51 protein-coding genes, 1 pseudogene and 1 riboswitch (2 of these 53 only partly in view) are annotated in these 57470 nt (G+C 69.2%); of the genes and pseudogenes, 41 read left to right on the top strand and 11 right to left on the bottom strand.

The features are described 5' to 3' along the window. The 22 genes from K2M58_RS10490 to thiE all read left to right on the top strand — a co-directional run. Window positions 1–316: the 3' end of an ABC transporter substrate-binding protein gene (locus tag K2M58_RS10490; protein WP_220677500.1), read on the top strand. 932 nt of this gene lie to the left of the window's left edge; 316 of the gene's 1248 nt are visible here — the last part of the coding sequence; its start codon lies beyond the left edge, outside the window; the stop codon is at window positions 314–316. Window positions 317–521: 205 nt separating this feature from the next. After that, window positions 522–1397, top strand: a complete 876-nt coding sequence (locus K2M58_RS10485; protein WP_220677499.1) for a branched-chain amino acid ABC transporter permease — start codon at window positions 522–524, stop codon at window positions 1395–1397. A 9-nt stretch (window positions 1398–1406) separates the two neighbouring features. Continuing rightward, on the top strand, window positions 1407–2345 hold the full coding sequence (locus K2M58_RS10480) for a branched-chain amino acid ABC transporter permease (RefSeq protein ID WP_220678899.1): 939 nt from the start codon (window positions 1407–1409) through the stop codon (window positions 2343–2345). Between the two features lie 3 nt (window positions 2346–2348). Further along, window positions 2349–3140 (top strand): ABC transporter ATP-binding protein, encoded by a 792-nt coding sequence (locus tag K2M58_RS10475; protein ID WP_220677498.1) that lies wholly within the window; start codon window positions 2349–2351, stop codon window positions 3138–3140. Beyond that, on the top strand, window positions 3127–3831 hold the full coding sequence (locus K2M58_RS10470) for an ABC transporter ATP-binding protein (protein ID WP_066203377.1): 705 nt from the start codon (window positions 3127–3129) through the stop codon (window positions 3829–3831). The genes K2M58_RS10475 and K2M58_RS10470 overlap by 14 nt, the downstream gene beginning before the upstream one ends. A gap of 204 nt (window positions 3832–4035) precedes the next feature. Next, window positions 4036–4833, top strand: a complete 798-nt coding sequence (locus tag K2M58_RS10465) for a hypothetical protein (RefSeq protein ID WP_220677497.1) — start codon at window positions 4036–4038, stop codon at window positions 4831–4833. Between the two features lie 87 nt (window positions 4834–4920). After that, window positions 4921–5418 (top strand): ribonuclease HI, encoded by a 498-nt coding sequence (gene rnhA / locus K2M58_RS10460; RefSeq protein ID WP_066203389.1) that lies wholly within the window; start codon window positions 4921–4923, stop codon window positions 5416–5418. Next, on the top strand, window positions 5415–6761 hold the full coding sequence (gene queG, locus K2M58_RS10455) for a tRNA epoxyqueuosine(34) reductase QueG (RefSeq protein WP_220677496.1): 1347 nt from the start codon (window positions 5415–5417) through the stop codon (window positions 6759–6761). The genes rnhA and queG overlap by 4 nt, the downstream gene beginning before the upstream one ends. Window positions 6762–6894: 133 nt before the next feature. Beyond that, window positions 6895–7503 carry a methylated-DNA--[protein]-cysteine S-methyltransferase gene (locus tag K2M58_RS10450; protein WP_220677495.1) on the top strand — a complete coding sequence of 203 codons (609 nt, stop codon included), beginning with the start codon at window positions 6895–6897 and terminating at the stop codon, window positions 7501–7503. A 144-nt stretch (window positions 7504–7647) separates the two neighbouring features. After that, window positions 7648–8112, top strand: a complete 465-nt coding sequence (locus tag K2M58_RS10445) for a tRNA (cytidine(34)-2'-O)-methyltransferase (RefSeq protein WP_220678898.1) — start codon at window positions 7648–7650, stop codon at window positions 8110–8112. A 67-nt stretch (window positions 8113–8179) separates the two neighbouring features. Further along, window positions 8180–9088, top strand: coding sequence for an MTAP family purine nucleoside phosphorylase (locus tag K2M58_RS10440; RefSeq protein WP_220677494.1), 909 nt, complete (start codon window positions 8180–8182; stop codon window positions 9086–9088). Between the two features lie 232 nt (window positions 9089–9320). Further along, entirely contained in the window at window positions 9321–9857 is a 537-nt protein-coding gene (locus K2M58_RS10435) for a GntR family transcriptional regulator (protein WP_252393464.1), read from the top strand. After that, complete coding sequence (locus K2M58_RS10430; RefSeq protein ID WP_066203400.1) at window positions 9823–10710, top strand: ABC transporter ATP-binding protein; 888 nt, start codon at window positions 9823–9825, stop codon at window positions 10708–10710. The genes K2M58_RS10435 and K2M58_RS10430 overlap by 35 nt, the downstream gene beginning before the upstream one ends. After that, the gene (locus K2M58_RS10425; protein ID WP_220677492.1) at window positions 10700–11845 is read left to right on the top strand and encodes a hypothetical protein; all 1146 of its coding nucleotides are present in this window, start codon (window positions 10700–10702) and stop codon (window positions 11843–11845) included. Before K2M58_RS10430 ends, K2M58_RS10425 begins: the two co-directional genes overlap by 11 nt. Window positions 11846–12338: 493 nt before the next feature. Further along, window positions 12339–14291 (top strand): PrkA family serine protein kinase, encoded by a 1953-nt coding sequence (locus K2M58_RS10420; RefSeq protein WP_220677491.1) that lies wholly within the window; start codon window positions 12339–12341, stop codon window positions 14289–14291. A 164-nt stretch (window positions 14292–14455) separates the two neighbouring features. Further along, window positions 14456–15628: a YeaH/YhbH family protein gene (locus K2M58_RS10415; RefSeq protein WP_220677490.1), complete on the top strand. Its 1173-nt coding sequence runs from the start codon at window positions 14456–14458 to the stop codon at window positions 15626–15628. A gap of 183 nt (window positions 15629–15811) precedes the next feature. Further along, entirely contained in the window at window positions 15812–17344 is a 1533-nt protein-coding gene (locus tag K2M58_RS10410; RefSeq protein WP_220677489.1) for a SpoVR family protein, read from the top strand. Window positions 17345–17777: 433 nt separating this feature from the next. Continuing rightward, window positions 17778–19040, top strand: coding sequence for a molybdopterin molybdotransferase MoeA (gene glp, locus K2M58_RS10405; protein WP_220677488.1), 1263 nt, complete (start codon window positions 17778–17780; stop codon window positions 19038–19040). Window positions 19041–19074: 34 nt separating this feature from the next. Then, window positions 19075–19215, top strand: a riboswitch (TPP riboswitch). Between the two features lie 240 nt (window positions 19216–19455). Then, complete coding sequence (gene thiW / locus K2M58_RS10400; protein ID WP_220677487.1) at window positions 19456–20019, top strand: energy coupling factor transporter S component ThiW; 564 nt, start codon at window positions 19456–19458, stop codon at window positions 20017–20019. Between the two features lie 310 nt (window positions 20020–20329). Further along, window positions 20330–21184, top strand: a complete 855-nt coding sequence (thiM, locus tag K2M58_RS10395; RefSeq protein WP_220677486.1) for a hydroxyethylthiazole kinase — start codon at window positions 20330–20332, stop codon at window positions 21182–21184. A gap of 75 nt (window positions 21185–21259) precedes the next feature. Continuing rightward, a complete protein-coding gene (thiD, locus tag K2M58_RS10390) occupies window positions 21260–22126 on the top strand; it encodes a bifunctional hydroxymethylpyrimidine kinase/phosphomethylpyrimidine kinase (protein WP_220677485.1) in 867 nt (288 codons plus the stop codon). 148 nt (window positions 22127–22274) lie between these two features. After that, window positions 22275–22931 (top strand): thiamine phosphate synthase, encoded by a 657-nt coding sequence (thiE, locus tag K2M58_RS10385; RefSeq protein ID WP_289628247.1) that lies wholly within the window; start codon window positions 22275–22277, stop codon window positions 22929–22931. Window positions 22932–22973: 42 nt separating this feature from the next. Here thiE and K2M58_RS10380 read toward each other — a convergent pair whose 3' ends face one another. Further along, window positions 22974–23528, bottom strand: a complete 555-nt coding sequence (locus tag K2M58_RS10380) for a BclA C-terminal domain-containing protein (RefSeq protein WP_220677484.1) — start codon at window positions 23526–23528, stop codon at window positions 22974–22976. Window positions 23529–23707: 179 nt separating this feature from the next. Here K2M58_RS10380 and K2M58_RS10375 point away from each other — a divergent pair, with 179 nt between their 5' ends. The 4 genes from K2M58_RS10375 (at window position 23708) to K2M58_RS10360 (ending at window position 28517) form a co-directional block, all read left to right on the top strand. Then, a complete protein-coding gene (locus K2M58_RS10375; RefSeq protein ID WP_220678896.1) occupies window positions 23708–24580 on the top strand; it encodes an undecaprenyl-diphosphate phosphatase in 873 nt (290 codons plus the stop codon). A gap of 154 nt (window positions 24581–24734) precedes the next feature. Continuing rightward, window positions 24735–25901 carry a S1C family serine protease gene (locus K2M58_RS10370; protein WP_252393463.1) on the top strand — a complete coding sequence of 389 codons (1167 nt, stop codon included), beginning with the start codon at window positions 24735–24737 and terminating at the stop codon, window positions 25899–25901. A gap of 361 nt (window positions 25902–26262) precedes the next feature. Next, complete coding sequence (locus K2M58_RS10365; protein WP_066203450.1) at window positions 26263–26946, top strand: response regulator transcription factor; 684 nt, start codon at window positions 26263–26265, stop codon at window positions 26944–26946. Further along, the gene (locus K2M58_RS10360) at window positions 26943–28517 is read left to right on the top strand and encodes a sensor histidine kinase (protein WP_220677483.1); all 1575 of its coding nucleotides are present in this window, start codon (window positions 26943–26945) and stop codon (window positions 28515–28517) included. Before K2M58_RS10365 ends, K2M58_RS10360 begins: the two co-directional genes overlap by 4 nt. A 95-nt stretch (window positions 28518–28612) precedes the next feature. On the opposite strand, the gene K2M58_RS10355 is transcribed toward K2M58_RS10360, so the two are convergent. Further along, window positions 28613–30031: a dipeptidase gene (locus K2M58_RS10355; RefSeq protein WP_252393462.1), complete on the bottom strand. Its 1419-nt coding sequence runs from the start codon at window positions 30029–30031 to the stop codon at window positions 28613–28615. A gap of 57 nt (window positions 30032–30088) precedes the next feature. After that, a complete protein-coding gene (gene proC, locus K2M58_RS10350; RefSeq protein ID WP_220677482.1) occupies window positions 30089–31018 on the bottom strand; it encodes a pyrroline-5-carboxylate reductase in 930 nt (309 codons plus the stop codon). A 284-nt stretch (window positions 31019–31302) separates the two neighbouring features. Here proC and K2M58_RS10345 point away from each other — a divergent pair, with 284 nt between their 5' ends. Further along, complete coding sequence (locus K2M58_RS10345) at window positions 31303–31992, top strand: C40 family peptidase (protein ID WP_220677481.1); 690 nt, start codon at window positions 31303–31305, stop codon at window positions 31990–31992. On the opposite strand, the gene K2M58_RS10340 is transcribed toward K2M58_RS10345, so the two are convergent. The 6 genes from K2M58_RS10340 to K2M58_RS10315 form a co-directional block, all read right to left on the bottom strand. Next, entirely contained in the window at window positions 31944–33038 is a 1095-nt protein-coding gene (locus K2M58_RS10340) for a YheC/YheD family protein (RefSeq protein WP_220677480.1), read from the bottom strand. The genes K2M58_RS10345 and K2M58_RS10340 overlap by 49 nt on opposite strands. Beyond that, entirely contained in the window at window positions 33017–33526 is a 510-nt protein-coding gene (locus K2M58_RS10335; protein ID WP_220677479.1) for a GNAT family N-acetyltransferase, read from the bottom strand. The genes K2M58_RS10340 and K2M58_RS10335 overlap by 22 nt, the downstream gene beginning before the upstream one ends. Then, complete coding sequence (locus K2M58_RS10330; protein WP_220677478.1) at window positions 33523–34746, bottom strand: YheC/YheD family endospore coat-associated protein; 1224 nt, start codon at window positions 34744–34746, stop codon at window positions 33523–33525. Before K2M58_RS10330 ends, K2M58_RS10335 begins: the two co-directional genes overlap by 4 nt. Continuing rightward, on the bottom strand, window positions 34743–36110 hold the full coding sequence (locus K2M58_RS10325; protein WP_220677477.1) for a YheC/YheD family endospore coat-associated protein: 1368 nt from the start codon (window positions 36108–36110) through the stop codon (window positions 34743–34745). The genes K2M58_RS10330 and K2M58_RS10325 overlap by 4 nt, the downstream gene beginning before the upstream one ends. Window positions 36111–36140: 30 nt before the next feature. Then, window positions 36141–37220, bottom strand: a complete 1080-nt coding sequence (locus K2M58_RS10320; protein ID WP_220677476.1) for a YheC/YheD family protein — start codon at window positions 37218–37220, stop codon at window positions 36141–36143. A gap of 155 nt (window positions 37221–37375) precedes the next feature. Next, on the bottom strand, window positions 37376–39004 hold the full coding sequence (locus K2M58_RS10315) for a YheC/YheD family protein (RefSeq protein WP_220677475.1): 1629 nt from the start codon (window positions 39002–39004) through the stop codon (window positions 37376–37378). A 186-nt stretch (window positions 39005–39190) separates the two neighbouring features. Here K2M58_RS10315 and K2M58_RS10310 point away from each other — a divergent pair, with 186 nt between their 5' ends. The 3 genes from K2M58_RS10310 to K2M58_RS10300 all read left to right on the top strand — a co-directional run bounded on the left by K2M58_RS10310 (window position 39191) and on the right by K2M58_RS10300 (window position 41606). Further along, window positions 39191–39877 (top strand): metal-dependent hydrolase, encoded by a 687-nt coding sequence (locus K2M58_RS10310; RefSeq protein ID WP_220677474.1) that lies wholly within the window; start codon window positions 39191–39193, stop codon window positions 39875–39877. 129 nt (window positions 39878–40006) lie between these two features. After that, complete coding sequence (locus K2M58_RS10305) at window positions 40007–40273, top strand: hypothetical protein (RefSeq protein ID WP_220677473.1); 267 nt, start codon at window positions 40007–40009, stop codon at window positions 40271–40273. Between the two features lie 19 nt (window positions 40274–40292). Next, a complete protein-coding gene (locus K2M58_RS10300; protein ID WP_220677472.1) occupies window positions 40293–41606 on the top strand; it encodes a DRTGG domain-containing protein in 1314 nt (437 codons plus the stop codon). 19 nt (window positions 41607–41625) lie between these two features. On the opposite strand, the gene K2M58_RS10295 is transcribed toward K2M58_RS10300, so the two are convergent. Continuing rightward, the gene (locus K2M58_RS10295; protein WP_220677471.1) at window positions 41626–42108 is read right to left on the bottom strand and encodes a sporulation membrane protein YtrI; all 483 of its coding nucleotides are present in this window, start codon (window positions 42106–42108) and stop codon (window positions 41626–41628) included. A 142-nt stretch (window positions 42109–42250) separates the two neighbouring features. Then, entirely contained in the window at window positions 42251–42562 is a 312-nt protein-coding gene (locus K2M58_RS10290; RefSeq protein WP_066203492.1) for a YtrH family sporulation protein, read from the bottom strand. Between the two features lie 86 nt (window positions 42563–42648). On the opposite strand from K2M58_RS10290, the gene dnaE reads away from it, so the two are divergent. From dnaE to K2M58_RS10235, 11 genes and pseudogenes are all read left to right on the top strand, one after another. Beyond that, the gene (dnaE, locus tag K2M58_RS10285) at window positions 42649–46080 is read left to right on the top strand and encodes a DNA polymerase III subunit alpha (RefSeq protein WP_220677470.1); all 3432 of its coding nucleotides are present in this window, start codon (window positions 42649–42651) and stop codon (window positions 46078–46080) included. A gap of 85 nt (window positions 46081–46165) precedes the next feature. Continuing rightward, window positions 46166–47362, top strand: a pseudogene (locus tag K2M58_RS10280) (malic enzyme-like NAD(P)-binding protein); the annotation flags it as partial. A gap of 365 nt (window positions 47363–47727) precedes the next feature. Next, a complete protein-coding gene (gene accD / locus K2M58_RS10275) occupies window positions 47728–48579 on the top strand; it encodes an acetyl-CoA carboxylase, carboxyltransferase subunit beta (protein WP_082718174.1) in 852 nt (283 codons plus the stop codon). Next, complete coding sequence (locus tag K2M58_RS10270) at window positions 48557–49684, top strand: acetyl-CoA carboxylase carboxyltransferase subunit alpha (protein WP_220677469.1); 1128 nt, start codon at window positions 48557–48559, stop codon at window positions 49682–49684. Before accD ends, K2M58_RS10270 begins: the two co-directional genes overlap by 23 nt. Further along, on the top strand, window positions 49681–50640 hold the full coding sequence (gene pfkA / locus K2M58_RS10265) for a 6-phosphofructokinase (protein ID WP_220677468.1): 960 nt from the start codon (window positions 49681–49683) through the stop codon (window positions 50638–50640). The genes K2M58_RS10270 and pfkA overlap by 4 nt, the downstream gene beginning before the upstream one ends. Window positions 50641–50675: 35 nt before the next feature. Next, the gene (gene pyk / locus K2M58_RS10260) at window positions 50676–52418 is read left to right on the top strand and encodes a pyruvate kinase (protein ID WP_220677467.1); all 1743 of its coding nucleotides are present in this window, start codon (window positions 50676–50678) and stop codon (window positions 52416–52418) included. Window positions 52419–52489: 71 nt separating this feature from the next. Beyond that, window positions 52490–53023, top strand: coding sequence for an acyl-CoA thioesterase (locus K2M58_RS10255; RefSeq protein WP_220677466.1), 534 nt, complete (start codon window positions 52490–52492; stop codon window positions 53021–53023). Between the two features lie 272 nt (window positions 53024–53295). Further along, complete coding sequence (locus K2M58_RS10250) at window positions 53296–54414, top strand: citrate synthase (RefSeq protein WP_220677465.1); 1119 nt, start codon at window positions 53296–53298, stop codon at window positions 54412–54414. A gap of 196 nt (window positions 54415–54610) precedes the next feature. Next, complete coding sequence (gene icd / locus K2M58_RS10245; protein WP_220677464.1) at window positions 54611–55921, top strand: NADP-dependent isocitrate dehydrogenase; 1311 nt, start codon at window positions 54611–54613, stop codon at window positions 55919–55921. Then, window positions 55918–56856 (top strand): malate dehydrogenase, encoded by a 939-nt coding sequence (gene mdh / locus K2M58_RS10240; RefSeq protein ID WP_220677463.1) that lies wholly within the window; start codon window positions 55918–55920, stop codon window positions 56854–56856. The genes icd and mdh overlap by 4 nt, the downstream gene beginning before the upstream one ends. A 153-nt stretch (window positions 56857–57009) precedes the next feature. Continuing rightward, on the top strand, window positions 57010–57470 hold the 5' portion of the coding sequence (locus K2M58_RS10235) for a response regulator transcription factor (RefSeq protein ID WP_066203520.1). It continues 253 nt past the right edge of the window; 461 of the gene's 714 nt are visible here — the first part of the coding sequence; it begins with the start codon at window positions 57010–57012; the stop codon falls past the right edge of the window.

Raw genomic sequence — 57470 nt, 5'->3', positions numbered from 1 at the left:
CCACCACTACTCGTCCGAGGACCCGGATCCGGCGGTGCAGGCGTTCGTCAAGGCGTACAAGGATAAATTCGGCAAGACGCCGGACGGCTTCGCCGCCCTCGGCTACGACGCGATGTACCTCCTCGCCGACGCCATCAAGCGGGTGGGGTCGTCCGATCCGGAGAAGATCGCGCAGGCGCTGGCGGAGACGAAAGACCTCCAGCTCGTCACCGGCAAGATCTCGATCGACGAGAACCACAACCCCGTCAAGGCGGCGGCCATCATCGAGTTCAAGGACGGCAAGCAGACGTTCCGGACGAAAGTCCAGCCGGAGTGATTAAAAGCCGAGCCGGAGCGAGGTTCGGAGCCAAAAGACCGGCCGTTCGGGTACGGCGACGGAGCCGGTCGAGAATCGGGCGGCCGCCGGCGACGGCGCGGTCGCAAGCGATCCGGGCCGGTCGGCGGTCCGATTTGCGGAGAAGGTGGGAAGCGCCCGGAGGGGCGCTTCTCCACCGTTTTTTGATGAAAAGGACGGTGCTTCCATGAACTGGATGCAGCAGCTTTTAAACGGCATCTCGGTCGGCAGCATCTACGCCCTCATCGCCCTCGGCTACACGATGGTCTACGGCATCGTCAAGCTCATCAACTTCGCCCACGGGGACGTCTTCATGCTCGGGGCGTTCATCGGCTTCTATGCGATCACGGTGCTTCATCTCGGCTTTATTCCGGCGATCCTCCTCACGATGGCGGTGACGTCGATCATCGGCGTCATCATCGAGCGGGTGGCGTACCGCCGCCTCCGGAATTCGCCCCGGATCGCGGCGCTCACGACGGCGATCGGCGTGTCGCTCTTTATCGAGTACACGACGATCTACGTCCGCGGCGCCCAGCCGGACGTCTACCCGGACCTTTTCGGCGACCGGGTGATCCGGGTGTTCGGCGCGACGACGCGGCTCGATACGCTCGTCATCCTCCTCATCGCCTTTTTGCTCATGCTCCTTCTGCAGTGGATCGTCCACTACACGAAGATCGGGAAGGCGATGCGGGCCGTCTCGTACGACGCCGACGCGGCCCGCCTGATGGGCATCAGCGTCGACCGGACGATCTCCTGGACGTTTGCCTTGGGGTCGGCCCTGGCCGGCGCCGCCGGCGTCATCTTCGGCCTCTACTACACGAAGATCGATCCGCTCATGGGGCTCATCCCAGGGCTCAAGGCGTTCGTGGCGGCGGTGATGGGCGGGATCGGGAGCATCCCCGGGGCGATGGTCGGCGGCCTCCTCCTCGGCCTCGTCGAGACGGGGGTGAGCGCCCTCGGCTTTTCCCTTTTCCGGGACGCCGTGGCGTTCATCATTCTCATCCTGATCCTTCTCTTCATGCCGCAGGGGCTCTTCGGGAAAAACGTCCGGGAGAAAGTGTAGGTGACGCCGATGACCATCGCGCCGGATCGAAAGCGTCTAGTCCTCCTCTTCTTCGGGATCGTTGCGCTGTACGCCGTCGTTCAAGCGGGGCTTTCTGCCGGCTGGATCGGCCGCTTTTATGAAAACATGCTCATGAACATCGGCATCAACATCATGCTCGCCGCAAGCCTCCACCTCATCATCGGCGTGACGGGGCAGTTTTCCATCGGCCACGCCGGCTTTCTCGCCGTCGGGGCGTACACGTCGGCGGTGCTCACGACGAAGCTCGATCAGCCGTTTCTCCTCGCCATCCTCGCCGCCGGCGTGGTGGCGGCGCTTTTCGGTCTTTTCGTCGGGGCTCCGACGCTCCGCCTCCGGGGAGACTACCTCGCCATCGCCACCCTCGGCTTCGGGGAAATCGTCCGCATCACCCTGTACAACATCGACTACGTCGGCGGCGCCGCCGGGATGCAGGTAAAACATCTCACGAACTGGACGGTGCTGTACGGGGCCGTCGTCGTCATGCTCGTCGTCATCGCGAACCTGACCCACTCCGCCCACGGCCGGGCGATGCTCGCGGTGCGGGAAGACGAGGTGGCGGCGGAGGCGATGGGGGTGCCGACGACGTACTATAAGGTGCTCGCCTTTGCCGTCGGGGCGTTTTTTGCCGGCATCGCCGGGGCGATGTACGCGCATCAGTTTTACATCATCCAGCCGGTCGCCTTCAGCTTCCTGAAGTCGTTTGAGATCCTCGTCTTCGTCGTCCTGGGCGGCCTCGGGAGCCTGAGCGGGGCGGTTTTGGCGGCGACGCTTCTTAGCGTCGTGAACATTTACCTGCAGGCGTTTCCGGAGACGCGGATGATCCTCTACAGCCTGGTGCTCATCCTCGTCATGCTTTACCGGCCTCAGGGGCTCATGGGCAACCGCGAGCTCGGCGACCTCTTCCGCCGCCGGGCGAAGGAGGCGTGACGGATGACGACGAAGGCGCGCGTGCTGGAGACGAAGGGGCTGACCATCCACTTTGGCGGCCTCACGGCGGTGAAAGACGTCGACCTTTATCTGGACGAAGGGGAGCTTGTCGCCCTCATCGGCCCGAACGGCGCCGGGAAGACGACGGTGTTCAACCTGCTGACCGGCGTCTACCGGCCGACGGCGGGGGAGATCCGCTTTTTCGGCGAGCGGATCGACGGCACCGCGCCCCACCGCCTGACGCGGAGGGGGATCGCCCGGACGTTTCAGAACATCCGGCTGTTCCAGAACCTGACCGTCCTCGACAACGTGCGGATCGCCTACCAGGTGAACACGCATCATACGTTCATCGACTCGATCTTCCGCCTTCCCCGCTTTTTTCGGGAAGAAAATCGGATGCTCGCGGAGAGCCGGAAGCTCCTCGAGCGGGTGGGGCTTTCTGCCGTCGAAGGGGAACTCGCCCGAAACCTTCCCTACGGCATGCAGCGGCGGCTGGAGATCGCCCGGGCGCTGGCGACGCGGCCGAAGCTCCTCCTCCTTGACGAGCCGGCGGCGGGGATGAATCCCCGGGAGACGCAGGAACTCATGGACCTCATCCGCCAGGTGCGGGAGGCGTTCGGGCTCACGATCCTCCTCATCGAGCACGACATGTCCCTCGTCATGTCGGTGAGCGAGCGGATCTACGTCCTCGACCACGGCGCCCTCATCGCCCACGGCACGCCGGCGGACGTGCGGAAAAACCCGCGGGTGATCGAAGCGTATCTGGGGGAGGCGGCGGAAGATGCTCTCGCTTGAGGCGATCGACGTCTATTACGGGAAAATCCACGCCTTAAAGGGCGTCTCGCTTTCGGTCGACGAAGGGGAGATCGTCACCCTGATCGGGGCCAACGGCGCCGGGAAGACGACGCTCCTTCGGACGATCTCCGGCCTTGTGCGGCCGAAAAACGGGACGATCCGCTTCCGGGGCGAGGACCTCACCCGCCGCCGGCCGGAGGACATCGTCGCCCTCGGCATCTCCCACGTGCCGGAAGGCCGCCGGGTGTTCGCCAACCTGACGGTGAAGGAAAACCTCGAGATGGGCGCCTACCTCAGGCGGGATCGGGCGGGCATCCAGGCCGACCTGGAGCGGGTGTTCGCCCTCTTTCCGCGCCTTAAGGAGCGGCTTCGGCAGCCGGCCGGGACGCTCTCCGGCGGCGAACAGCAGATGCTCGCCATCGGCCGAGCGCTCATGGCCCGGCCGAAGCTTCTCCTCATGGACGAGCCGTCGATGGGGCTTGCGCCCGTCCTTGTTCAGACGATCTTCGGCATCATCCGGGAGATCAACGCGCAGGGGACGACGATCCTCCTCATCGAGCAAAACGCCCACATGGCCCTCGGCGTCGCCCGCCGGGCGTACGTCATCGAGACGGGGCGGATCGTGCTGGAGGGTCCGAGCGAGGCGCTCCGGCAGAGCGAAAAGGTGCGGGCGGCGTACCTCGGCGGCTAGCGCCGTCTGGGGTCTCCGGCGGCCGTCGGGCGGCCATGCGGTCGCTTTTCGACCGCCGGAGCCTTCAAGGCCGGCGCCCTCCACCGACGGGCCCCGGCGTCCGGGCGTCGGTCGTTGCCCGCTTCCGGCGGATCCCGGGCCCGGCGTATATGGGACCGGTCTCGCTGGCAAACTGGAAACAGGTGCCACGCGGGAGGGAGCGCGATGCGGACGATCGGTCGGGCCTTTTGGCGCCTTTTTTGGGCGGCGTCCTTTTTTGTCGCCGGGTACGTCGCCGCCGGATGGGGGCCGGGAAACTGGGCCGGGGGCGAAGGCGGCGGAGGGCTCCGGCCCTTCGTCTGGATCGGCCTCCCGGACGCCGTGCAGGCGGAGCTGGACCGCACCGTCGAACGGGCGATCGCGACCCGGCTCGAGGCGTGGTTCGAACTCTTTCGATACGCCGGCGAGACCCGGGCGGCGATCGACGGCGTCGAGCGGCGCCCTTCGGGCGCAAAGAACGCCGGCGCCGCCACCGGCGGCGGCAAACCCCAAGGTGGAAGCGACGCCGTCGAGGTGAGCGCCCCGGCGGTCCCGTCGGACGAACTGGTCCGGGCGATCGACGTCCTCGAGGCCACGATGACGCCAAAGGAAAAGGCCGAATTTCTCCGCTGGGCCCAGGCCCGTTTGACGCCGGCGGACGTCCGGCGCCTTGCGGAGGTGTTCGGCCGCGGGCTCACGCTCGAGACGCTGGGCGAAGCGTATACGGCGGTCCGTGAGAAACTCTCGCCGGAGGATCTGGCCTACCTTTTTTCGCTGCTCGAACGGTATGCTCAGGCGTCCCGGCTGGAGTGGCCCGCCTTCGGGCCGGACGGAGACGGGCCGGTCGGCGAAGGGCCCCCCCGGTCCGCGCCGACCGGCATCGGACAAAAGGCCGCCGAACCCGGATCGGAAGCGCCCGCCGGTCCCGGCGACGGCGGAGGACCGGCGAACGGCAGCAGGGAGGCCGCTCCGCCCGGGCGCTAAGCGGCCAAAAGCCGACACCGGTCGTCCTTGGCGACCGGTGCTTTTTTTGTTACGCTTACAGGGGGATGAGGAAGGAGGCGCTCCGGGATGCATGAGACCGGGAGCCCGGCGCCGGCCGAAAGCCGGCCATCGTTCGTCGTCTATACCGACGGCGCCTGTTCCGGCAATCCGGGGCCCGGCGGCTGGGCGGCGCTCATTCGGAACGCCGGCGCGGAGCGGGTCCTCACCGGCGGCGAGGCCCGAACGACGAACAACCGGATGGAGCTCACGGCGGTCCTCGAAGCGCTGCGGGCGCTTCCCCCGGGGGCGGACGTCGTCGTCTACAGCGATTCAGCGTACGTCGTCAATGCCTTCCGGCAGGGATGGCTCCGACGCTGGGTCGAAAGCGGCTGGCGGAAGGCGGACGGAGGCCCGGTGGAAAACCGCGATCTCTGGGCGGCCATCCTCGAGGAGACGGCGCGGCGGACGGTGCGCTTTGAGAAGGTGCGAGGGCACGCCGGCGTTCCGGAGAACGTCCGGGTCGACCGGCTGGCGGTGCGGGCGATGGCCGCCTACCGGCGGGAAAGCGGGGCGGGGCCGCGATGACGGCCGAACGGCGGCCGAATGCCCCGCCGTCCGACCCGCGAGCAGGCGCACCAAAGCCGTTCGACCCGCGGCCGGACGATCCGGATCGATCCGAACTTCGACCGGACGAGACGCCGGGCAGGCGGGGAAGAAGCGACCGGGCGCCCGAAGACGGGGCGGCGTTCAAAGCGGAGCTGAAGGCGGCGGCCCGGGCGATCGGCCTCGATGCGGTCGGCGTGACGACGGCCGATCCTTTCCACGAGCTCCGGCCGATTCTGGAGGAATATTACGGCCGGGGATATGATTCCGGATTTGAGAAGGGGACGATCGACGAGCGGGTCGATCCCCGGCGGACGATGCCGTGGGCGCAATCGATCATCGCCGCGGCGATGGCCTATCCGTCGACGCTCAAAAACGCGCCGAAATCCGTCCCCGGCGCCCGGCGGGGATTCATCGCCCGTTCGGCGTGGGGACGGGATTATCACGGCGTCCTCCGGGAGCGGCTGGAGGCGCTTCTGGCCTGGATCCGGGAGCGGGTGCCGTCCGTCCGCGGGGAGATCCTCGTCGACACCGGCGTCCTCTCCGACCGGGCGGTGGCGGCCCGGGCGGGGATCGGCTGGATCGGGAAAAACGGCCTTCTCATCACGCCGGATTACGGCTCGTTCGTCTATCTGGGGGAGCTTGTGCTCGATCTCCCCCTTCCCCCGGATGCGCCGATGGAAGACCGCTGCGGCACATGCACGAAATGCCTCGACGCGTGCCCGACGTCGGCGTTCATCCGACCGGGGGCGCTGGACAGCAAGAAGTGCCTGTCGTATCATACCCAGACGAAGGGGATGGTCCCCCTTCCGTACCGGGAAAAGCTCGGGAGCCGCCTCTACGGCTGTGACACGTGCCAGGTCGTCTGTCCGTACAACCGCGGTGTCGACGCCGATCATCATCCGGAGTTTCGCCCGGATCCGGAAGTCGTCAAGCCGCTTCTGATGCCCCTCATCGGCCTTTCGAAAAAGGCGTTTGCCGAAACGTTTGCCAAGACGGCGGCCGGCTGGCGGGGGAAGCGGACGCTGGAGCGAAACACCATCATCGCCCTGGCCCACCATCGGGCGCCGGAGGCGGTGCCGGTTCTCGCCGAGCGGCTCGCTCTGGATCCGCGGCCGGTCATCCGGGGGACCGCCGCCTGGGCGCTCGGAAAAATCGGCGGGGAGGCGGCAAAGGCGGCCCTCGAGACGGCCCGGGCGCGGGAGCGCGATCCGATGGTCCGAGAAGAAATCGAGGCGGCGCTCGCGCGGCTTTCCGGCGCTTCCGGCCGTAGCGGGGCTGAGGAGGAACGTCGCCCGGCGAATGACCGCTCGGGCATCGGCTGAGGGAGGACCGGCCCGCTGGCGGGGGCGAGGCGCGGCGCCCAGGTCCGGCGCCATGGGCAAAGGCCGGGCAACACCGGACGGGCGGTTCCGGGTCGCGCCGGCCCGAGCACGAACGCCGGAAGGGGGCGCGGCGATGCGGCCGGAGAAAAGAGCGCCGGAGTCGGGCGCGCCGGATCTGGGGTGGACCGATGTGCCGACCCCGCTCGGGACGATGCGGCTCGTGAAGGGGGCGGCGGGGCTTCTTTGGGCGAATTTCGTCGCCGACGGAGGCGCCTGGGGAGAAGCGAACGGGGACAGGGGGCAAGCGGCCCTCGCCCGGTTTCTCCGGCGGCACCGGCTGCCGGACCCGAAGCCGGCGCCGGGGCGGTTTGAGGCGGAGCGGGAAGCCCTGGCGGCGTATTTTGCCGGCGACGGGGCGGCCCTTCACCGGATTTCCCTGCATCTTTTCGGGTCGCCGTTTTCCCGGGCGGTGTGGCAGGCCGTCCGGACGATCCCCTTCGGGGAGGTGCGGTCCTATCGGGAGCTCGCCGCCGTCCTCGGCGTGCCCCGGTCGGTCCGGGCCGTCGCCCGGGCGCTTCACCACAACCCGGTTCTCCTTTTTGTCCCGTGCCACCGGGTGATCGGCGCAAGCGGCCGCCTCGTCGGCTACCGGGGCGGCCTCGACCGGAAGGCGGCCCTCCTCGCCCACGAGCGGGCGCATCGGGGCGGAGCGTCCCCCGTCGAACGGCAGACGGGCCGCTGACGGCCGCGACCGGGCGACCGATCGCCGACCGCCGCGACCGGACGGACGTTCGACCGTTGACGGTTTCGACCGAAGTGCCGATCGCCGACGACCGAAAGACGTTCGACGGCCGGTGGATCCGGAAAGGAGCGCGGTTTGGGGGGCATGCCGTTTCACATCGTGCTCGTCGAGCCGGAGATCCCGCCCAATACCGGGAACGTCGCCCGGACGTGCGCCGTGACCGGGGCGACGCTCGGGTTGGTGCATCCGCTCGGTTTTTCGCTGGAGGACCGGTATTTGCGCCGGGCGGGGCTCGATTATTGGCCGGAAGTGAGGCTCAAGGAATTTTATTCCCTGGACGACGTCTATCGCCATTTTGCCGGGCATCGCTTTTTTTATTTTTCCGCCCACGGCAAGATCCGCTACACCGACGTCCGCTTTCGCCCGGGCGACGTGCTCGTCTTCGGCAAGGAGACGACGGGGCTCCCGGAAGACGTCCTCCGGGCGAACGCCGACCGGGTGCTCCGCATCCCGATGCGAAAGACGCTCCGCTCGCTTAACCTTTCCAATGCCGTCGCCATCGTCCTGTACGAGGCGCTCCGGCAAAACGGTTTTCCCGACCTCGTCTGAGGGTGCCGACGGGCCGTCCGTCGCAAAGCGGCCGGATCGGGGACATGGTGGATCGGAGGGAAAGAAGATGGCTGCTTCGAGCGAAGAAAAAGAGAAAAAGGCGCCGGCGCCGGAACCGGTGGCGCCGGCGCCGTTTGCCCTCATCGGCGGCTCGAGCACGTTTTCGCTCGATTTTCCCGGCGGGCTCGGGCGGGAAGACGTCCGGGTGCTCGAGCGGGACGTCGTCTACGAGACGCCGTTCGGGCCGAGCCCGCCGATGACGCTGGCGGAGGTCGGCGACAAGCGCTTCTGGACGGTGAAAATGCACGGGTGGCGGCCGCCGCACGTGAGCCGGGCGGATGCGTCGCGGCAGCTCTTCTGGGTGCTCCGGGAGGCGGGCGTCGTCCGCATCTACGCCGAAGGGGGCGTCGGAAGCGTCAACCGCCTGCTGGAGCTTCGGGACGTCATCATCCCGGACGATTACATCGATTACACGATGCGGCAGGACGTCTCCCTCGGCAGCCCCTCTCTTTTAATCATGCGGGACCCGATCTGCCCGACGGGGACGGAGATCCTCGCCCGGGCCGCCCGGCGGCGGCTGGAAGGGACGGGCCGCCGGGTGTTCACCCGGGGGGTGTATCTCGTGACGGACGGCCGGCACTTTGAAAGCCGGGCGGAGGTGCAGGCGTTCCGGCTGATGGGCGCCGACGTCATCGGCCAGAGCCTGGTTCCGGAGGTGTACCTCGCCCGGGAGATCGGCGCCTGTTATACGGGACTTTACATGGTCGTCAACTACGCGGAGGGCGTCATCCGGGACTGGCGGCACCGGGAGCTGGCGGAGATTTTTTACGAGGAAGCGGCGACGATCGGCCACATCCTGCTCGATGCCCTCAAGGAAAGCCCGGAAGAAGCCGTCGGCTGCCGCTGCCGGACGCTCCGGAAGGAGACGCTGCTTCAGGAAAAGCGGTTCGATCCGTCGACGCTCGAGGAGGGCTAAGGACGCCCGGCGCGTGGAGCGGGGACGGCGACCGCATTGCCCGCCGGGAGGCTCCGGCGGGCTTTTTTGCGGCGTTTTGGCCCGGGTCTTTCGCGTTTGCCGGCGATGAGCGTGATCGGAGCGAAGACGGGCGCCGATGGGGATGGGAGAAAAGCGCTTGACGATCCAAGTGTACTATGTATAATAGAACATGGGTGTCGAGCGGCGCTCCGGCGGCGAGGAGGTGAACGGCGTGTTCGACCTGCAGGGCGAGCCGGGCGTTCCGGTGTACGAGCAACTGGTGCGGCACATCAAAGGGCTCATCGTCAAGGGACTCCTTCGGCCCGGCGACCGGCTGCCGTCGGTTCGGGACCTTTCGGCTCAGGTGCTCGCCAACCCCAACACGGTGATGAAGGCCTATCAGGAGCTGGAGCGGCAGGGGGTGATCGCCACGTATCCGGGAAAGGGGACGTTCGTCGCCGAGCGGCCTCCGGCGGGAGAAGAGCGGATGCAAAAGCTCCGAAGCCGGCTGGACGTGCTTGTCCTGGAGGCGGCGTTCTGGGGCGTCGAGGAGGCGGCGTTTCAGCGCTGGGTGGCGGAGGCGTATCGTCGGGTGCGGGGCATGGCGCCCGATGGTCGGCCGGAGCCGGCCGGAGCGGCGGCGACGTCAGACCGGGAGGGAAAGGCGGGCCGGGCGGAAAATGCGGCACGGGGCGAAGCGCGAGGCGCGGAGGCGGACGGAGGGAGGGACGGCGATGCTGGAAGTGGACGGCGTTCGGAAGGCCTTTGACGGCCGGGCGGTGCTGGACGGGGTGACGTTTTCCGCCGCGCCGGGCGAAATCGTCGGCCTCGTCGGGCGAAACGGCGCCGGGAAGACGACGCTCCTTCGGACGATGGCCGGCATCTTCCGTCCGGACGCCGGGTCGGTCCGCTACGACGGCCTGGACGTCTACCGGGTGCCGGAGGCGCGGGCGCGGCTCTTTTTCGTGACCGACGAGCGGGAGTGGCTCGGCCATTATACGCCGAAGGCGTTTTTGGCGCTGTTTTCCCGGATTTACCCCCGTTTCGACCGGGAGGCGTTCTGGGCGCGGCTTCGGGCGTTCGACCTTCCGCCGAACCGGAAGGTGCAGACGTTTTCCAAGGGGATGAAGGGGCTGTTTTATCTGTCGCTGGCGCTTTCGACGGGGGCGGAAGGGCTCCTTCTGGATGAGCCGACGGAGGGGCTCGATCCGATCTACAAAAAAGAGGCGCTGCGCTTGCTCGTCGAGGCGGCGGCGGAGGCCCGGCCGCTCATCGTCGTCGCCACCCACCGGCTGGAAGAGCTCGAGGCGATCGCCGACCGGGTGCTCTTTCTCCGGGAAGGGCGGATCGACGGCGAGGTGGCGGTGGAGGCGCTTCAGACGCGGTACGGGAAGTGGCAGGTGGCGCTCGCGGAAGGGGTCGGGCCGGAGGCGCTCGAGCGGCTTTCGGGGGTGCGGATTCTCGCCCGGACGGGGCGGGTGATGACGGTGCTCGTCGAGGGGGCGCCGGAGGAGGTGCCGGGGCGGCTCCGGGAAGCCGGCGCGCTGTTCGTCGAGCCGCTTCCGCTCAGGCTCGAAGACGTGTACGTGAGAAAGCTGGGAGGGACGCCAGATGAAGGGTGACGCCGGACAGGAAGCCGGACGAAGCGGCCTCCGGCCGCCGCTCGCCGGGCTCTGGCTGAAGGAAGGGCGGCAGATCGCCGGGGTGACGGCGGCGTTCATCGGCGCGGCGGTGTTCTGGACGGCGATCCGGGTGATGGGCCAGCTCGACGACGTCCACTTTAAGATCGAGGAAGGCTTTCCGCCGCCTTACCGGGTGCGGCTGGATTGGCCGTCGTTCTTTTTTCCGGCGTTTGTCCTGTGGCTGGCGATGGCCCAGCTCGGCGGCGAACGGAGTCGCGGGCTCGACCGGCTGACGTTTTTCTTGCCGTACGCTCGCGGGACGGTCTTCGCGGTCAAGGCGGCCCTCGGCGCGGCGGTCATCGCGGCGGCGCTTCTTCTTTCGGCTCTGGTCGGTTTCGGACTGGTGGCAGGATCCCCGTATCGGGACGTCGTCGTCTTCGACCCGGCGCTCGGGCTTAGGCTGGGGACGCTCTTCGTCGATGCGCTGGCGCTGTATGCGCTGGCGATGCTGATGGGAGCGATCGCCGGAAGCGGCGGGTACCAGGTCGCCTTGACGATCATCTTCGGCGTCTATCCGGCGGGCGTCATCGGGCTTTTGTACCTGACGGCGGTCGTGCACGTCGAGGCGCTTCATCTGCAGCCGCTGGTGGAACACTGGGCGCCGGTCGAGTGGTTTCGAGCGCATATGCAGGAGATCGCCGATGCGGTGATCGGCCTGAGTCCGCTGCTCCATTTCGGAGAGTCCTTCTTCGGGCTTCCAGGCCTCCTCACCGGCGGGGCGGATCCGGCGCAGGAGGCGGCGGCGTTCTGGCGGCTTGTTCCGTACGATCTCGGGATGACGGCGGTGTTTTTGCTGGCCGGGGCGGCCGGATATGCGGCCAACCGGCTCGAGCTTTCCCGGCGGATGCTCGTCGTGCCGGCGCTTCGGCCGCTTTTTCTCGTCGGCATCCCGGTTCACTTCGCCCTGCTCGGCGGGCTGATCGCTTCCGGATTGGTCGGCGGACCGATGATCGGCGTGGGGTCGCTCGTCCGGTTTTACTTCGGCGCCGCCGTCCTCGGCGGGGTCGTCTACTGGGGGACGCGGCAGCGGATCTTCGGTCCGCCGAGGCGGCGAAGGGGGGCGCCGGCCGGCTGACGCCGCGGTGAGGCCGCCCGATGCGGCCGATGCTTTCCCGCCTGTGCTTTCCAAAGCAAAAGGAGGAGGGCGTTCCCTCCTCCTTTTGGTTTGCAGGGTTCGGTTGTGCGAGCGGCGACGAGGGACGGGGGCGTTCGCCGGTATTCCGCCAGCGGTTCAGAGGTTCCACGTCTTGTCTTCGTTGTAGCCGGCGGTGAGGATGAAGAAGATGAGCGACGCCACGATGGCGATGACGATGGACGACTTAAAGAGCACGGCAGTCACCTCGCATCCGGTTTTCGGCAGCCCGGCCGACGTTTGGACGGGCGGGCGATGGCTCAGGGGCTGAGACCGCTTTCGTCCAACCGTATTGTACGGCAAATCGGCGAGCGCCACAAGCGGCGCGAAGCGGGCGCAAATTTCAAACACAACCGCCGGCCGATGTGGTATAATGACCGTACACCGCCGCCGAAGTCGGTCTTTTAGGAAATATATGGCAAACGGAGGGAGCCGCATGAGCGAGTGGAGCGCGCGAATCGGCGAGGCGGGCGGTCCGACGTCGGAAACCCTGGAGCGGCTCTGGTCGCGCCTCGGGGAGTATTATCGGCGGGAAGAAAGCCTCCGCTGGGAGGGGACGTTTGCCGAATACCTGGAGATCGTCCGGCGGTCGCCGCATGTGGCGGATTCGGCCCACCGGCGGATCTACCGCATGATCGTCGACGCCGGGGTGGAAGAGGTCGACGGCCGGAAGCGATATCGCTTTTTCAGCGACGAGCTGTTCGGGCTGGACGAAACGCTGGAAAAGCTCGTCGAAGAATATTTTCACGCGGCGGCGATGCGGCTCGACGTGCGAAAGCGCCTTTTGCTTCTCATGGGGCCGGTCGCCGGCGGGAAATCGACGATCGTGACGCTTTTGAAGCGCAGGCTCGAGCGGTACACCCGGACGGAGGCGGGGGCGGTCTACGGCCTGCAAGGCTGTCCGATGCACGAGGAGCCGCTCCACCTCGTGCCGCACGAGCTCCGGCCGGAGTTCGAGGCGGCGCTCGGCGTCCGGATCGAAGGGGAGCTCTGCCCGGTCTGCCGCCACCGGCTGGACGAGGAGTACGGCGGCGACATCCACCGGTTTCGCGTCGAACGGGTGCTTTTTTCTGAAGCGAAGCGGGTGGGGATCGGGACGTTTTCGCCGTCGGACCCGAAGTCGCAGGACATCGCCGAGCTCACCGGGAGCATCGATCTGGCGACGATCACGGAGTACGGTGTCGAGTCGGACCCGCGGGCATACCGCTTTGACGGCGAGCTCAACGTGGCCAACCGCGGCTTGATGGAGTTTCAGGAAATTTTGAAGAGCGATGAAAAATTCCTCTGGCACCTTTTGTCCCTCACGCAGGAGGGGAATTTTAAGGCGGGGCGATTCGCCCTGATCAGCGCCGATGAGCTCGTCGTCGCCCACACGAACGAGGCGGAGTACCGGCGGTTTGTCGCCGACAAGAAAAACGAGGCGCTCCAGTCGCGGATGATCGTCATTCGGGTTCCCTATAACCTGAAGGTGCGGGAAGAGGAGCGGATCTATGAAAAGCTTATCCGACAATCGGATTTGCGCGGCGTGCACATCGCACCGCACGCGCTCTACACCGCCGCTTTTTTCTCGATCTTGACGCGGCTTAAACCGTCGAAGCGACAGGGGATCGATCTCGTGAAAAAGCTCCGGCTCTACGGCGGCGAGGCGGTGGAGGGCTTAAGCGAGGCGGATCTGCGGGAGCTTCGGGCGGAGCACGATGACGAGGGGATGAGCGGCATCGACCCGCGGTACGTGATCAACCGCATCTCGAGCGCCCTCATCCGGCGGGACGCGGACTGCATCAACGCCCTCGACGTGCTCCGGGCGATCAAGGACGGCCTCGACCAGCACCCGAGCATCACGAAGGAGGAACGGGAGCGCTACCTCGAGTTCATCGCCCTGGCGCGGCAGGAGTACGACGAGATCGCGAAGCGGGAAGTGCAAAAGGCGTTCGTTTATTCGTTCGAAGAGGCGGCGCAGGCGATTTTGAACAATTACCTGGACAACATCGAGGCGTGGTCGCGGCGGCAGAAGCTCCGGGATCCGATCACGGGCGAAGAGGTGGAGCCGGACGAGCGGCTCATGCGGTCGATCGAAGAGCAGATCGGCGTCTCGGAAAGCGCGAAGAAGGCCTTTCGGGAGGAAATCCTCATCCGCATCTCGGCCTATGCCCGTAAGGGTCGCCCGTTTACGTACGACAGCCACGAGCGGCTGAAGGAGGCGATCGAGCGGAAGCTCTTCGCCGATCTCAAAGATACGGTGCGGATCACGACGTCGAGCGTGACGCCGGATGAGGAGCAGCTCCGGAAGGTGAACGAGGTCTCCCGACGGCTCATCGACGAGGACGGCTACTGCGCGACGTGCGCCAACGAGCTCCTCCGATACGTCGGCGGGCTCTTGAACCGGTAGCCGGCGGCCGATCGGGGAAAACGGCGGTGAGGCGGGCCCCGGTCGGCCGGGCAGCAGCGAAGGGGGCGCGGCCCCGGCCTTTTCCCTCGGCGCCGGCGCGGACGCGGCGTCGGCACGGGAGCGCAATGTCGGCACGGCCGCAGATCCGGAAAGGAGGGGGGACGATGGACGGGGCGCTCGTGTTTCGCGAAGACTGGTCGCTTCATCCGAAGGGGCATCTCGATCGGCGGCGCCACGACGCCCGGGTGCGGGAGGCGATCCGGGAGCGCCTGCCGGATCTTTTGCACGATGAGAGTTTTTTCCTCTCCGACGGCAAGGCGATCGTCCGCATTCCGGTGCGGACGCTGGAGGAGGCGCGCTTTCGCTTCGATGAGGGCAAACATCGCCACGTCGGCCAGGGCGCCGGCGGGACGCGGCCGGGGGACGTCGTCGGCCGGGCGGTGGACGGGGCGACCCAGGACGGCGGCCCCGGCGAGGCGCCGGGGGTCGACTACATCGAGGCGGAAGTGACGCTCGAGGCGGTGGAGGAGGTGCTGTTTTCCGAGCTGACGCTGCCGAACCTTCGGCCCAAGGCGCCGGAGGCGGTCTCCTCCGACGGGGAGCGGTTTACGGACCTGAGGAAAAGGGGGGCCTGGGCCAATCTCGACAAGCGCCGGACGGTCTTTCAGGCGCTCAAGCGGGCGCAGCTTCGGGCGGCCCTGGCCGGCCCCGAAAGGGGGGGCGCCGGGGCGGAGCGGGAGCGGGCGATGCTCCGCCTCACCGAAGAGGACCTTCGCTTTCGCACCTACGCTCCGGCGCCCCAGGAAGAGGGCCGGGCGGTCGTCTTCGCGATGATGGATACGTCGGGATCGATGGGGACGTACGAGAAGGAGATGGCGCGGACGTTTTTCTTCTGGATGACGCGCTTTTTGAAGACGCGCTTCGAGCGGGTGGATCGGGTCTACATCGCCCATCACGCCGAGGCGAAGGTCGTCGACGAGGAGACGTTTTTCCGCAAGGGGGAAAGCGGCGGGACGGTCGTCTCGTCGGCGTACGCCCTGGCGCTTCGGTTGATCGCGGCGGAATATCCGCCGGAGCGGTACAACCTTTACGCGATCCACTTTACCGACGGCGACAACCTGCCCCAGGACAACGCGGAAGCGCGCCGGCTGTTGGAAGCGCTGATCGAGCGGACGAACCTCACCGGGTATGCGGAAGTGACCCACTATGCGAAGCGCCGGACGCTCTACGATGAGTTTTTGCCGCTCGCCTCTCCGGCGTTTCGCCTCGTCCGCCTGCAGGACAAAAGCGACCTGTACGGGGCGCTCCGGCACTTTTTCAGCGAGCGGCCGGCGTAAACCGGCGGGCGGCCGGGGGAGAAAGCGGCAGGCGGCCGACGGCGAAAGCGACAGGCGGCCGGGGAGCAAAGCGCCGGGCGGCTCGGGCGATTTGGATCGCTCCGGCCGCTTTCGCCGGCCCCCTTGGGCGGCAGGAGGCGTCGCTTCGAGCGCGAAAGGAACGGGGCATCGGGAGGGAGGGCCATGGAAGGGCGCCTTCGCCGGGCGGAGGAAGACGCCCGGCTCAAGGAGCGGATCGAGGCGGTGACGGCGATCGCCCGGGAGATGGGGCTCGATTTTTTTCCGATGCGCTACCACATCATCCCGGCGGACGTCATGCTCGCCATCGGCGCGAGCGGCATGCCGACGCGCTTTTCCCATTGGCAGTTCGGGAAGGCGTTTTACCGGATGAAGCTCCACTACGACCTCGGCCTGTCGAAGATTTACGAGCTGGTCATCAACAGCGATCCGTGCGAGGCGTTTTTATACGAAGGGAATTCGCTTTTGCAGAACACGGTGATCGTGGCGCACGTCCTGGCCCACAGCGACTTTTTTAAAAACAACGTCTATTTTTCCCGGACGAACCGCCGCATGGTGGACAGCATGGCGGCGTCGGCAGAGCGGATCCGCCGCTACGAAATCGCGTACGGCGAACGGCGGGTGGAAGCGTTTTTGGATGCGGCGCTGTCGATCCAGGAGCACATCGATCCGTACGGGACGGCCCGGGAGACGGGGTTCTGGTGGGAAGACGCGGACGCTTTTTACGATGCGGCGGTCGTCGGGTCCGACCGGCGGATCGAGGGGTCCGACCGGCAGGGGGAAGCGGGGTCGGCTGAGGCGCCGGCTCGCGGGGACGGGCGCGTTGGGGGCGGCGATCCGCCGGGGAAGAAGCGGCGATGGGGGCTTTTTGTCGATTTGTGGGCCCTGGACGAGCGGCTTTCGGGGAACGACGGGAAACGGTCCGGCGCCGGCGGGGCGGAAGCGGAGCCCCCGGCGCGCCGGCATTTTCCTCCGGAGCCGGAAAAGGACGTGCTTCTTTTTATCCTTCGCTTCAGCACGGCCCTCGAGCCGTGGCAGCGGGACATCCTCACGATCGTCCACGACGAGATGCGGTATTTCTGGCCGCAGCTCGAAACGAAGATCATGAACGAAGGGTGGGCGACCTACTGGCATCGGAAGATCATGCAGGCGCTTCCCCTTTCGCCGGAGGAGGCGATCGAGTTTGCGCGGATGCACGCGGAGATCGTGAAGCCGTATCCAGGCGGGATCAACCCGTACCTCCTCGGCTGGAAGATGTTCGAGGCGATCGAGGCGAAAAGCGGGCGGGAGGGGATGTTCGAGGCGCGGGAGCTCGACAACGACGTGTCGTTCATCCGCAATCACCTGACGGAGGAGGTCGTCCGGGAGCTCGATCTTTTCGTCTATGGCCGGAAGGACGACGTTTGGCAGGTGGAGACGACGGACTGGACGGCGGTGCGGGAGGCGCTCATCCGCCAGCGGATCGGCGGCGGGTTTCCCATCATCGTCGTCGCCGACGGGGATTTCGAACGGCGGGGGGAGCTTCTTTTGCGGCACGTCCACGACGGCCCGGAGCTCGACATCCGCTCGATCGAACAGACGCTCCCGCACGTCCACCGGCTCTGGGGCCGCCCGGTGCACCTGGAGACGGTGCTGGAGGGCCGGCCGGTCCGGTTTTCCTACGACGGGATCCGGCATGACCGCAACGTTTTGGCTTGAGGCGGCATGCGAAAAATTTTTCTCGGACGGCTTGCAGGATTTTGCGGACAAAAGTCGAGGTGCAAAAGGTTTGAGCACGCACCAGCCAAAATTTTAACAAGTTTACAGTCTTTTATTTCGTTTGTCTGATGTGGTTTTTGGTTGGTTTGGTTACGGACATTTTTCTAAAAGAAAGGGGGGTTAAATTAAAGAAATCAATAAATAGATGATAAACAAAGATTCTAACAACAATTGACCTCCGTGCGACATCGCTGCTTCGGGCGCACTGGAATTGTTCTTGTTTTTCGGGCGAGGTATGATCATGGTATGATCAAAGAAAGCGTTTTGCGGCGACGGGAAGAAGGGCCTTGGAAAAAGCCCAAGCCGAGAACGGGCCGCAAGGGTCGACGCTCGATAATGAGGACGGAAAAACAGGCGGACGGAGGGATGCGGGGTGATCGAACGAGAGGTGCGGCCGATCCCGGTGGAGGAAGCCCGGCGGCGGCTTTTCGATTGGGCCCGGCCGCGGGCGGCGGAGCGGCGGCCGCTTCTTCAGGCGTTCGGCCGCTACCTGGCGGAGGCGCCGGTCCTTCCCGAGGACGTGCCGCCGTTCGACCGGGCGCTCAAAGACGGGTTTGCTGTGCGGGCGGCGGAGACGGCGGGGGCGTCGCCGGAGGCGCCGGTCGTCCTTCGGATCGCGGAGGAGGTGCCCGCCGGCGGCTGGCCGAAGGCGGCCCTTCGACCGGGAACGGCGGTCCGCATCATGACCGGCGCCCCCCTTCCGGCGGGGGCCGACGCCGTCGTGCCGGTCGAAGACGCGGTGCTTCCGCCGGGGGCCAGCGGCCGCGCCGGCGAGGTGGTGCATATCGTCCGTCCGACGCGGCCGGGGGCGGAGCGGCAGCCGAAAGGGGGCGATCTCCGGCAGGGGAGCGCGCCGGTCGAGGCCGGCGCGAGGATCGGCCCGGCGGAGGCGGCGGTGCTCGCCACGGCCGGCGCGGAGGAAGTTGCGGTCGTGCGGCTCCCTCGGGTGGCCCTCGCCGTGACGGGGGACGAGCTTGTGACGGGGTCCGGTCCGCTCCGGCCGGGGCAGATCCGCAATTCGAACGGCCCGATGCTGCGGGCGCTTTTCGCGGGAGAAGGGTTTCGGGTGGAGGACCTCGGCCGGCTGCCGGACGCGACGGAAGACGTCGTCCGGGCGATCGGGGAGGCGCTGGAGGCGGCGGACGTCGTCGTGACGACGGGAGCGGTGTCGGTCGGCGACTATGACGTCGTTCCGGAGGCGATGACGCGGCTTCGGCTCGAGGTCCTGTTTCGGAAGGTGGCGATCAAGCCGGGGATGCCGCTTACGGTGGCGGTCCGCGACGATCGGGCGTGGATCGCCCTTCCGGGAAATCCGGCGTCGTCGTTTGTGACGACCCATCTGTTCGTCCTCCCGCTCCTTCGCAAGATGGCCGGCGCTCGCCGGTGGGAACCGCTTCGGACGACGGGGCGCTTGATCGGAAAGCCCGCGGAGCGGCCGACGTGGCGCACGCGCTTCTGGCGGGCGGAGGCGCGGCTTAAGGAGGGGGCCGTCGTCGTCGACGCGGGGCGATCGCAGACGTCGGCGTCGATTTCGAGCTTTCTCGGGACGAACGCCTTCGTCGAGGTGCCGCCGGAGGCGGACCCGGCCGTCGGGGAGACGGTGACCGTCTGGTGGATCGGCGGCTGCCCGGGATGAGCGGCCGCGGAGGACGGGATGGGTTGACAATCGAGGCCGGCTGCGGGGGTGCCGTCCGGAAGCTGCCTGGGTCGTACGGGCCCGGCGGGTTTCCCGGGCGGCTGAGAGGGCAACGCCCAACCCTTGGAACCTGATCCGGTTCGGACCGGCGGAGGGAAGCGGCCGCAAGGAACGCGCCGGACGGCTCGCCGAGGCGTCTCGGCGGACGCCGGCCTTCCGGGCGGGGCGCCGACCGATGCGGTCGGCGCTTTTCTTTAATCGGGAGGCCGGGATGGGACCGCCCTGCCGCCGTCCGCACCGGGGAGGCCGTCCGGCCCGCTCGCCCTCAAAACCCCGTGCGAAAGGCAGGGGCTCACCAAGGTCACTCTGGTCGCAGGCCCGATGTCTTATAACCCTGCGCGAAAGGAGGGGGAGTATGGACCGGCAGAGAGAGATCGACCGCCTCGGATTGTCGCCGCGGGCGGTGGCCGAGATCGCGGCGCTCGTGGCCCTTTCGGTCGTGCTGAGTCCGCTTCTTTCCATTCCGATCGGTCCATTTCGGGCGTATCCGGTGCAGCATCTCGTGAACGTCCTGACGGCGGTGCGCCTGGGGCCGGGGGCGGCGGTGCTGCAGGCGGCGACGGCCTCGACGCTTCGCCTGGCCCTGGGGACGGGGACGATCTTCGCCTATCCCGGGAGCCTCTTCGGCGCCTGGCTCGCCGGCGTCCTCTACCGCCGCTTCCAACACTTCGTCGCCGCCGCGTTCGGCGAGGCGATCGGGACGGGGCTCGTCGGGGCGGCGGTCGCGTACGGCCTCGGCCGCCTGGTCGTGAGCCGGGAGGTGGCGCTTTTGGGCTTTGTGGGGCCGTTTCTCTTAAGCTCGGCCCTCGGGGCCGCCGGCGGGGTTGCCCTCCTCCTTGCGCTTCGGCGAACCGGCCTACTCGACGGCGAAAAGCTTTCACGGTTCGATGCCGCCCCGCTGCCCGGCGCAGACGAATGAGCAGCGAAGGAGGAAAGGGCAGCGAAGGAGCCGCCGCGCCAGCGAGCACCGGTTCTCTTCTCCGGCGCGGCGAAAGGCGCCTGGGCGGGCGGCTTCCGGGACGGGCCGACGACGTCCCAGGCTGCCGGGGCGAAAGCCCACCGGCCGCTTGCGGGTAGGATCGCTGATCTGAGCTGCGCAAGGCCGTCGGCCGCGCAGGGGGATGAGCGGCGAGCGGTGATCAGCAATCAGCGATCAGCAATCAGCGATCAGCAATCAGCAATCGGGAGATTCTTGGGCGAGGTTCTCGAGCAGCAGGAGGTTCGATCCGATGTTCGACGCTTCCCGGGCCGGCGCGGCGCTTCGGGCGATCCGGGACCGCCGCCCGCTCATTCATGCCATCACCAACACGGTCGCACAAAATTTTACGGCAAACGGCCTTCTCGCCCTTGGCGCCTCGCCGGTGATGGCCGACGCGCCGGAGGAAGCGGGCGAGATGGTGGCGATGGCCGCCGGGCTTCTGATTAACCTCGGGACGGTCACCGATCGGACGCTTCGGGCGATGGAAGCAGCGCTCCGGGCGGCGAACGCCGCCGGCGTGCCGGCGGTCCTCGATCCGGTTGGGGTCGGCGCGACGGCGTTTCGCACCGAAGCCGTTGAGCGGCTTCTTTCCGCCGGGCGGTTTGCCGTCATCCGGGGCAACGTCGCCGAGGTGGCAAATCTCATCGGCCGGCCGCTTCCGATCAAAGGGGTCGATGCGGAGGCGGTGCCGACGGAGGTGGCGGTGGCCGTCGCCCGGGCGGCGGCGGAGCGCTTCGGGACGGTCGTCGCCGCCACGGGGCCGGAAGATGTCGTCACCGACGGCCGAAGGACGCTCATCGTCGCCAACGGCGATCCGCTCATGGCCCGGGTGACGGGAAGCGGCTGCCTCCTCGGGGCGATCGTGGCGGCGTTTGCCGCGGTGGAACAAGAGGCGTTCCGGGCGGCGGCCGATGCCCTCGTCGCCTTCGGCGTGGCGGGGGAGATCGCCCGGGAGCGCCTTGCGGCTTTAGGCCCGGTGCGAAGCGGACGTTACGGCATCGCCCTCCTCGACGCCCTCGACGGGCTCGATGAAGGGGCGCTCGCGGCGCGGGCCCGCGTCCGGGAGGCGGAGGAGATGGCGGCCGAAGGCGGCGGGAGCGCGTAAGGCCGGCATTTCTCTTTCGGCGCTCGGCGAGGCGGCGTCTATGCGAGATCCGGAACGGGACGGGAGGGATCGGCGATGCGTTCGGGAACGCCGGTGGCGCGGGCGCTGACGATCGCCGGGTCGGACTCCGGCGGCGGCGCCGGCATCCAGGCGGATTTGAAGACGTTTTTTGCCCTCGGCGTCTTCGGCATGAGCGCCATCACGGCGGTGACGGCCCAGAACACGCGGGACGTCACCGGCGTCTATCCCCTTTCGCCGGAGGCGGTGGCGGCGCAGATCGACGCCGTGGCGGACGACCTCGGGGTCGACGCGGCGAAGACGGGGATGCTGTTTTCCCGCGCCATCATCGAGGCCGTCGCCGAGCGCGTACGAAAGCACCGGATCGAACGGCTCGTCGTCGATCCGGTGATGGTCGCCAAGGGCGGCGCGCCGCTTTTACAGGACGAGGCGGTGCAGGCGTATCTCGATGCGATCCTGCCTCTCGCCCTCGTCGTCACGCCGAACCTTCCGGAAGCGGAGCGGCTCACCGGACGGGCGATCCGCACGCGGGCGGACAAGCTTCGGGCGGCGGAGGCGCTTTATTCCCGCGGCGCGCGGCACGTCGTCATCAAAGGCGGGCATGAAGAAGGCCCCGTCGTGGAGGACGTCTTTTTCGACGGGGCGCGGGCGGTCGTCTTTAAGAAAAAGCGGACGGCGACGAAAAACACCCACGGCACGGGCTGTACCTTTTCGGCGGCGATCGCGGCCGAGCTGGCGAAGGGGGCGGACGTGTTTCAGGCGGTCTTCACCGCCGAGCGGTTCATCGACGCGGCCATCCGCTCGGCGCTTCCGCTCGGGTCGGGGCACGGACCGACGAACCACTGGGCGTACGGCGCCCTCCGGCCGGCGGCGACGCTTTCGGCGGAGGCGGCCCCGGAGGTCGAGTGGGAAGACGTTCAGTAATCGCCCTCTTTGACAAAACATAGGCATTTGGCAGCCGGGGCCGCCGCGGCGTCCGGCGGTTCTCCGGCGGGCGTTCGCGTGGTAAGATGAGGGCGTGCGGGAAAGGGAGCGCGGAAGACGGAGGGGCGAGTCCGGAGGAGGGAAGATCGTGTTGGACCGAAAAGCCCTGCTCAGTTATTTCATTTTCGGCACGCCGGATACGAAGTACGATCCGGTCTGGCTCCTGGAGCAGGCGATCGAAGGAGGCATCACCGCGTACCAGTTCCGGGAAAAGGGACCCGGGGCGCTCACCGGCGAGGAGCGACTCGCCCTTGCGCGGCGCCTCAGGGCGGTGGCCCGGCGGCACGGGGTGCTGTTTTTCGTCGACGACGATCCGGATCTGGCCCTCGAGGTCGAGGCGGACGGGGTGCATATCGGGCAGGAGGACGAGCCGATCGAGCGCGTGAGACAAAGGGTGGGGACGAAACTCCTCATCGGGGTCTCCACGACCACCTTGGAACAGGCCAAGCGGGCGGAGGCGGCGGGCGCGGATTACATCGGCGCCGGGCCGATCTTTCCGACGCAGACGAAGCCGGGGAAGCCGCCGGTCGGGCCGGAGCACGTGGCGCGCCTTCGGGAGGCGGGCATCGCGCTTCCGATCGTGGCCATCGGCGGCATCACGCCGGAGAACGCGGAAGGCGTCATGCGGCACGGCGCCGACGGCGTGGCGTACATCTCGGCGGTCGCCCGGGCCGACGAGCCGAAAAAGGCCGCCCGGGCGATCACCCGGGCGGCGGAAGCGGGGCTCGGTCCGCGCGGCGGCTGACGCCGGGCTCCGGACCGGCAAAAACCGACGCCCGCAGGCGGCTTAGGCGATCCGCCGGATGAGGATGACGGCGTTCGTGCCGCTGGTGCTCAGGCTGAGGCCGAGACCGGTCTGTACAAGCTGCAGTGTTCCCGGCGTCTTGGCCTCAAAGGCGACGGCGCCGCTCAAGTTGACGCCGGCCAGAAGGAGGCTGAAGGGGACGTCGTTCGGGTTCGGCGCGGCGGTCCCGCTGAACTGGACTTTGACCGTGCCGAGCAAGGTGGCGGCAACGGTGTACAGGTAAAATTGCACGACATAGAAGCCGGGGCGCTGAAGCGAAAACGTCGTGTCGTTCAGGACGACGATGTCGTCGCCGACCTGGACACCGGGCGTGTTGAAGGACACCGGTTCGTTGACGCCGATGTTGAGGAGCCCGCCGACGTTGGTGCGGCTGAGAAATCCGAGGAGGGCGGGCGCTCCGCCTCCGTTTTCCGGCGGCGGGGGTTCCTGCGGCTGCGGGCACTGACAGGTCACCGTCGGCTGGCACGTGGGATGGATGATGATCTTCAGTCCCCCGGTTTTCTTGGTCGGGACGACTATCTTTTTATGGCAACGCATGAAGTCACCTCCTTTCGCCGCCTGCGGATACGGTATGTCCGAGGGGAGCCGGACGCCGCGGCAAAGGAACAAGGCGGGCGCCCCATCCGCACGACGGCGGATAAGCGGTGGGCCCGCCGATGCGGGGAGCGGCCGGGATGGACCGGCCGGAGGAGCCGGATAGAGAGGAGCTCGGGTGGATGTCGGAATTCGGGGTGGCCGTGCTGCTCGGGGCGCTCGAAGGACTCACCGAGTTTTTGCCGATTTCGTCCACGGGGCACCTCATCCTCGTTGGGCACTGGCTCGGGTTTACCGGAGAATTGGCCAAGACGTTTGACATTTTTATTCAGCTGGGGGCGATCTTTGCCATCGTCGTGCTGTATTTCCGGCGGTTTGTCGGTTTTTTGACCGTGCCGGACCTTCGGGCCCGCCGGCTCAACATCGTCCACCTCGCCCTCGGCGTGTTGCCGGCGGCCGTCGTCGGCTTTTTGCTGCACGACTTTATCAAAAGCCGTCTGTTTTCGCCGCAGACGGTCGTCTACGGCCTCTTCGCGGGGGCGCTCTTGATGGCGGCGGCGGAATGGGTGGCCCGGAGGGGAGAGGCGACCGCCGGCATGCCGCGAGGGACGGAAGCGAACGCCGACACGCGGCGGAGGCCGGGAAGCGCCGGACCGACGGCCCGGACGGTCGACGAGCTCACGTACGCTCAGGCGCTCTGGATCGGTCTCTTTCAGACGCTCGCCCTCTACCCCGGCTTTTCCCGGTCCGGGGCGACGATCAGCGGCGGGATTCTCGCCGGGGCATCCCGGGCGGCGGCGGCGGAGTTTTCCTTTCTCGTCGCCGTGCCGGTCATGTTCGGCGCCGTCGGCCTCGACCTCGTCAAAAGCTGGTCGATCATCCGGCCGGAGGACTGGGGCGTGCTCTTCGCCGGCTTCGGCACGGCGTTCGTCACGGCGATGCTGGCGGTGGTGACGTTTTTAAGGCTCCTTGGCCGCTACGGCCTCGGGCCTTTCGTCGTCTACCGCCTGCTCCTGGTGGCGATGTTGTGGGGGGTGTTGGCCCGCCGGATGTAGGCGGCCGGCACCTTCGGCCGACCGCCGGCAAGCGCTTTTTTCGCCCGGTCGTTCACCGATCTGTCACATTTTCTTCAGCCGGGCTTCAGCTTCCTTCGCTTCAATTGAAAGTGGACGGATGTCGAAGATCTCGGAACGCGGAGGGGTGGGGCCGATGAAACGCATGAGCGGCAAGGCGGTCGTGCTGGCGTTTTTGGCCGGCGTGCTCTTTGCAAGCGGGTTTTGGCTCGGGAAAGTCGGCTCGCCGCTTCCATCGGCCGGGGCGTCGCCGATCGACGGGAAGGCGGCCGCCGCCGGCACCGTGGAAGGGAAGGCGGCCCTTCTTCCGGAGTCGACCGACAAAGGCCACAGCCTCATCGCCGAGATGGTGAAAAAGGCGGGGCCGGCGGTGGTGCGCATCGAGACGAAGATCCCCGCCCGGGGCGGGTCGACGGACGAGATGTTGTTCTTCGGTCCGTTTCCGTTTAGCGTGCCGGTGCCGAACCAGCCGAGCGGGTCGATCGGGTCCGGCTTTTTCATCTCGGAAGACGGGACGATTCTCACGAACAACCACGTCATCGACAAGGCGAGCGAGATCAAGGTCTACATGTCCGACCGGAAGACGCCGCTTACGGCCCATGTCGTCGGCCGGGATCCGGAACTCGACCTCGCGGTGCTGAAGGTGGACGGAAAGGGCCCGTTTCCGTACCTTCCCCTCGGGGATTCGGACAAGATGGACGTCGGCGACTGGGTGGTGGCGATCGGAAACCCCTTCGGCCTGGATCATACGGTGACGGTCGGGGTGCTCTCGGCGAAGGGGCGGCCGCTTACGGTCGAGGGAAAGCAGTTTAAAAACCTCCTCCAGACCGACGCGTCGATCAACCCCGGAAACAGCGGCGGCCCGCTGCTCAACCTGAGCGGCGAGGTCATCGGCATCAACACCGCCGTGAGCGCCCAGGGGCAGGGGATCGGCTTTGCCGTCCCGAGCAATTCGGTGAGGGAAGTGCTGAATGACCTCCTCACGAAGGGGAAGGTCTCCCGGCCGTGGGTCGGGATCGGCGTGCAGGATTTCACGCCGGACATCGCCGACTACCTCGGCCTGCCGCGGTCGACGAAGGGGGCGCTCGTGTCGCAGGTGTTTGACGGAAGCCCCGCTCAGAAGGCGGGCCTTCGGCCCGGCGATGTGATCGTCCAGTTCGACGGCAAAGACGTCGCCGACGCCCAGACGCTCGTCGACCTGATCCAGCAGGCGAAAGTCGGCGAGGTGAAAAAGCTTCTCGTGAACCGCGGCGGCGAGCTCGTCCCGATCTCGGTCCGGATCGGCGAGAAGACGTATCAGTGATGGCCCCAAAAACCCCAAAAAAAAAGCGCCCGGCCCCTTCCTCCGGTCGGGCGCTTCTTCTTTTGCGCAAACACGCGCTTTTTTGGGCGGAAACGGCGGAAACGCTTCTTTCGGCCGCCGGTCGCCGGCCGGGCCGGGACCCCGGCACGCTCCGTCGCCGCGCGTCGACGGGCGACGTGGCGGGGGTCGAAGCGCGAAGCGGACGAAGGTCGCTTTTTCGGCGAGTGAAACGTGCGGGCGCCCGATGCCGCCGGTACAATGGGAAGCGAGGGGAGAAGAAGCGCTTCAGGGAGGGCGGCGGATCGGGCGTCGGCCGCTCGGCCGGCTTCCTTCGGCGCGCAGGCACGGAAAGGGGAGGACGATGGCGACGGTGCTTGTCGTCGACGACGATCCGAACATTCGCGCGATGCTCCTTCGGGCGCTCCGGTATGAAGGATACGATGTCACGGCGGCCGACGGCGCCGAGGCGGCCCGGGCGGCGTTTGCCCGCGGCGGCTTCGACGCGATCCTCCTCGACGTCCGGCTGCCGGACGGCGACGGATTTCGGCTCCTGGAAGCGTTCCGCCGGAGCGATCCGGCGGTGCCGATCCTCATGCTCACCGCTCGGGACGACGTCGAATCGCGCGTCCGGGGGCTCGATCTCGGCGCCGACGACTATGTGCCGAAGCCGTTTCACCTGTCGGAGCTCCTCGCCCGGCTCCGGGCGCAGCTTCGGCGCCGGGCGGTGCTGGCGAAAGGCGGGGTGCTCCGCTACGCCGACGTCGAGGTCGATCTCGGCGCCCGGAAGGCGAGTCGGGGCGGCCGGCCGATTCCGGTCACGGGCAAGGCGTTCGAGCTCCTCGTCTATTTTCTCGAGCATCCGGAGCAGGTGCTCGCCAAAGAGGCGATTCTCGCCCGCCTGTGGGGCCCGGAGGCGGACACCGGGCCGAACGCCGTCGAGGTGTACGTCGCCCAGCTCCGGCAGAAGCTCGAAGAGGGCGGCCGGCCGCGGCTCATCCACACCGTCCGAGGGGTCGGATACGTGCTTCGGGAGGACGGGCGATGACGCTCCGGGGGCGGCTCGTGCTCGCGCTGTCGCTTTCGCTGGCAGCGCTTTTTGCCGCCGTCGGCGGCGGGCTGTACTTGTTTTTCTCCGCCCGGGAGGAGGCGGCGGTCGACGACGGCCTCCGGCGGACGGCGGCCGAGGTCCTCCGGTCGGTCCGAATCGAAGAGCCGCTCTTTTTCCCGTGGCAGGAAGTCGTCCTGCCGGACGTCGACGTTTTTACTTTTCCCAACACGTTGCTGGAAATTTTAAGCCCCGACGGCCGGGTCGTCGCCCGTTCGTCGGCGCTTCAGGGCGTCCGGCTCCCGCTTCCGGCGCCGGCGTTTGAGGCGGCCCTGGCCGGGCGGACGGTGACGGCGACCGCCGCCGTCCGGGGGCACCGGGTTCGCCTGCTGGCGGCGCCCCTCGTCGCCCGGGGACAGGCGGTGGGGGTCCTCGTCGTCGCCAGCACGCTCGACCCCCTCGAGCGGACGCTCGCCAACCTCCGGCTGGTGCTCGGCGGGAGCTTGGTGTTTTTGGTCGCCCTCGCGGCGCTGGTGACGTCGGCGGTGATCCGCCGGGAACTCCGCCCGCTGGAGGCCCTCGTGGCGACGGTCGCCGACATCGAAAGCGGCCGGGACTTAAGTCGCCGAGTGCCGAAGGGCGGGGCGCCGGCGGAGCTCGGGCGGCTCATCGATCAGCTGAACGCCATGCTCGGGCGGCTGGAGGCGGCGTACGAAGCGCTGGCGGCGGCCCTCAAGGCGCAGCAGCGCTTTGTCGCCGACGCATCCCACGAGCTTCGGACGCCCCTTACGGCGATGCGGGGCAATCTGGAGCTCCTTGAGCGGATGCTCGCGGCGGGGACGCCCGTTTCGGACGTCCGGGACGTCGTGCGCGATCTTCGGGACGATGTGGAGCGGATGATCGCCCTCGCCGAGCGGCTTCTCGCCCTCGCCCGGGCCGACGCCGACCGCCGGGAGGCGATGGAGCCCTTCGCGGTCGGTCCGTGGCTCGCCGCCCTCATCGAGCGCCTCCGGCGCCGCTACGGCGCCGGAAAGCCCGCCGTGGCGGTGGAATTCGACTGCCCGGCGGCCGGGACGGCCCCCAGGGCGGAGGCCGAAGCGTCGGCGCGGACGGCGGACGGGCTCCTCCCGCCGGAATCCGAGGGGGCGGCGGGCCGGCTTCGCGGGCGTCCGGACGCCCTGGCGTCGGCGGTGGAGCTCCTCCTCGAAAACGCGCTCAAGTACACCGACCGGGGCCGGGTGCGGATCGTCTGCCGGGCGGCCGGCGGGCGACTCGTTTTTCGGGTGGAAGATACGGGCATCGGCATCTCGCCGGACGACATCCCGCACGTCTTCGAGCGGTTTTACCGGGGAAAAAACGCCCTCGACCGGCCGGGGACGGGGCTCGGCCTTGCCATCGTCCGGGCGGTCGCCCGGGCCCACGGCGGCGACGTAACGATCGAGAGCGCCCCGGGGCAGGGGACGGCGGTGACGCTCATGCTGCCGCTCGACGAAGCGGGCCCGCCGCCGGAGGCGCCGTCGGAGACGGCGCCGAAGGGGCCGCCCGGGCGGCACCGGCGCGATCCGGCGTAAGACGCGCACCGATCGCCCCCGACCCCGGAAGCGTCGCCGGCCCGCCCCCGGCGCAAACCGGGGTGAAGCCGGGGCGCCTTTTTCCGCCTCCGTCCTTATCGGTCGGCCCCGCTTTGCCCCGCCGCCGGGGCCAGGGCGTCGGCGAGCTCGGCGTAGGCTCGGACGATCGCCTCAAGCCCCCGGTCGAAAATCGCCAGGTCGAAATGTTCGTCGGGGGCGTGGATGTTGTCCGTCGCCAGGCCGAAGCCCATGAGGACGATCGGCGCGCCGAGGTGCCGCCGGAAGGGTTCGACGATCGGGATGGAGCCGCCCATCCGGACGAACGCCGCCGGCCGGCCGAAGGCCGCCTCGAGGGCCCGCGCCGCTGCCCGAATCGCCGGGTGGTCCGCCGGGGCGAGGTACGGCCGGCCGGTATCGAAGCGGCGGAGGTCGAGGACGACGCCCGGCGGCGCGTGGCGCCGGAGGTGGTCTTCGACGAGGTCGAGGATCCGCTCCGGGTCCTGGTCGGGGACGAGGCGGGCGCTCAGCTTGGCGCCGGCTTCGGCGGGGATGACGGTTTTGATCCCTTCGCCCTGAAAACCGCCGAAGAGGCCGTTCAGTTCCAGCGTCGGCCGGGCCCAGTTCCGCTCGAGGGGCGTAAAGCCCGCTTCGCCGAACAGGGCCGGAACGCCGAGCTCCGCCCGGAGAGCGTCCGCCGTCGGCGCCACGGCGGCGATCTCCGCCCGTTCGGACGGGGGAAGCGGCCGGACGTCGTCGTAAAAGCCCGGCACGGCGACCCGGCCGTCGGCGTCGTGGAGCGTCGCGAGCAGGCGGACGAGGGCCTGCAGCGGATTGTGGACGATGCCGCCGTAGAGGCCGGAGTGGAGGTCGCTTTTTGGCCCCCGGACCCGGACTTCGAGGGCGGCCAGCCCGCGAAGGCCGACGGTGATCGCCGGTCGATCCGGCCCGAGCATCGTCGTGTCGGAGATGAGGACGGCGTCGGCGGCGAGTTCATGCCGGTGAGCCGCGAGGTACGGCTCGAGGTGGGGGCTTCCGATCTCTTCTTCGCCTTCGATGAGGACCTTGACGTTGAGCGGCAGCCGCCCCCAGGCGTCCCGGTACGCCCGGAAGACGGCAAGGTGCATCCAGACCGGGCCTTTGTCGTCGCTTGCGCCGCGGGCGTAGATCCGGCCGTCCCGGATCGCCGGGGCAAACGGCGGCGTCGTCCAGCGGTCTTCCGGGTCGACCGGCTGGACGTCGTAGTGGCCGTAGAAGAGGACCGTCGGAAGAAGCGGGTCGACGACGGACGAGGCGACGACGAGCGGGTGTCCCGCCGTCGGCTCCACCCGGGCGTCGGCAAAGCCGGCCTCCCGGAGGGCGTCGGCGAGAAAGGCCGCCGTCCGGCCGACGTCGGCTTTGTGCGCGGAAAGGGCGCTTACGCTCGGCAGGGCGAGAAACCGGAAGAGCCCGTCCAGGATGGCGTCCCGTTCCCGGCGGACGGCTTCCAGGACGGCGTTCAGCGGTGGGGTGGGCATGTTCGGACTCCTTTCGGCGAAAGCGTTCAGGTCGGGGCGCGTCCTTCCCGCCTCCGATCAGACGTTTCGCCGGTCGAGCGCCGCCCCCGGCTCGACCGGCGCCCCGGGCGCGGACGGTTCGGCGCCCCGGGCGTAAAACGCCGCCCGAAACCGTTCCCCGAGGGCTTTGGCCCGCCGGTCGGCGGCTTCGATCGCCGCCTCGACGAGCCGGAAAAACCCGCCGGCGTCTAAGACGTCGATCGCCGCTTCCGTCGTCCCGCCGGGCGACATGATCTTTTTTCGCAACCCCTCCGGCGCTTCCGGAACCGCCGCCAGCATCGCGCCGGCGCCGATCACCGTCTCCCGGGCGAGGCGGGCCGAAAGCTCCGGCGAAAGGCCGACGGCCGCCCCGGCGGCCGTCATCGCTTCGAGGAGGTAGTAGACGTACGCCGGGCCGCTTCCGGCGAGGGCGGTGACGGCGTCGAGGGCCGGCTCGTCGACTTCGACGACGGTGCCGACGGCCTCAAACAGGCGGACGGCCGCCCGGCGCCACGCCGGCGGGACGCCGGCCTCAAAGCTGATCGCGGTGACGGCCTTCCGGACGACGACGGAGGTGTTCGTCATCGCCCGGGCGAGGGGCGGGGTCGGCCCCAGGGCCGAGCGGAGCGCCGCGAGGGGGATGCCGGCGGCGACGGAAACGGCGAGGGGCGCCCGGGCGAAGAGGGTCCGGTGTTCCCGTAGGGCTTCGGCGGCGTCGGCAGGCTTGACCGCAAGCACGACGAGCCCCGCTGGAAAGGCGGCGGTGTCCCGCCCGGCGTGGACGCCGAACCGCCGGCGGAAGTGTTCCAGCCGCCCGTCGTCGGCGCGGTTCGTGACGTAGATCGCGGTCGGATCGGCGCCGGCAGCCAGGAGTCCGGCGACGAGCGCTTCGCTCACGGCGCCGGCGCCGAGAAAGATGAGGGGCGAATGGGCCCCGGCAGTCTCGGCATCGGTCGGCTCGGTCCGCACAGGGGGTCCTCCTTTCTTTTTTCACATTTTAACGGTTCCCGCCTATTTTGCCAAAGCCTTTCGCCGCCGTCCTTCGCCGGCGCCTTTCTCGGAGGCTTTTTGCCGGCCTCTTCCACCGCCGCCGGTCCACCACCGTTTTTCGACGCCGCCGGCTGCCGAGGCCGTTCTTAGGGAGAGTCTGCCGGCCCCGTCCGGATTGACAACCTTTTCCAGGTCCGGCCGGCTTCTTTTCTGGTATCCTCGAGCCGGCAGCGGTCAAAAAAACCTCGGACGGGAGGGAGCGCATGTCCATCGGACCTGCCCGCACCGCCCGGGCGGTGCGGGCGATCGCCGTCTTCGCCTTCGGGGGAATCGTCGCCCTCGCCGCCCTCTTCGGCGCGTTCCCGTCCCCTGCGGCCGCCGCGCCGGCGGGGACGGCCGGCGCTATGGCGGACAGGCCTTCCGGCGCTTCGGCCGCCCCGGCCGCGCCGTCTGCCGGAACCGCCGCTTCGTCCGTTCCGGCCGCGCCGTCCGCCGGGGCCGCCACACCGTCCGCCGCGGCCGCCGCCCCGGCGGCGGTGCCGCTCCGGTTCGTCCTCGCGGAGAAGGCGCAGGCGTACCTCGGCGTGCCGTACCGCTTCGGCGCGACGTACGACCGCGACGGGAGCGGCGCGTTTGACTGCAGCGCGTTTGTGCAGCGGGCCTACGCCGACGTCGGCATCGCCATCCCGCGGACGACGGCGAAGCAGGCGGCATTCGGCCGGCCGGTGGCCAAATCGCAGCTTTTGATCGGCGACCTCGTCTTTTTCACGACGCGCAAGGACCGCAAGATGAACCACGTCGGCCTGTACATCGGCCGGGGTCGCTTCATCCACGCCTCGCCGGCCGGCGGCCGCGGCGTGCAGATCTCGTCGCTTACGAGCGGCTACTGGAAAGACGCTTTCCTCTACGCCCGCCGGATCGACGCCGTGTTTCGCGCCCAGGCGCAGAGGTAAAACAGCGGCCGGAGGTGGCTCAGCCGGTACGCCGCCCGGTCGCCCAGGAGGCGGAAAAGCTCCCGCCCCGGCTTCGTGTTCGCCTCGACGATGAAAAGGCGGCCCTCCGGGTCGATGACGACGTCCAGCCCCACTTCGACGAGGGGGCCGAGGCCGGCTTCCAGCGCTTCGGCCGCCGCGGTGGCGAGACGGAAGAGGTCGCCCTGAAGCGTTTCGGCGCGGGCGGCGGAAAACCGCCGCACCCGAAGGAGATAGGCGTTCAGGGGAAGGGCCCGGCCGCCCCAGGCGAGGTTGGTGACGAACCGGCGGCGGTCGTTGGTCCGCACGCCGGCGCCCGTCGGCCGGAAGACGCCGTCGGGCGTTTTTTGGACGAGCACCCGGACGTCGTAGACGCGGTCTCCGACGGCGTGGGGGATGTAGCGCTGGAGAAGATGCCTCCCCGGCGGAAGGGCCCCGAGCGCCCGGCGGAGCGCCGAAGGCGGGGTGTCGCGGGGGATGCGGACGACGCCCCGGCCGCCGGTCCCGGCGCGGGGTTTGATGACGACGTCGCCGCCGGCGAGGAGCGCCTCGGCCGACGCTCTCGCCTCGGCGTCCCCCGTCCAGAGGATCGTCTCCGGAAGATGCGGCGCAAGCGGCGAGGCCCGGAGGATGCGATCGAGGCGCCACTTTTCGCTCCCGCCGCGGGACGGACTCGGCCAGCGGCCCGCCTTGCGGGCGGCGAGGTAGCGCCGGAAGGCATCGGTCGGTTGGGTCCGGACGAAGTCGTACACCGCCTCCGGCATCGGGATCGTCGCCCGGCGAACGGATCGCCCGGAAAAGAGGACGGCGCGGACCGTGCCGTCGGGACGGAGATCGTCCGGGGTAAAGGCGACGACGGCGATGCCGAACGGCCGGCCGAAGTCCGCGAGGCGCCGGGCAAAGGCGAGCGACGCCAGGGCCGAGGGGGCCGCGTCGGCCGGGGGGATCGGAGGGCCGGGCGGCGTCGGAACAAGGCCGCCGGCCTCGTCCCGGGCCCGGCGCAAGGTCAGAAAACCGAGATGGCACATCGTCGGGCCTCCTCCGGATCGACCCGGCCGCCGCCGACGATCACCGTCGGGGGGAGGTCGTCGGCCGCCGGCGGGGAGACCAACAGGGGCGTAAGGCCGGCGGCCCGGGCGGCGGCGAGGCTCGGGCCGTTGTCGGCGCGGATCCGACCGTAGAGTTTTCCGAGATCCCGTAAGGCAGCGGCGAGGAGCGCTCGGCCGAGGCCCCGGTTCCGGCGGCTTCGGTGCACGACGAGAAGGGAGGCCGCGAGGCCGTAGTCCAAGGCGGCCAGGACGCCGATCAGCCGCCCGCCGGAGCCTTCGCCGGGCCGGGGCTCGAGGGCCACGTAGACGGCAGTGCCGGGGGCGAGCCAGGCTTCCGGAGCGGTCCGGGCGATCCGGCGGAGGGCGGCGGCGGTGATCCGCCGCTCGCCGTGCCGGCGGATGAAGCGAAGGAGCGCCCGGCGCCGGCGAAGGACGTCGGGCGGCGCGAGGCGGCGAAGGCGGATCACGGTCGCGCCTCCCCGGGCGGGACGGTTTTGACCGGCCCCTCCGGCGGGCGGCCGTCGCCCCTGGCCGCGGCGTCCGCCTCGGCGCCATTCGGCCGGCGCCCGCTTCCGGCCGAAGCGCGGGGGCCGCCGCCTCCCGGCCCTCTCGGCCCGCCGCCCGGGCGATGGGCCCGGCCGGCAGCCGCAAAGTGCCGCACCGTGTCAAAAAACGCCGTCCGCCACCGGCGCTCGATCGCCGTTTCGTCAAACGCCATCGGCTTCGCGTTGGCTTCGAGCAGCCACGGCTCGCCGTCCTCCGCCAATGCGAAGTCGAACGAAAGCTCGCCGAGGCGGAGACCGAACGTCCGATCGAGGGCTTCGGCGGCGATGAGCGCCTGAAAACGCGTTCGCTCCACAATCCGGGCCGCCTCCGCCGGAGAAAAGAGCGTTTCGAGAAGCGGCCGAACGGGAGCGATCCGACCGCCCCGGGGAACGTGGGTCGTCGGGGCGCCGGGCCGGCCGACGCGGGCGCCGATGCCGGTGAGGCGGAAGCGCCCGCCGGATCTTTTTTGCACGAGCACCCGGAGGTCGACGGCGGCCCCATCGAGGAACACCCGCCGGACGGCCCGCTGAAGGAGCATCGGCCGCCGCCGGGCTTCTTGAAAGAGGGCTTGGGCCAGCGCGCCGGCGTCGGCATAGCGCCGGCGGGTCTTTGTCCCGACGACCCAAAACGTTCCGCCGTCTTCCCGGACGAAGGCGACGCCGTCGCCCATCCGGCCGGAGACGGGCTTGACGTAAAACGGCCCGCCGATCCAGCGCCGGACGTCTTCCGGCGCCGTGAGGCGTTCCGTATGGGGCAGGTGAAGGCGCGGCCGGAGCGGGGCGAAGCGGACGTACTGGGTCCATTTATCGATGAAGCGCGGATTGAACACGGCGCCGCCGGTGAGGACCGAAAGTTCCGCCAAAAGCCGCCGGTGTTTGGCTTCGAGCTCCGGCGTCGGCAGGCGGTTGTAGATGACGTCGAAGGCGGAGAGGGTGACCCGCTTGGGGTCGCCGTCCAAAAAGAGCGGCACCGCCTGATAGGTCCGCCGATCGACGTCGATCCATTCCGGAAGGACGGCGTACACGAAGATGTTTTCCTGAAGCCCGTGCCGGGCCAGCCGCCTGTAGCGGCCGCCGGAGCGAAACGCTCGGGCGCCGGACGGCGCCGCCGTGAGGATGCCGACGGTGAGTGCCGGCTTCACGCGGGTCCCTCCTTTTTCTCCCCCGAAGCGCCGGCGGGAAAGCCGGCCAGTCGGATGAGGGCGGCGATGAGCTTGAGCCGCCGGAGGCGAACGAGGTGCCGGTCGCGGCCGAAGGCCGCCTGGCCGGGTTTGGCGTTCGCCTCAAACAGCCACAGGCGGCCGTCTTCGTCGACGCCGAGATCGAGGCCGAGTTCGATGAGCGGCTGTCCGGTGGCGTGCTCCAGCTTTTCCGCGACGGCGCGGCCGAACTGAAGGAGGGCCAGCCTTAAGCCCACGGCCTGCTCGCCGAAGTGCCGGCCGAGGACCGCTCCGGCGTCGTCCAGCCGGCCGCCGTACGCGAGGTGGGTCGTGACGCCGGCTTCCCCGGCGACCTTGGCCGCCAGCACGATCGGATGCCAGCGGCCGTCTTCGCCTTTGGCGAGGTGCAGCCGGAAGTCGACCGGCCGGCCGCCTTCGGCGATGAGGGGGATGCCCTGCTGGGCGATATACGATCGAAGCCGCCCGGGGGGAAAGGCCTGTCGCAAAAAGCGCCGGAGCGACGTCACCCGCCGAAGGCGGGGCCGCCCGCCGAGGTAAAACCGGGCGACGATCTCCGGCCCGTCGCGGTCGAGGCGGATGATGCCGCGCCCTTTGGCCCCTTCGGCGGGTTTCAGGTAGACCCGTCGGTGTCGGGCGAGGAGATCGGCGACGTCGGCTTCATCCGGGGCGAGAATCGTCTCCGGGAGGTTCGGGCGGATTTCCGGGTAGGCGATGAGGTCGAGATAGACGTCCCATTTGTGAAAGTACGAGGCGTTGACGATCGGTGCCCGGCTCAAGGCATACCAGCGGTCGATGATCCCTTCCCGTTCGAGCTTTTGCTCCAGGCGGCGGGAGGGGATTTTGTTGTAGACGACGTCCGGAAGCGGCACCGCCGCCGGCCGGGGTCCGCGTTCGGTCCAGACGAGGGCCGGGACCCGAAGCCGCGCCCAGTCGACGTCCCGGAGATCGAAGACGGCAAACGGGACGTCCGGCCGAAGGCGGGCGAAGGCTTCGAGGAGGGCCCGCTTTCGTCGCGCCGGTCCGGCGGTGGCGATGCCGATGAGCGGCCCGAAGCGCAGGGTGCCGCCGTCCCGGAGGGCGAACAGCCGGGCGCCCGGCCAGAGGCCGAGGGTGCCGAGGAGGTCCGGGCTCGCCGCCACGACCCGGCGGGCGCCGGGGCCGCGAAGGCGTTTCAGTTCGGCGACGGCGGCGGCGTGGCCGAAGCGGACGACGACCGTCCGTTCCGTGCCGTCGGGGAGGGCGGCCGGCGGAAGGGCGAGCCAGAGGTCCGGACCGGCCGCCGGGCGGACGACGAAGGGACCGAACGGCGCTGAGTCCTGGGGCATCGAGCGATCGCCTTCTTTCTTGCTGCAAGATCATCCCATAGGCTCATCGGGCGGCGTGGGCCGGGCCTCGCCGTCCTCCGGCGGGCGGCCGGCGCTCCGGGCGAACCGGACGAGGGCCGTCCGGAGAAGCGCCTCGGCGGCTTTCTCATATCGGGCGGGGCCGTACGCCTGAAGGAGGCCCGCCCGCCCGGGCTTGCCGTTTACCTCGAGCAGCCAGAGGCGCCCTTCCCGATCGAGGCCGACGTCGAGGCCGAGCTCGATCCGGCCCGGATCGCCGGAAAAGACATCGGCGACCGCCCGGGCGAGGCGGGTGAGGGCCGGCCGCAAGGAAAGGAGCTCCGGCCGCCCGAGGCGCCGGGCAGCGGCGTCCGGGGGAAGCGCCGCGCCGCCCAGCTTGAGGTTCGACGCCACGTCCCCCGGCCGGCCGAGGCGGACGTAGTCGTCGACGCGGATCCGCTCCCCGCCGCCGGCGGTCTCCCACTGAACGAGGAGGCGGAGGTCAAACGGCTCGCCGCCGGCGTCGGTCAGCGAAAGCCGCTCCTGGACGATCGCCCGCCCGAGGGACGGCGCAAGAAACGCAAAAAGCGCCGCCCGGTCGGAAAAGGTCCGAACGACCGGCCGGAGCCGACCGTCCCGCCCTCGCGCCCGGTAAGGGGGCACAAGCCGGAGGGCGACGACGCCGGCGCCGAAGGCGCCGGCGCGGGGCTTGACGACGACCTCCGGAACGCCGAGGGCGAAGACGTCTTCCGGAGCGTCGAGGCGCCGCTGGGCCGGAAGGTGCGGCCGGAGGGCGGGATGGCGGTTAAGCCGGACGTACTGGCCCCATTTGTCCGGAAGCGGCCGACCGATGACGAAGGCGCCGGCGGCCGCGAGCGCCGCCCGAAGGCGCCGGCCGTCTCCCCGCCGGCCGCCGGGACACGGTCCGGTCCGGTCGTAGACGAGGGCGCCCCGAAGCTCCGAAAGCTGCCGGAAGACGTCCGGCCCGGCGAGGCGTTCCGCCTTAAGGCCCAGCTTCCGGGCCGCCGCGAGGACCGCCGCGGCGTAGCGCGGCTCGGCGATCCCCGCCGGACCGGCGTCGGGACAAGGCGTGTACAGAAAGAAGAAGCGCATGGCCGCCGACCGCCTCCTTTCGACGTCGGTTCCGGCGCCCGGCCGCCGGAAATCGATCGATCGTCCGCGGTCATCCCGGGAAGCGCCCGGCCCACTCGGGGACGGGCCCCGGTCGCGGTCGGCGCCGGCGTTTCGCCGCGCCGGGCGCTCCGGTCTTAGGGCGGTCCGGCGGGCGTCCACCAGCGGACGAACGCCCGGGCCAGGGCGCGGGCGCTCGGCCGGATGCCGCCGCCGCCCGGGCCGCGTTTAGACGGCTTGGCGTTCACCTCGATGATCCAGAGACGCCCGGCGGCATCGAGGCCGATGTCGACGCCGAGCTCGAGCAAAGGTCCGGCCTCCGCCGTTCGTCGCTGAAGCCACCGGGCCGCCTCCCGGGCGAGGCGCTTCATCGCCGAAAGGGCGGGCACCGGCTGGCCTTCCGCCAGGCGCCGTAAGGCCTCGGCCGCCGGCAGGAGGATGCCCGCCTGCGCCAGGTTGGTCAGGAAATGGCCGGGCGGTCCGAGGCGGGCGACCGCCGAAACGACCCGAAACGTTCCCGGCGCCTCCTGCACGACGAGGAGGCGAAAATCGACCGGTCGACCGTCGAGGCGGGCCAGCCGGAGATCCGGCTGGATGACGTACCGCCGCTCTCCCTTCCGGCGCCGGAGGAAACGGGTCAGGGCGGCCGGCGGAACGCGGACGCCGAGAAGAGGGGAGCGGGCGGAAAAGGCGATCGCTTCGTCTCCCCGCCGCTCGAGGCGCCAGATGCCCCGCCCTTCGGAACCGTATTCCGGTTTGACAAACCACGCCACGGCCGGGCGCCCGGCGGCGGGCGCTTCCCCGGCAAAAGCCCCCCCGGGCCCGCCGATGTCCGACGGAGGCGTTTCCGCCGCGGCACGGGGCCCCCCGGGTTTCGCGCCGGCCGGATCGCCTTCGGCGTCCCCTTGGTCGGGCGAAACGCCGACGGGAACGCCGGATACGGCCACGCCGCCGGCCGCCTCGCCGCTTTCGGAATCGCCGCCGGCGACCTCTTCGCCGGCGTCCGGCGGCCCCGCTTCCGCGGCCCCAGGGGCGCCTGAAAGCGGAAAACCGCCGGCTTCCGGCCTGAGGAGCGCCGTCGGCGGCAGATGGCGGCTGAGAGGGGTATCGGAAAGCGCTTCGTAGACGGCCCATTTGCTCAAAAACCGGGTGTGAAACACGATCGCGCCCCGCGCCCGCCACGCCGCCGTCCAGCGGTCGGCCACCGCCCGCTCCGCCCGGCGCGAGCGAAGGCGCGGCACGATGGCGTTGGGCGGCGGCCGCCGGCCGTAGCGCCACCCGGCGGGGGTGAGCGCCCAGCCGGACGCGGCCGGCGCGCCGGGGTCGAGGGCGTCCGGCTCCGTCAGATAGACGAAGGCGCCGACCGCCTGGGCCGCCCGGGCGAGCTCGACGAAAAAGGGGGCCCGAGGGTCGTCTTCCGGCCGCGTCCGGCCGTCGGTGACGACGGCGACGACCGGGCCGGCGAAAAGGAGGGAGCCCGAACGGGCGAGGGTCAGGATCGACGGCTCGGTCCACGCCAACGCTTCCGCCACCGCCGGGGCGAGCCGGAGGGCGGCCGCCTCCTCGGGTTCGCCGGCCGGGGAAGGGGCGGTTTCTTGGCCGAGGCAGGTGACGGGGATCGGCAGGGTGCCGCCGATGGCGAGCGCCTTCGGCGGTTCGGCGGCCGGCGGGCCGGGGCGCCTTCGGGCACCTCCGGGCAGGACGAGGCAGGCAAAGCCGGAGGGCAGGGCAGGGTCGACGAGCACGCGTGCGCGCAGACGGTCCACCGGCATCCCCACTTCCTGTCATCGCCTTGGCATCGTATGCACCGGCCGGTGGGCCGGTGCCGGCGGTCGATCGGTTTACGGGGGGGCGTCGGTTCCGGTACAATAGCCGTAAGGCCGGCCCTCATTCGGAGCGTCGGCAGCGAGGGCCTCCCGCCCTCCCGCCTGCTCAAAAAGGAGGTCTCCCCGATGGAAATCCGTTACCACGGCCATGCGACGGTGGAGCTCGTCATCGGCGCCACCCGGGTGTGGATCGACCCCTTCCTCACGGGCAACCCGCTGGCGGACGTCGCCGTCGAGGCAGCCGAAGCCGACTACATCCTCCTCACCCACGGCCACAGCGACCATACCGCCGACGTCCTGGCGCTGGCGAAAAAGCGCGGCGCGACCGTCGTGGCGACGTACGAGCTGGCGAGCCTCTTCGGCGCCCAAGGCGTCGAGATTCATCCGATGAACCTGGGCGGCGCGCACCGCTTTCCGTTCGGCACCGTCCGCCTGGTGCCGGCGTTTCACAGCTCGTCGGTCGAGGGGCCGGACGGCCGTCCGGTGTATGCCGGTATGCCGGCAGGGCTCATCGTCGAAGCCGAAGGGAAGACGCTCTACCACGCCGGCGACACGGCGCTTTTCGGCGACATGAAACTCCTCGGCGAGCTGTACCGGCCGGATGTCGCCTTTTTGCCGATCGGCGACAACTTCACGATGGGCCCGACGGAGGCGGTCGTCGCCGCCGAATGGCTCGGCAAGCCGCTCGTCGTCCCGATCCACTACAACACCTTCCCCGTCATCCGGCAGGATGCGGACGCCTTCATCCGGCTCCTCGCCGAACGGGGGATTGAAGGGCGGGCCCTCCGTCCGGGCGAGCAAATCACCTTGTAAATTTGGCCTGTCCGAATTTTGGCCCGTCCTATCCGCGCCGCCGCCGGCATACGCTGGCGAAAGGCGGCCCGGCGTCTTCCCTGGCGCCGGTCCGCCGTCTTTTCCCGCGTCGGAAAGGAGGAAGCGGCGGTGCGAACGTGGACGACGGTCAAAGGGGCGTTCGTCGGGCTCCTCATCCTCGCGTGGGCCGGGTTTTCCGGCATCTGGCAGGCGACTCCCCGGGGTCGGGGGTTTGCCGTGCTCTGGCTGGCGGTGGCACTTTTGGCCCTCGGCGGCCACTTCGTTGCCGTCCGCCGGGACGCTGCCGTCCGGGAAGCCCGGGCCCGCCTCAAGGCCGCCCGCGCGGCGATGAAGCGGCGGCCGGCCCCCGCCGGCGTCCGCCGGTCGGGGGGATGACGAAGCGGCGGAGGCAGCGATGGCGACCAAGCACGTGCAGATTTTAAAGTACATTGAAGACCTGCCGGTCGGGGAAAAAATCTCCGTCCGGCAGGTCGCTCGAGCCCTCGGCGTGAGCGAGGGGACGGCCTACCGGGCGATCAAAGAGGCGGAGTCCCTCGGCCTGGTCAGCACGATCGAACGGGTCGGGACGATCCGCATCGAAAAAAAGCGCCGCGAGACGATGGAGATGCTCACCTTCGCCGAGGTCGTCTCCATCGTCGACGGCGTCGTCCTGGGCGGCCGGGAAGGGCTGCACAAGCGGCTCAACAAATTCGTCATCGGCGCGATGAAGCTCGACGACATGATGAAATACGTCGAGCCGGGGAACTTGCTCATCGTCGGCAACCGCGACGAGGCGCACCGGATGGCCCTGCTCGCCGGGGCGGCGGTGCTCATCACCGGCGGTTTTGACGCCAAGGAGCAGACGAAGCGGCTCGCGGACGAGCTCAAGCTCCCCCTCATCTCGTGCTCGTACGACACGTTCACCGTCGCGTCGATGATCAACCGGGCGATCTACGACAATCTGATCAAAAAAGAGATCCTGCGGGTCGAAGACGTGATGATCCCCCGGGATCGGACGATCTACGTGTCGCTTTCGGACGACGCGGGGGCGGTCATGCGCCTGTCGCAGGAGACGGGGCACCATCATTTTCCCGTCGTCGACGCTGACGGCGTCGTCCACGGCGTCGTCTCGTCGCGGGATGTGATCGGCCGCGATCCGGCGACGCCCCTTCGGGAGATCGTCCGGCCGGAGGTGACGTGCGCCCGGCCCCACTACACGCTCGCCGCTTCCGCCCACGCGATGGTCTGGGACGGGATCCACCTGATGCCGGTCGTCGACGGCGAGCGCCGCCTCGTCGGCGTCCTCACGCGAAAGGACGTCCTGAAGGCGATGCAGACGCTCCAGAAGCAGCCGCAGGTCGGCGATACGTTCGACGACCTGATGTTTGCCCACCTGAGCGACGAGTCGTTCGGCCGGGCCGAAGCCCGGTTTTCCGCCCGCATCGTGCCGCAGATGTCGAACCGGTTCGGCGTGCTCTCGAACGGCGTCCTCACGAACCTCATCCTCGAGGCGGCCCGCCGGGCCCTCAAAGGGGCCTTCCGCGGCGACTACGAAATCGAAGATGCCCACGTCTTCTACCTCCGGCCGATCTCGATCGACGGCCGGATCGACATCGCCGTGGCCTTCATCGATGCCGGCCGGAAGACGGTGCAGCTCGAGGCGGACGTCCAGGCCGAAGGCCGGCGGGCCGCCAAGGCGTACGTCCGGGCCCACCTCTGGGAAGGGTGAGCGCTCCGGTGCTCCGGCGTCACGGCCCTTCTTTTTGTTCGACGGCGACGTAGAGGACGAGCGTCGGCGCGACGATGAGCCCCTTCAGGCGGACGACGTACGTCCGGCCGTCGACGTCGACCGCCCGCCGGTCGAACGCCCGGAAGAGGACGTCGCCGGCGTCGGCGACGTCGGCGATGCTTTTGCCGATGAGGAAGCGGGCGTCGGCGAGGAGGTGCCGGCGGAGCGCCTGCTCGACCCGGGCGCTCTCGAGGGGCTCGAGGCGGATGGCGACGTCCTTGACCCGCACCCGCCGATCCCAGGCGCCGTTTTCGGCCTCCTCCTTGGCGAGCCGCTCGGCGAGATGGGCGTTTTCGGTGATCAGCCGGGCCCGTTCCAGGGTGAGGCGGTTCAGCTCACCGCCGACTTCGAGGAGCATGAACAGAGCGCCGACGAGGAGGCCGAGGACGAAGGCGGTCAGCATGCGCCGCTCCTCCGCCGTCGGCCGTCGGGGCAAAAGCACCGCCACTCCTTCCTTTCCGAACCCGTTTCCAAATCCGTTCCGACGCTTCCGAATCCGTTTCGAGGCCGTCCCCATCCGGTTCCGTGCTCTCGCTCGCTGCTTTCCTCCACCCCGGACCCCTTCGAGTCCGCCCGCGCCCGCGCTAGCGGCGGTCGACGGCGGCGAGGAGGAGGGCGGCGGCGGCCTGGGCGCCGAGGAGGGCGCTGGCGAGGTAAAAGAGCTGCTTGACGAGGGACGACGGCTGGCCGCCCAAAAACCCCTCTTCGATCCCGCGGAGGGCGGTGAACGCCCCGCCGATCGCCGCGATGACGGCCCAGAGCTTGAGCTCGCCGGCGACTTCTTTCATCAGTTCAAACGGCGCCTGCCGGGTGAGGACGCCGGCGAGGCCGGCGAACAGGCTTCCGCCCAGCGTGATGCCGAAGGCGATGAAAAAGACGGTGATCAGGCGGCTCACGGCGCGCGCCTCCTTTCGGGCGCCGGACGTCGTTTCATCCGTATGCAGGCCGGTCCCTGCCCATACGTCCGCGGGGGGAGTTCGCGGTGTCGACGTTTGTGCATCTCCACGTCCACACGGAATACAGCCTGCTCCAGAGCACCGTCCGCGTCGGGGCGCTCCCGGAAGCCGTCCGGGCTCGAGGGATGAGCGCCGTCGCCATCACCGACCATGGGGTCCTCTCCGGCTGGGTGCCGTTCGTCCACGCCTGCCGGGCGGCCGGCATAAAGCCGATCCTCGGGATGGAGCTTGCGGTGGCGCTCGACGACGGCGAGACGGCCCACGTCGTCCTTCTCGCCGACGGCGAAGCGGGCTACCGCTCCCTCGTCCGCCTGTCGACCCTCGCCCAACTCCATCCGGCAACCGACCGGCCGAGCGTGACGAAAGCGGCGCTTGCCGACCACGCCGAGGGGCTCGTCGCTTTAAGCGGCGGACCGGAGGGGGAGGTTGGCCGGCTTCTCTTGAAGGGCGACCTCCCCCGGGCGGCCCAGGCGGCCCTCTGGTACCGGAACGTCTTCGGCCCCGACGGCTTTTACCTCGAGCTTACGGACCACGGCACGCCGGAAGAACAAAAGCTCATCGCCTACAGCGTCGAGCTCGGCCGGCGCCTCGGCCTCCCCCTCGTGGCGACGAACGACGTCCGGTATCTTGACGAGGCGGAAGCGCCGGTCGTCGACGTGCTTCTGGCCATCGCCGCCGGGACGAAGCTCGCCGACCCGCTTCGGCCGCGGCTTCCCGGCCGGGGCTACGACCTCGCCGCGCCGGAGGCGTTTTTCGGCCGGCGGGCCTGGCCGAAGGAGGCGCTTCAAAACGCCGTCCGCCTCGCGGAGCGGCTTTCGGCGTATCTTCCGGATGGAACGCCGAAACTCCCGCGGTTTCCCGTGCCGCCGGAAGACGGCCGGGACGCGGCCGGACTGCTTCGGACGCTGGCGGAAGAAGGCCTCCGGCGCCGCTTTGGCGCGCCGTCCGCCGCGGCCCGGGCGCGCCTCGACCACGAGCTGGACGTCATCGTCCGGATGGGGTTGAGCGACTACTTCCTCATCGTCGCCGACGTCGTCGCGTACGCCCGGCGCCGGGGGATCGCCGTCGGGCCCGGGCGCGGCTCGGCCGCCGGGAGCCTCGTCGCCTACGCCCTCGGCATCACCGACGTCGATCCCCTCCGGTATGACCTCCTCTTCGAGCGCTTTTTGAACCCGGAGCGCAAAAGCCTCCCGGACATCGACATCGACTTCGCCGACGACCGGCGGGAAGAGGTGCTCGCCTACGTCCGGGAAAAATACGGCGCCGACCGCGTCGCCGGCATCGGCACGTTCGGCACGATGGCGGCCCGGATGAGCCTCAGGGACGCCGGAAGGGCGCTCGGCCTTTCGCCGACGGACATCGACCGGCTGGCGAAGCGCATCCCGGCGCAGCCGGGGGCGACGCTCGAGGCGGCCCTCCGGGACGATCCGGCCCTCCGGGCGGAAGGGGAAAAAAATCCGGACATCCGGAGGCTTTTCGACATCGCCCGCCGGATCGAAGGGCTGCCGCGGCACGTCTCGACCCACGCCGCCGGCATCGTTCTCGCGCCGGAGCCGCTGGACGGCCTCGTGCCGCTTTTCCCCGGCGCCGGCGGCGCGGTGACGCAGTTTCCGATGGAAGACTTAGAGCGCCTCGGCCTCGTCAAGATGGACTTCCTCGGCCTCCGGAACCTCTCCCTCCTCGACCGGACCGTCCGGTCGCTCTCCCGCGCCGGCGTCGCCGAGATCGACCTCCGGACGCTTTCCCTCGACGATGCGGAGACGTACCGGATGCTCGCGCGGGGGGAGACGGACGGCGTCTTTCAGCTGGAGTCGCCGGGGATGCGGCGGCTCCTCGTCGAGCTTCGGCCGAGCGCCTTCGACGACATCGTCGCCGCCATCGCCCTTTACCGGCCGGGCCCGATGGACCAGATTCCGGCGTACCTTCGGGCGAAGCGCCGCCCGGAGGCGGTCCGCTATCCCCACCCGGCCCTTCGGCCGATCCTCGAGCCGACGTACGGCGTCATCGTCTACCAGGAGCAGATCATGCGGATCGCCGAGGCCCTCGCCGGCTACACCCTCGGCGAGGCGGATCTTCTCCGGCGGGCGGTGGCGAAAAAAGACCGCTCCGCCCTCGAAGGAGAGCGGGCGCGGTTTGTCGAGCGGGCCGTCGGGCGGGGGGTGCCGAAGGCCGAGGCGGAGGCCGTCTACGACCTCATCGTCCGCTTCGCCGACTACGGCTTCAACAAAAGCCACGCCGTCGCCTACGCCCTCATCGCCTATCAGACGGCGTACTTGAAGGCCCACCATCCGCTGTATTTTTACACCGAACTTTTAAACAGCGTCATCGGCGACGCCGACAAGACGGCCGCCTATCTCGACGCCGCCCGCCGGGCAGGGATCCGGCTCCTCGGGCCGGACATCAACGCCTCCGCCGCCCTCTTTCGCGTCGAAGGCCCGTGGATCCGCTTCGGCCTTCTGCCCGTCAAAAACGTCGGCCGGCAGGCGGCGGAGGCGATCGAGCGGGCCCGGGCGGACGGGCCGTTTCGCTCCCTCGTCGACTTCCTCGTCCGGGTCGATGCCCGGGCCGTAAGCCGCCGGGTCGTCGAGGCCCTCATCGTCGCCGGGGCCTTCGACGCCCTCGCCGGCGGCCGGGCCAACCGGGCGAAGCTCCTCGCCGGCCTCGATGAAGCGTACCGCCGGGCGGACGCCCTCCGCGAGACCGCCGGGCAGGGGGCGCTGTTTGCCGACGACGGGGCGCCGGAAGAGGCGTTCGAGGCCGCCCGGGCGGTCGATCCGTATTCCCCCGAGGAACTCGCCCGCCTCGAGCGGGAGGTCCTCGGCGTCGTCCTCGGCGAGCACCCGCTTCATCGCTTTATGCCCGTTCTCCGGCATCCGTCGGTGACGCGTCTCGCGGCCCTCTCCACCCACCGGCCGGACGAACGGGTCCGCGTCGCCGCCGAGCTCGTCGCCGTCCGGCCCCGGACGACCCGCCGCGGCGAACCGATGGCGTCCTTGCTTCTCGACGACTTGACCGCCCGCCTGTGGGCCGTCGTCTTTCCGGAGGCGTACCGGTTGCTCCGGGAGGCGCTCCGGCCCGGGGCGCTCTACCTCTTCCGGGGGAGGGTGCTCCACGACGGCGAGGCCGTCCGGCTTGCCGTCGAGGACGCCCGTCCCCTCGACGACGTCGCGCGGCGCCTCGCCCTGTCTGCCGCCGCCGGCGAGGGCCGGCGGGCGGTGTTCGTCCGGGTGCGGGAGGCGGATCGCGTCACCGGCAAGCTCGAGGCGCTCCGGCGGCTTCTTCTCGACCATCCCGGGGAAAGCCCCGTTTTCCTCGTCGACGAGCGCCGGGGCGTCCGGATGCTCCCCGAGCGGTACGCCGTGACGCCCTCTTTGACCTTTTTAAAGGCCGTCCGGGCCCTCTTCGGCCCGGACGGCGTCGCCCTTCGCCCGGCGCCGGACGACGCCGGGCGCCGGTAAGGCGCCGGTCGCCGGTGGCGGCCGGCGACCGAATTGGTTTAAAATGAAAGCACCATCGCCAGCCTAGAAGGAGCGAAGCCCCGTTATGATGGACATGCGCCTCGCCGCCCTCCGGCTGCACCGGGAAAACGGCGGCAAGCTCGCCGTCCGACCGAAAGTGCCGCTCCGATCGTCGGCGGATCTGTCCCTCGCCTACTCGCCGTGGGTCGCCGAGCCGTGCAAGGAGATTTACGAGGACGTCGAACGGGTCTACGACTACACGATCAAGCAAAACCTCGTCGCCGTCATCTCCGACGGGACGGCCGTCCTCGGCCTCGGCAACATCGGCCCCGAGGCGGCCCTTCCGGTGATGGAGGGGAAGGCGCTTTTGTTTAAGGCGTTTGCCGACATCGACGCCTTTCCCCTCGTCGTCGACGGCGACTCCGTCGACGCCTTCGTCGACCTCGTGACGCGCCTTGCGCCGACGTTCGGCGGCATCAACCTCGAAGACATCGCCGCGCCGAAGTGCTTCGAAATCGAGGAGCGGCTCAAAAAGCGCCTCGACATTCCCGTCTTTCACGACGACCAGCACGGGACGGCGATCGTCACCCTAGCGGGGCTCATCAACGCCCTCCGGCTCGTCGACAAGACCTTTCCGGACATCCGGGTCGTCGTCAGCGGCGCCGGCGCCGCCGGCGTGGCCATCGTGCGGCTTCTCCTGGCGGTCGGCGTCCGGCACATCATCCTGGTCGACACAAAGGGAATTCTCTACGAAGGCCGGACCGTCGGCATGAACCCCATCAAAGAGGAGATTGCCCGGCTCACGAACCGCTCCCGCCGGACGGGGGGCCTCGCCGAAGCCCTCGACGGCGCCGACGTCTTCATCGGCGTTTCCGTCGGCGGCTCCCTCACGAAAGACATGATCGCGCGGATGAACGAGCGGCCGATCATCTTCGCCCTCGCCAACCCGGTGCCGGAGATTATGCCGGAAGAGGCCCTCGCCGCCGGCGCGGCGGTCGTCGGCACCGGCCGGTCCGACTACCCGAACCAGGTGAACAACGTCCTCGCCTTCCCGGGGCTGTTCCGGGGCGCCCTCGACGTCCGGGCGACGACGATCAACGAAAAGATGAAAGTCGCCGCCGCCCACGCCATCGCCGAGCTCATCCCGCCGGAAGCCCTCCGGCCGGACTACGTCATCCCGTCGCCGTTCGACGAGCGGGTCGCGCCGGCCGTCGCCCGGGCGGTCGCCCGGGCGGCGATGGACACCGGCGTCGCCCGCCGGCGGAAAGACCCGGAGGCGATCTACCGGGACACCTTCGAGCGCGTCCGTCGCCTCCGGCAGGCGTGGGACGCGGCGCGGGACCTCGGCCCGCTTCCGCCGGCGGCCGAGCCGCCGGAAGGGGGCGCCTGGGCCGGCGATGCGCCGTTCGGCCCGGGACGAAGCGGTCCCGAAGGCTCGGGCGCGAACGGAAGCCGGCCGGACGCCGGAGAAAAAGGCGCCGGTCTCCCGGCGGCCGAACGGCCGGAAGCGGCCGGATCGTCCGACCGGCCGTCGGCGGACGGCGCCGGCCCGGACGGCGGCCGTCTGGAGGCCTCCGACGCGGAGGAGGGCGGTCGCCGGTGAAACAGTGGCGGGAGATCTTCCGCAAAAATCGCGCCTCCCGCCGCCTGCCGCGGCCGCTTCCGCCGCCTCCCGAGCGGCCCGGCGACGTGCCGGAAGGGTTGATCGAAAAGTGCCCCCGCTGCGGTGCCCTCCTTTACCGCCGGGAGCTCGAACAGCACCTCTTCGTCTGCCCGAAGTGCGGCCACCACTTTCCGATGAGCGCGCCGGACCGCTTTCGCGTCACGCTCGACGGGGGCCGCTTTTTTGAATACGACGCCGACCTCGTGAGCACCGATCCTTTGGGCTTTCCCGGCTACCCGGAAAAGCTCGAGCAGGCGATGGAAGCGACCGGCCTTCCCGAGGCGGTCATGACGGGCGAGGGGACGATCAAAGGGCACCCGGTCGTCCTCGCGGCGATGGACGGCCGCTTCATCATGGGCAGCATGGGCTCTGTCGTCGGCGAGAAGATCACCCGGGCGATCGAAAACGCCCGCATCAAGCGCTATCCCCTCATCATCTTTGCCGCCTCCGGCGGCGCCCGGATGCAGGAAGGGATGCTTTCCCTCATGCAGATGGCCAAGACGAGCGCCGCCATCGAGCGGTTTCACCGCGCCGGCGGGCTCTTCATCTCCGTCCTCACCCACCCGACGACCGGCGGCGTGTCGGCGAGCTTCGCCATGCTCGGCGACTACCTCTTCGCCGAGCCGGGGGCCCTCATCGGCTTCGCCGGACGGCGGATCATCGAGCAGACGATCCGCGAGGCCCTTCCGCCGGACTTTCAGACGGCGGAGTTTTTGCTCCGGCACGGCCAGATCGACGCCGTCGTGCCGAGGAAGGAGATGCGGGACGTCCTGGCCAGGGTGTTGGCCGTCCACGCCCGAAGGGGGCGAAGCGGTGGAAAAGCGCCTTCCGTTTGAAGAGCCGCTGGTTGCGCTGGAGGCCAAGATCGCGGAGCTTCGGCGCTTCATGGAGGAACAGGGCCTCGACCTTTCGGAGGAGGTGGCCCGCCTGTCCGCCCGTCTGCAGGCGCTCAAGGAAGAGACCTATCGGAACCTCACCCCCTGGCAGAAGGTGCTCATCGCCCGGCACCCCGACCGGCCGACGACCCTCGAGATCGCCGAGGGGATGCTCACCGACTTTCTCGAGCTCCACGGCGACCGCCTCACCGGCGACGACCCGGCGATCGTCGGCGGGATCGGCCTTCTGGACGGCCTTCCGGTGACCGTGATCGGCCATCAGAAGGGCCGCGACACGAAAGAAAACCTGGCCCGGAACTTCGGCATGCCGCACCCGGAGGGCTACCGGAAGGCCCTTCGCCTGATGGAGCAGGCGGAAAAGTTCGGCCGGCCGATCATCACCCTCCTCAACACTCCCGGCGCTTACCCCGGCAAGGCGGCGGAAGAGCGGGGGCAGAGCGAGGCGATCGCCCGGAACCTCCGCGTGATGAGCGGCCTTCGCGTGCCGATCGTCGTCGTCGTCGTCGGCGAAGGCGCCTCCGGCGGCGCGCTCGGCATCGGCGTCGGCGATCGGATCCTGATGCTGGAGCACGCCTGGTATTCCGTCATCTCGCCGGAAGGGGCGGCGGCGCTCCTCTGGAAGGATGCCAAGGAAGCCGAGCGGGCGGCGGTGGCGATGAAGATCACCGCCCAGGACCTCCTCGCGCTCGGCATCATCGACGGCATCATCCCGGAGCCTCTGGGCGGCGCCCACCGGGACAAGGCCGAGACGATCCGCCGCATCAAGGCCGCCGTCAAGGCCGCCCTCGAGGAACTTCTGCCGCTCTCTCCGGAGGCCCTCGTCGAGGCCCGCTATGCCAAATATCGCCGCATCGGACGCTACTCTTCGCTCTTTGCCGAGGGCGCCGCGGCGGCCCCCGGCTTCCGGGACGGGGCGGGCGCCGCCGAGTCGGCCGTCGCCGCCGTTTCGGCCACCGAAGACGATGCCCCGGCCGCATCCGGTGGGACGCGGAGGGACGATGCGGTCGAAGGCGATGGGGCCGAACAAGAGGAGGGCGGCCGATGAAGCGCATCGCGGTCCTGACGAGCGGCGGCGACGCCCCGGGGATGAACGCCGCCATCCGGGCCGTCGTCCGCCGGGCCATTTACGACGGCGTCGAAGTTTACGGCATCGATCACGGCTTTCAGGGGCTTCTGGAAGGGCGCCTCAAGCCGATGACCCTCGGGTCCGTCGGCGACATCGTCCACCGGGGCGGAACGATCCTCCAGACCGCCCGGAGCGAGGCGTTTAAGACCGAGGCCGGGCAGGAGGCGGCCGTCCGCGTCCTCCGGGAGCACGACATCGGCGGCCTCGTCGTCATCGGGGGCGACGGCTCCCTCCGGGGGGCCGAGGCCCTCCACCGCCGGGGCGTCGCCGTCGTCGGCATCCCGGCCTCGATCGACAACGACATCGCCGGCACCGACGAGTCCATCGGTTTTGATACCGCGATCAACACCGTGGCCTGGGCGATCGACAAGATCCGCGACACGGCGACGAGCCACGAGCGGACGTTCGTCGTCGAGGTCATGGGCCGCCGCTCCGGCCACATCGCCCTCTGGGCGGGACTTGCCGTCGGGGCGGAGGCGATCATCGTTCCGGAAGTGCCGTTCGATCTCGACGCCATCGCCCGGCGGCTCGTTCAGACCAAAGAGCGGGGCAAGCGCCACAGCATCCTCATCGTCGCCGAAGGCGTCATGTCCGGCGCGGCGCTCGCCAGGGAGATCGAGCGGCGGACGGGGTTCGAGACCCGGGCGAGCGTCCTCGGCCACATTCAGCGGGGCGGCACGCCGTCGGCCCGAGATCGGCTCCTCGCCGGGCGGCTCGGCTCCCGGGCCGTCGAGCGGCTTCTGGCCGGTCAAAGCGGCATCATGGTCGGCATCCGGGGCGAAGCGATCGTCGACGTCCCGTTTGCCGACGTCTTCCGGGGCGAAAAACCGCTCATGGCGTCCCTCATCGAACTCGCCCGGATGCTGTCCATCTGAAGTCCGAAAGACCCCAACGAAAGGGACGTGATGCGGTGCGGAAGACGAAGATCGTCTGCACCATCGGCCCGGCTTCGGAGTCGCCCGACATCGCCTTCCGGCTCCTGCAGGCCGGCTGCGACGTCGTCCGGTTCAACTTCTCCCACGGCAGCCACGCCGAACACGCCCGGCGCGTCGCCGTCGTCCGGGAGGCGGCCCGGCGCCTCGGGCGGGAGGTGGCGTTCCTCCTCGACACGAAAGGGCCGGAAGTTCGGACCGGCGAGGTGGAAGGCGGCGCGGTCCGCCTCGAAGAAGGCGCCCGCTTCGTCCTCACCCCCCGTCCGCGGGTGGGAGACGCCGGCGGCGTGAGCGTAAGCTACCCTCACCTCGCCCGGGACGTCCGGCCCGGCCAGACGATCCTCATCGACGACGGCCTCATCGCCCTCGTCGTCGAGGCGATCGACGGCGACGACGTCGTCTGTCGGGTGCAAAACGGCGGCGTGCTCAAAAACCGAAAAGGCGTCAACGTCCCCGGCGTCCGCCTCAACCTCCCGGCGGTCGACGCCCAGGACGAGGCGGACATCCGCTTTGCCATCGAGCACGCGTTTGACTTCATCGCCGCCTCCTTCGTCCGGACGCCGGACGACGTCCACGCCGTCCGGCGCGTCCTTGAGGAGGCCGGCGCGGGGCTTTCGATCATCGCCAAGATCGAAAACGCCGAAGGCGTCGAAAACGCCGAGGCGATCCTCGCCGCCAGCGACGGGCTCATGATCGCCCGGGGCGACCTCGGCGTCGAGATCCCGCCGGAAGACGTCCCCCACGTGCAAAAGCGCCTGATCGCCCTCGCCAACCGGGCCGGGAAACCCGTCATCACCGCCACCCAGATGCTCGACTCCATGCAGGAGCGGCCCCGGCCGACCCGGGCCGAAGCGAGCGACGTCGCCAATGCCATCCTCGACGGCACCGACGCCGTCATGCTCTCCGGCGAGACGGCTGCCGGCCGCTATCCCGTCGAGGCGGTAGAGACGATGGTCAAGATCGCCGTCCGGGCCGAGCGGGAACTCGCCGGCCGCCCGATCGGCGCTTTGGGGCCGGAGCCGTCGACGACCGACGTCATCGGGCGTGCCGCCCGGGAAGCCGCCGAACGCCTCGGCGCCGCGGCGATCATCGCGCCGACGGAAAGCGGCTTTACCGCCCGCATGATCGCCAAATACCGGCCGGTGCAGCCGATCGTCGCCGTCACGCCCCACCGCTCCGTCCTCCGGAAGCTCCGCCTTGTCTGGGGCGTCTATCCGCTTCTCGGCGCCTCGCTTCAGAACACCGACGAGATGATGAAAGACGCCATCGCCCGGGCGCTGGACGCCGGCTACGTCCGGCGGGGCGAGCTCGTCGTCCTCACCGCCGGCGTCCCCCTCGGCGAATCCGGCACGACCAACCTGATGAAAATCCACGTCATCGGCGACATCCTCGCCCGGGGGCAGGGGATCGGCGGCGGCGTCGCCACCGGCCGGGCTTACGTCATCGGGCGCGGCGGGGCGCCGAAGCGGCCCTTTGCCGACGGCGACATCCTCGTCACCGTCGAGACCGACGAAACGCTCGTCCCCCTCATGGCCCGCGCCGGCGCCATCGTCACCGAAGTGGGGGGGCTTACGTCCCACGCGGCGATCGTCGGCCTCGAGCTCGGCCGGCCGGTCGTCGTCGGCGCCGAAGGGGTGACCGAAAGCGTCGCCGACGGTTCGATCATCACCGTCGACGCCCGCCACGGCCACGTCTACCTCGGTCGGGCCAACGTCCTCTGATCGCGCCTTCCGCGCCGGGAGTCCGATCAAGCGGGGGCCGCCGGCGGTGCCCCGCCCAGGAGGCGATCCGCATGAACGTCCCGCATCCCCTGGCGGCGCCGGACGTCGCCGTCCCGATTCGCGTCCGCTACAGCGAGACCGACGCCATGGGCGTCGCCTACCACGCCCAGTACCTCGTCTGGTTTGAACTCGGCCGGACGGAATGGATTCGCACGCACGCCGTCCCGTACGCCGAGTTCGAAGCGCGGGGGCTTTTGCTCCCCCTCACCGACGCCCGGGTGTCCTACCTTCAGGCGGCCCGGTACGACGAACCGCTCGTCGTTCGGGCCCGGCCGGTCGCCTTCGGGCCCCTGCGCCTCGCCTTCTTCTACACCGTCGAGCGGCCGGACGGCGGCCGGATCGCCGAAGGGGAGACCCACCACGCGTGGGTCGATCGCTCCTTTCGCCCCCGGCCGCTCAAAAAAGCGTGGCCGGAGATGTACGCCCGGCTCGCGACGCTCCTCAATCCGGGGCACGATCGCCGCGATGCAAAGCGCCGCGGCGCCGACCGCCCCGTGGACGAGGCACCGGCCGAAGGATTCCCTCCGCCGACCGCTTACGCCTGAGGCCCGGCATCGGTCCGGGCGATAAAATCGGCGGAGCGGCATGATGGCGGCTGACCTCGACCGCCGGGAGGTGTTCCCGGCGGTTTTTTGCGCCTTCGGACACACTAAGGGCGGCGGGCGAAACGGGAGGCTCGAAGCCGCTGTTTGTTTTGCATAGCGAAACCCGATTTTAAAATCCTTCACAAACCGGTCAAAATGCGGTATCATGGAATCAGAGGCAGGTTACCGCTTTCACAACCCAGGCGAGAGACGATCGAGAAAGGGTGAGGCCGATGACCACCGTCGCCAAAGGGCTGGAAGGCGTCGTCGCCGCCGAGTCGGCCATCAGCGCGATCGAAAACGGCATGCTTTTCTACCGCGGCATCGACATCGACACCCTCGCCGAGCGGTCGAACTTCGAAGAGGTCGTCTACCTCCTCTGGCACGGCCGGTTGCCGAAGCGTTCGGAGCTCGACGCCCTCCGGTCGGCCCTGCTCGAGGAAGCCCGAGTGCCGGACGACGTCCTCGAACTCCTCCGGCGGGCGCCGAAAGACGCCCATCCGATGTCCGTCCTCCGGACGGCCGTCTCCGCCCTCGCGCTTTACGACCCGGAGGCCGACGTCATGACCGAGGCGGCGAACATCCGGAAGGCCGTCCGCCTCGTGGCGAAGACGCCGACCCTCATCGCCGCCTGGCATCGCCTCCGGCAGGGGAAGGAACCGATCCTCGAGACCGAAAGCGCCTTCACCGCCGAACGGTTCCTCGCCATGCTCCACGGCCAAAAGCCGGAGCCGGAAGCCGTGGAGGCTCTGGACAAAGCCCTCGTCCTCCACGCCGACCACGAGTTCAACGCCTCGACGTTTGCCGCCCGCGTGACCGTCGGGACGCTCGCCGACCTCTACTCCGGCGTCGTCTCCGCCCTCGGCGCCCTCAAAGGCCCCCTGCACGGCGGTGCCAACGAGCAGGTGATGAGGATGCTCGAGGAGATCGGAACGCCGGAGCGGGTCGAAGCGGTCATCCGGGAAAAGCTTGAGCGAAAAGAGCGGATCATGGGCTTCGGCCACCGGGTGTACAAACAGGGCGACCCCCGGGCGAAGCACCTCAAGCGGATGAGCGAGCGGCTCACGGCCAAGATCGGCGAACCCCACTGGTTCCAGATGTCGGAGGCCATCGAAGCGCTCGTCGGCGCCCTCAAAGGCTTAAAGCCGAACGTCGACTTCTACTCCGCCACCGTCTACCACAGCCTCGGCATCCCGAGGGACTTCTTTACCCCGATCTTCGCCATGAGCCGGATGGCCGGCTGGACGGCCCACATCCTCGAGCAGTACGCCGACAACCGCCTGATTCGGCCCCGGGCGGAGTACGTCGGGCCGAAGAACGTCTCGTACGTGCCGATCGAGGCGCGCGGCTGACGCGCGGCCGACGGTCGGCCGAGCGGGCGGCGCCGGCGGCCTGGCCCGTTTCCGGTCGTCGATGCTCCGAGGTCGCCGATGCGCGGATCGTGCCGCCCTTTGGCCTCTCGATCCGTTCGCTCGGGACCGGCGTTGACGCCGGTCCCCGCCTTCGTTAAGGTAAAAGAGCCCAAGCGTGGAAAAAGGAGGGAACGCCGTGTTCAAGACGCTCACCCCCCCGACGGACGGCGAAAAAATCACCCTTCGGGGCGGCCGGCTCGTCGTTCCGGACCGGCCGATCATCCCGTTCATCGAGGGCGACGGCACCGGGCCGGACATCTGGCGGGCCGCCTCCCGGGTGCTCGACGCGGCGGTCGAAAAAGCCTACGGCGGCCGCCGGAAGATCGTCTGGTTTGAAATCTTTGCCGGTGAAAAGGCGTACCGGACGTTCGGCGAATGGCTTCCGGACGACACCCTCACCGCCATCCGGGAGTACCTCGTCGCCATCAAGGGTCCGCTTACGACGCCGGTCGGCGGCGGCATTCGGTCCCTCAACGTCGCCCTCCGGCAGGAACTCGACCTCTACGCCTGCGTCCGGCCGGTCCGGCACTTCCGGGGCGTCCCGTCGCCGGTCAAGCGGCCGGAGCTCGTCGACATGGTCGTCTTCCGGGAAAACACCGAAGACATCTACGCCGGCATCGAGTGGCCGGCCGGATCGCCGGAAGTGAAGAAGGTCCTCCGCTTCCTTCAGGAGGAGATGGGGGTCAACAAAATCCGTTTCCCCGAAACGAGCGGCCTCGGCATCAAGCCGATCTCCGAAGAAGGCTCGAAGCGCCTCGTCCGGGCGGCGATCCGCTATGCCCTTGAAAACAAGCGGCGGAGCGTCACCCTCGTCCACAAAGGGAACATCATGAAGTTCACCGAAGGGGCGTTCCGCAACTGGGGTTACGAGGTGGCGGAGGCGGAGTTCGGCGACCGGGTGTTCACCTGGGCCGCCTACGACCGGATCAAGGCCGAACGGGGCGTCGAGGCGGCGAACGCCGCCCAGCAGGAAGCCCTGGCCCAGGGGAAGCTCCTCGTCAAGGACGTCATCGCCGACATCTTTTTCCAGCAGGCCCTCACCCGGCCGGACGAGTTCGACGTCATCGCCACGATGAACCTAAACGGCGACTACATCTCCGACGCCCTCGCCGCCCAGGTCGGCGGCATCGGCATCGCCCCCGGGGCGAACATCAACTACGAGACCGGCCACGCCGTCTTCGAAGCGACCCACGGCACGGCCCCGAAGTACGCCGGCCTCGACAAAGTGAATCCGTCGTCCGTCATCCTCTCCGGCGAGATGATGCTCCGCTATCTGGGCTGGCACGAGGCGGCGGACCTCATCCTCGAGGCGATGGACCGGACGATCGGGGAGAAGATCGTCACCTACGACTTCGCCCGGCTCATGGAAGGGGCCACGGAAGTCAAGACGAGCGAATTCGGCGACGCCCTCATCCGAAACATGCAGCCGAAGGAGGCCCGGGTATGATCCGCCGGAAAAAGATCGCCGTCATCGGCGCCGGATTCACCGGCGCGACGACCGCCTTCATGCTCGTCGAACGGGGGCTCGGCGACGTCGTCCTCGTCGACATTCCCCAGCAGGAAAACCCGACGAAGGGCAAGGCCCTCGATATGTTCGAAGCGACGCCGATCCTCGGCCGGGACGTTCGGGTGACGGGGACGGCGGATGAGGCCGCCATCGCCGGCGCCGATCTCGTGATCATCACCGCCGGTATGGCCCGAAAGCCCGGCATGAGCCGGGACGACCTCGTCACGACGAACGCCGGCATCGTCCGGAGCGTCGCGGAAGCGGTGAAGCGCCACGCGCCGGACGCCCTCGTCCTCGTCCTCACGAATCCGGCGGACGTCATGACGTACGTCGTCTACAAGACGACCGGCTTCCCGAAGGAGCGGGTGTTCGGCCAGTCGGGCGTCCTCGACACCGCTCGCTTCCGGACGTTCGTCGCCGAGGCGGCCGGCGTGTCGGTCCGGGACGTGACCGGCTTCGTCCTGGGCGGCCACGGCGACGACATGGTCCCCCTCATCCGGTACTCGTACGTCGGGGGCATCCCGCTGGAGCGCTGGCTTGACCGGGCGACGATCGACGCCATCGTCGAGCGGACGCGGAAGGGCGGCGGCGAGATCGTGAACCTCCTCGGCACCGGGAGCGCCTATTATGCCCCGGCGGCGGCCCTCGTCGAGATGGCGGAGGCCGTCCTGCTGGACGAAAAGCGCATCCTCCCGGCGATCGCCTACCTTTCGGGCGAATACGGCTACACCGACCTTTACGTCGGCGTGCCGACGATCCTCGGCGCCGGCGGCGTCGAACGGGTGATCGAGCTGGAGCTCACGGAAGAGGAAAAAGCCGCCTTCGCCCGCTCCGTCGAGTCGGTCCGGCGGGTCATGGCCGTCATCGGCTACTGAGCATGCCGCGCGGCGGTGCTTTCGGGCACCGCCGTTTTGTTTTCTCGCCCGGCCGGCCTTCTATTTTGTCTCCCGACGTGATATGATCTGAAATGGGTGGCACGACACGGGACGAAACGCGAAGGGTAGGAACGGTTGGAGAAGGGTGGCGCGATGAAGCGTATCCTCGTCGTCGACGACGAACCGTCGATCATCACCCTCCTTTCGTTCAACCTGGAAAAGGCCGGGTACGACGTCGCGAGCTGTCAGGACGGGCGGGAAGCCCTGCAGTGGATCGAAACCGACCCGCCGGATCTCGTCCTCCTCGACCTCATGCTCCCGGGTCTCGACGGGATGGAAGTCCTCAAGCGGATGCGGGCGAAAAACATCCGCATCCCCGTCCTCATGATCACCGCCCGGGACGAAGAGCTCGACAAAGTGCTCGGCCTTGAGCTCGGGGCCGACGACTACATCACGAAGCCGTTTCGCATCCGCGAAGTGCTCGCCCGGATCAAGGCCGTCATCCGCCGGACGGACGGTGGCGATCGCCGGGCTGAGGAGCCGCTTTTGGTGACGATCGGCGAGCTCGAGATCGACTTCGGCCGCTACGAAGTCCGCCGCGCCGGCCAGCCGGT

The organism is Hydrogenibacillus sp. N12, assembly GCF_019645935.1.
Lineage (GTDB): Bacteria > Bacillota > Bacilli > Thermicanales > DSM-22653 > Hydrogenibacillus > Hydrogenibacillus schlegelii.
The sequence above is the reverse complement of the archived record's forward strand: the minus strand, read 5'-3'. Positions and strand labels throughout refer to the sequence as shown.

Bases quoted from the DNA above. Each gene is read 5' to 3' on its own strand.
- K2M58_RS10320 (WP_220677476.1), bottom strand. From the start codon at position 37,220: ATGCGCTTCTTCTTTCTGTACACGCCTTGTCCCGACGCCGGTCCGGCG.
- K2M58_RS10360 (WP_220677483.1), top strand. From the start codon at position 26,943: ATGACGCTCCGGGGGCGGCTCGTGCTCGCGCTGTCGCTTTCGCTGGCA.
- K2M58_RS10255 (WP_220677466.1), top strand. From the start codon at position 52,490: ATGAACGTCCCGCATCCCCTGGCGGCGCCGGACGTCGCCGTCCCGATT.
- pfkA (WP_220677468.1), top strand. From the start codon at position 49,681: ATGAAGCGCATCGCGGTCCTGACGAGCGGCGGCGACGCCCCGGGGATG.
- K2M58_RS10370 (WP_252393463.1), top strand. From the start codon at position 24,735: ATGAAACGCATGAGCGGCAAGGCGGTCGTGCTGGCGTTTTTGGCCGGC.
- thiW (WP_220677487.1), top strand. From the start codon at position 19,456: ATGGACCGGCAGAGAGAGATCGACCGCCTCGGATTGTCGCCGCGGGCG.
- K2M58_RS10310 (WP_220677474.1), top strand. From the start codon at position 39,191: ATGGAAATCCGTTACCACGGCCATGCGACGGTGGAGCTCGTCATCGGC.
- K2M58_RS10250 (WP_220677465.1), top strand. From the start codon at position 53,296: ATGACCACCGTCGCCAAAGGGCTGGAAGGCGTCGTCGCCGCCGAGTCG.
- K2M58_RS10345 (WP_220677481.1), top strand. From the start codon at position 31,303: ATGTCCATCGGACCTGCCCGCACCGCCCGGGCGGTGCGGGCGATCGCC.
- K2M58_RS10450 (WP_220677495.1), top strand. From the start codon at position 6,895: ATGCGGCCGGAGAAAAGAGCGCCGGAGTCGGGCGCGCCGGATCTGGGG.
- thiM (WP_220677486.1), top strand. From the start codon at position 20,330: ATGTTCGACGCTTCCCGGGCCGGCGCGGCGCTTCGGGCGATCCGGGAC.
- K2M58_RS10430 (WP_066203400.1), top strand. From the start codon at position 9,823: ATGCTGGAAGTGGACGGCGTTCGGAAGGCCTTTGACGGCCGGGCGGTG.
- K2M58_RS10375 (WP_220678896.1), top strand. From the start codon at position 23,708: ATGTCGGAATTCGGGGTGGCCGTGCTGCTCGGGGCGCTCGAAGGACTC.
- K2M58_RS10440 (WP_220677494.1), top strand. From the start codon at position 8,180: ATGGCTGCTTCGAGCGAAGAAAAAGAGAAAAAGGCGCCGGCGCCGGAA.
- rnhA (WP_066203389.1), top strand. From the start codon at position 4,921: ATGCATGAGACCGGGAGCCCGGCGCCGGCCGAAAGCCGGCCATCGTTC.
- K2M58_RS10420 (WP_220677491.1), top strand. From the start codon at position 12,339: ATGAGCGAGTGGAGCGCGCGAATCGGCGAGGCGGGCGGTCCGACGTCG.
- K2M58_RS10415 (WP_220677490.1), top strand. From the start codon at position 14,456: ATGGACGGGGCGCTCGTGTTTCGCGAAGACTGGTCGCTTCATCCGAAG.
- K2M58_RS10380 (WP_220677484.1), bottom strand. From the start codon at position 23,528: ATGCGTTGCCATAAAAAGATAGTCGTCCCGACCAAGAAAACCGGGGGA.
- mdh (WP_220677463.1), top strand. From the start codon at position 55,918: ATGATCCGCCGGAAAAAGATCGCCGTCATCGGCGCCGGATTCACCGGC.
- K2M58_RS10340 (WP_220677480.1), bottom strand. From the start codon at position 33,038: ATGTGCCATCTCGGTTTTCTGACCTTGCGCCGGGCCCGGGACGAGGCC.
- K2M58_RS10480 (WP_220678899.1), top strand. From the start codon at position 1,407: ATGACCATCGCGCCGGATCGAAAGCGTCTAGTCCTCCTCTTCTTCGGG.
- K2M58_RS10470 (WP_066203377.1), top strand. From the start codon at position 3,127: ATGCTCTCGCTTGAGGCGATCGACGTCTATTACGGGAAAATCCACGCC.
- K2M58_RS10355 (WP_252393462.1), bottom strand. From the start codon at position 30,031: ATGCCCACCCCACCGCTGAACGCCGTCCTGGAAGCCGTCCGCCGGGAA.
- K2M58_RS10410 (WP_220677489.1), top strand. From the start codon at position 15,812: ATGGAAGGGCGCCTTCGCCGGGCGGAGGAAGACGCCCGGCTCAAGGAG.
- K2M58_RS10445 (WP_220678898.1), top strand. From the start codon at position 7,648: ATGCCGTTTCACATCGTGCTCGTCGAGCCGGAGATCCCGCCCAATACC.
- K2M58_RS10465 (WP_220677497.1), top strand. From the start codon at position 4,036: ATGCGGACGATCGGTCGGGCCTTTTGGCGCCTTTTTTGGGCGGCGTCC.
- K2M58_RS10475 (WP_220677498.1), top strand. From the start codon at position 2,349: ATGACGACGAAGGCGCGCGTGCTGGAGACGAAGGGGCTGACCATCCAC.
- K2M58_RS10425 (WP_220677492.1), top strand. From the start codon at position 10,700: ATGAAGGGTGACGCCGGACAGGAAGCCGGACGAAGCGGCCTCCGGCCG.
- queG (WP_220677496.1), top strand. From the start codon at position 5,415: ATGACGGCCGAACGGCGGCCGAATGCCCCGCCGTCCGACCCGCGAGCA.
- K2M58_RS10300 (WP_220677472.1), top strand. From the start codon at position 40,293: ATGGCGACCAAGCACGTGCAGATTTTAAAGTACATTGAAGACCTGCCG.
- K2M58_RS10325 (WP_220677477.1), bottom strand. From the start codon at position 36,110: ATGCCCCAGGACTCAGCGCCGTTCGGTCCCTTCGTCGTCCGCCCGGCG.
- K2M58_RS10365 (WP_066203450.1), top strand. From the start codon at position 26,263: ATGGCGACGGTGCTTGTCGTCGACGACGATCCGAACATTCGCGCGATG.
- thiD (WP_220677485.1), top strand. From the start codon at position 21,260: ATGCGTTCGGGAACGCCGGTGGCGCGGGCGCTGACGATCGCCGGGTCG.
- K2M58_RS10485 (WP_220677499.1), top strand. From the start codon at position 522: ATGAACTGGATGCAGCAGCTTTTAAACGGCATCTCGGTCGGCAGCATC.